The following is a 57,671-nucleotide window of genomic DNA, read 5'->3' on the forward strand; positions in this document are numbered from 1 at the left end:
GATGCTCGACCTGCTGCAACGGGACGGTTTCGTCAAGGATTTCAGCTGCCATATCCGCCGCAACGACGGGCAGATCCGGCTCTGCGAGGTGTCCAGCCGTCCCCTGCCCATCGGCAATGAAGACTGCATGCTGACCATCGCCCGGGACATCACTGAGCGCCACTTCATGCAGGAAAAACTGCAACAGGCAGCCACCGTGTTCGAAAGCACCGCCGAGGGCGTCCTGATCACCGACACGCAACAGCACATCAACGCCGTCAACCGCGCTTTCACCGAAATCACCGGCTATAGCGAAAGCGAAGCATTGGGCCACACCCCCCGCTTACTGGCCTCCGGCCTACATGACAGTGCCTTCTATGCGGCAATGTGGCATCAGCTGACGGCGGAGGGTCATTGGCAAGGAGAGATTTCCAACCGACGTAAAAACGGGGAACTGTACCCCAGCTGGCTAACCATCAGCGCCGTGCGCAACCGGGGCCATCAAATCACTCACTTCGTTGCGGTTTTTGCCGATATTTCAAGCCTCAAGCACGCCCAGGCCCGACTCGATTACCAGGCACACCACGACCCGCTCACCGGCCTTCCGAATCGCACCTTGTTCGAAAGCCGCTTGCTGACCGCCCTGAACAGCCAGCAGGAAAACGGGGGACAAGGCGCAGTGTTGTTCCTTGATCTGGACCGTTTCAAACATATCAACGACAGCCTCGGGCACCCGGTCGGTGACCTGCTGCTAAAGGGCATCGCCGTACGGCTGCGCGAGCAGCTACGGGACATCGACACAGTGGCGCGCCTGGGAGGCGACGAGTTCATCATCCTGCTGCCTGGCCTGCAACAGCCCAGCGACGCCGAGCACATCGCCCAAAAACTCCTGAACTGTTTTGGCGCGCCTTTCCAGGCAGGTGAACACGAGTTTTTCATCAGCGCCAGCATTGGTACCAGCCTGTATCCTCAGGATGGCTGCGACGTGGCCACGCTGGTCAAGAATGCCGACGCGGCGATGTACCGATCCAAAGCCAAGGGGCGCAACCGGGTAGAAAGCTACACCCGCGACCTCACGGCCCAAGCCAGCGAGCGCGTGGCGCTGGAACACGAACTGCGACGGGCGATCGAGCGCAACGAGTTGTCGTTGTCTTTCCAGCCAAAAATCAGCCTGGTCGACAACAGCCTGGTGGGCGCCGAGGCACTGATTCGCTGGACCCATCCGACGTTCGGCGACGTGCCCCCGGAACACTTCATTCCTCTGGCCGAAGAAAACGGGATGATCCTGCAGATCGGCGACTGGGTGCTAGAGACCGCCTGCCGACAGCTATGCGAATGGAATTGCACTCACGAAAGCCTCGGCCCGCTGTCAGTGAACCTGGCTGGCGTCCAACTGCGCCAACCCAACCTGCTGGGTCGTATCGAACAACTCTTGCGGGAAAACCATCTCGAACCGGGCTTATTGCAACTGGAGATTACCGAAAACTTCATCATGAGCCAGGCCGAAGAAGCCCTGGCAGTGTTGCACCAGTTGAAAAAACTCGGTGTGCAACTGGCCATCGACGACTTCGGCACCGGCTATTCCTCACTCAGCTACCTCAAGCGCCTGCCGCTGGATATCCTCAAGATCGACCAATCCTTCGTCCGCGGCCTGCCCGATGACCCCCACGACGCGGCCATCGTACGGGCAATTATCGCCCTGGGTCGCAGCATGCAATTCACCATCATCGCCGAAGGCGTCGAAACCCTGGCCCAACAACAATTCCTCGCCGAGGAGGGCTGCGAACAGATCCAGGGCTACATTGTCAGCCTGCCCCTGTGCGCCGAAGAGTTCGCCGCAACGTTTCTGCGTGTAACCGTATCGGATTTTTCGGATAGCACAGCCGAGAAACCGTCGCTATAATCCGCGGCCTACTGAGGGCCCATAGCTCAGTTGGTTAGAGCAGAGGACTCATAATCCTTTGGTCCACGGTTCGAGTCCGTGTGGGCCCACCAAACTGAAAGCCGCGCATTGCGCGGCTTTTGCTTTTCCAGACGGTCATCATCTTGACTTGTCGGGGCCAGAAAAAAGCGTACAACCATCAATCGCAAGCACTACGTCACGGTCATCATTTCCCCCGCGCGACAACCCTTACGTGTCACGCTGATTTTTCGGTACTGAGCAGCCACCGGAGCTTTGCGCTCCAGCAGCTCCAGGCAGGTTTCAGGTTCGTCGAGGGGCAGCGTCTTCAATTCCTCCACCTCGATTTCCCACCACCGACTCGCCAACAGGCGCTCGATAACATCAGGAGCGTGCCTGAACCGCACTACCTTGGCCGGGACGCCCGCTACGATTGCGTAGGCCGGCACATCCCCAGCCACGACTGCCCGGGTTGCAATCACCGCGCCCGTGCCGACGTTGACGCCCTCCATGACCATGGCATGGCTGCCCACCCAGACGTCGTGGCCAATCGTGGCCATTTGGGTCCTGGCACGGTAACTCAGCGGGGAAGCCGTGTATTGGAAAGGATGAGAGCTGAGCCAATCGGTGGGATGCGTGTGCTTTTCCTGGCCTATCACCACGCCAGTGCCCATTGAGCAAAAGCGACCGATCGATGCCACCAGGGATAGATGGCTGCCACTGCGGATATAAGTGTGGGCGCCGATCGCGAGACGCGGCGAGTCAATGTCGACGTGCCCAAGGGCAACGCCCTCTTCCAGGGTCAGCTCTGTCCTCCTGCTCAGCGATTGGAGGCCGCCAGCAAGCTTGCACCGGTGTCTCTTGACCCAACGCTTCCAGTAAAAATCTTTTAACGATCCCATCTTGTTTCCCAAGACTGCAAAGCAGTTCATAGCGGAACGCAATTGCAGCAGAGATACCGGGCCGTGTATGTCAGGCCATTCCGAAAATCCTCATGAAGCCGGTTAGCCTCGACCCGTCGTTTTTTTCAGTGCGGCTCACTTACAATTGCAAACCCCGGCCTTCGAGAGACCTCCATCATCGCCACTCCCAGCCTGTCCCGCCTGTTCCTCGAACTCTTCTGGCAACTCGGCATCCTCGTGGTGCCAGCCTTTTTCGTTACCGTTCTGCCCCCGCCGCTGGCCTTGCTGGCAGTGATTTTCCTAGGGTCGCTGATGGGCCTCGCCGCGCGCCTGGGCGCTCTGACGATGGGCCGAGGCATCGCGAGGCTGACGGTGGGTGCCGTATTTGGCCTGGGCTTCAGCCTGGGCCGGGCGCTGCCGGAGTGGTGGGGCATTCTCGTGGCGATCATCGCCATCATTGTCGGGCTCGCCTGGGTCAGCAAATGGGAGCGGCGCCTTGGGTTGGCACCGGTTTCCACCAAGGGGCCAAGCGCCTGGGGCGGTAACGAGCCGCTTCTGACCCCGGAAGGCGAGCCAATCCGGGTGTTCAACCACAGTGAAATCGCCATGGGCGGTCCTGTGTATTGCGATTACTTGTTTCCAGACGGCGTACTTTTGCAAGGGATCGGTTCTTCGGCGGTATTTTCCAGCGACTGGCGCTATTTTGCCGCGCCGGTGCCGTCACGGCAGAACTGGGGACTGGTCATTCTCGACCGCCAGCAGCGCACCTTATACCGCTGCGCCGAAAGCGAATTCTGGGAGCTGGACGCTTTTGATTCTGATCAACTGAGCGGCCGCTACAGCCCATTGGTCGATAACGGCGTCCGTCAGGTTCGCCTGGAAAAGCTGCTACAAACCGCAGAGGCAGTCGACCTGATTCCCGTCGCGGATCTTTGGCTGGAGCCTGGCTGGCACCCGGACAATCTCCAGCCTACCTTCGAACGTCCGTCCGCTGATGGTCGACAATGCCTGGCTGGCAACATCATCTTGCCGGCTACGCTGCGCGATTTGGACCGACCCCTGGAGCCACTGTATTCGCCGCGCTATGCCGTCAGCATCAATGGGCAGCCGTCCGGGCTCTTGATGACCGCCGATGCGCCATTGGTGTGGAGCACCGATCACCGCGCCCTGGTGTGCCTGGCCGGGGAACAGGCCAACGAGGCGCAAGGCGAACGGTATTGGTCGTGGCAAGTGGACAAAGGCTGGCGCGACCTGCCCTTGCCTTGGATCAAGAGCACCACCGAACCGTCTTTTTATTGGCATGACTTGCTGAAGCTCGATGCAGGCCAGGTGCATATCGACGCTTACCTCGACTATCCACGACCGGGTTCCGGCCAGTATGGCTACCGCTTGGACAGTATCCACAGCGATACCGAGACGCAGACGGGCCACGACATCCAGGGTCGGGTGCAGGTGGGCGAGTTCAAGCTGACGCGCACGGCCATCGTCATGCCGTTGGACAGCCCGGGCCGCCGGGGCGATTCGCACATCGAGACCCAAGCGCTGCTGGGCGGCACAAGCGCGCGCCTGGGCTGGCAGGGTGACAATCGCGAAGGGCTTGGTGGCTATCGCTGCCAGACCGGTGACTGGCTCCTGCCGGAACGCTGGCTGCTGGATCATCGCGCCTCGGACTGTGGTCGGTACCTGGCGCTGCTGCCTTTTGGAGGGGCAACGACCGTTGCCACCCATGCAGTGGTGGCCGACGTGCAAGAGCGGCGCCTGCTGAAAGGGCCCGCCATGTGGGTAGAACGGATCCTCGACTTTCGCGATGGTCGGTTGAGTCTGGCGGTGGTCGTAGGTCGTCTCGACAATGATCTGCAGAGCAGCCCGCTCCGGCGCTTCAATGTCGCGGCGCCAGAGGTCGGCAGCGACGCGTCTTTCTGTCGCCCCAACGAGCAATCCCGGCTGTTCTATAACACGGTGCAGTTGCAGCCCACAGACTCGCAACTGAGCGTCATCCCCCCATGGCGCTTGGTGGATCGGCCGCAAGCGGCGACTGCCGATGGCGATTTCATCCAGCCCGCGCCGACTCATCGGGACGCTGCCTGGCTGTTCGGCAGCGAGACCGAATATGCCGACAGCTGGGTGCGCGCCGGTACGCCGCGGCTTGGCGGTTATCTGCTGACGGCTTCAGGCTGCGCCTTGGTCGATCTGGCCCCTTCGATGATCTGGTCCTCGGATGGCCGCTACCTGGCCCTGACCCGCATGGCAACTGACGTGGCGCAGCTGTGCGAAAGTTATCGGGGCTGGCAAATGATGCTTCTCGATGTCCAGGCGCACACGCTGCGGATTCATCCGCGATGGCTGGGCAATCGGCCCGAGTTCGAAGGCTTCGATGAAGAAAAGCTGCGGGTCCGGTGTTTCGAACGCGACTGGGAAACCGAAGACGATGAGGATCGAGGCGCGGCGCAGTCGTTTACGCTCGACGATTTGCTGCTGCTGCCCGCGGAACAACTGATCGGCGAGGACGGCCTCTGGCTCAGGCCTTCGCAAGCGCACCTCGCCCCAGCCTGGCGAGCGCTGGCCTTGCCTGCCATCAGCTACTTCGAACGCCGGAGCCTGTAACATGCCCGCCAATGATGCCTGCGCTGGAGCTGACCTTGACTGATACCCGCCCTCCCGTCCTCGACGAAATTGATCGCCAGCTGATCGCGGCGCTGCAAATCAACGCCCGGGAAAGCGTCGCCGTGCTTGCCCGGCAGTTGGGCATCGCCCGCACGACCGTGACCTCGCGCCTGGCTCGACTGGAAAAATCCAAGATCATCACCGGATACGGCGTGCGTCTGGGGCAGCGAGTGATCGATGGCGGTTTGCAGGCTTACGTCGGCATAAAGGTCCAGCCACGCTCGGGGAAAGACGTATTGCGGCGCTTGAGTGCGATGGCCCAGGTCCAGCAGTTGTGCGCGGTGAGCGGCGAGTTCGATTACGTGGCCTGGCTGCGCACCGACTCGCCGGAACAGCTGGATCAACTGCTGGACCAGATCGGCAGCGTGGACGGGGTGGAGAAAACTACCACTTCGATCATTCTCAGCAGCAAGATCGACCGGGGGCAGCCCGTCTAGAACCTGCCCAAAATCCTGTGGGAGCGAGCCTGCTCGCGATGGCGGCGGATCAGTCAACATTTGCACGGGCTGACGGCCCGCTATCGCGAGCAGGCTCGCTCCTACAAGAGCTGGTTTCGTCATTAAGCCTATCTAGGCAGTGAAAATGACGGCGATACGTACAAAACGACGACACATTGCGTCTTATTAACGTGTTTCATGCTCTCTAGAATGGCTGGCATCTTTCCTATACTCAGACGCGAACACCGCGCCGAGTCGCCTACCAAGGTCAGCCATGAACAAGAACAATCGCCACCCTGCCAACGGCAAGAAACCCATCACCATTTTCGGCCCGGACTTTCCCTTCGCCTTTGACGACTGGATCGAACACCCAGCTGGCCTGGGCATGATTCCGAAGCACAATCACGGCGCCGAGGTAGCGATTGTCGGCGCCGGGATCGCCGGCCTGGTGGCCGCTTACGAGCTGATGAAAATGGGCCTCAAACCGGTGGTGTACGAGGCGTCGAAGCTGGGCGGACGCCTGCGCTCCCAAGCGTTCAACGGCGCCGAAGGTATCGTCGCCGAACTCGGCGGCATGCGTTTCCCAGTGTCGTCCACGGCGTTCTACCACTACGTCGACAAGCTGGGCCTGGAGACAAAACCCTTTCCCAACCCGTTGACGTCGGCCTCGGGCAGCACGGTCATCGACCTTGAAGGGCAGACCTATTACGCAGAAAGCATGGCTGACCTTCCGGCGTTATTCCAAGAAGTGGCCGACGCCTGGGCCGACGCATTGGAGGCTGGCTCGCGCTTCGGCGATATCCAGCAAGCGATCCGCGACCGCGACGTCCCGCGTCTCAAGGAGCTGTGGAACACCCTGGTGCCGCTGTGGGATGACCGCACCTTCTATGACTTTGTCGCTACGTCAAAGGCCTTCGCCAAGCTCTCGTTCCAGCATCGCGAAGTGTTCGGCCAGGTTGGTTTCGGCACTGGCGGCTGGGACTCGGACTTTCCCAACTCGATGCTCGAAATCTTTCGCGTGGTGATGACCAACTGCGACGATCATCAGCACCTGGTGGTCGGCGGCGTCGAGCAGGTCCCCCACGGAATCTGGAAACACGTGCCAGAGCGCTGCGTGCATTGGCCGGAAGGCACCAGCCTGAATTCGTTGCACCTGGGCGCGCCTCGCAGCGGCGTGAAGCGCATTGCCCGTGCCGATAACGACCGCTTCACCGTGACCGACGTCTGGGGTGACACCCGGGAATACGCCGCCGTGCTGGTGACGTGCCAGACTTGGCTGCTGACCACCCAGATCGAATGTGAAGAAGCGCTGTTCTCGCAAAAAATGTGGATGGCCCTGGACCGCACCCGCTACATGCAAGCATCGAAGACATTCGTGATGGTCGACCGGCCCTTCTGGAAGGACAAGGACCCGCAGACCGGCCGCGACTTGATGAGCATGACCCTCACCGATCGGCTGACTCGCGGCACTTACCTGTTCGACAACGGCGACGACAAGCCAGGCGTCATCTGCCTGTCCTACTCATGGATGAGCGATGCGTTGAAAATGCTGCCGTATCCCGTGGAAAAACGCGTGAGGCTGGCGCTTGATGCGCTGAAAAAAATCTATCCGAACGTCGACATCGCCGCGCGGATCATTGGCGATCCGATCACAGTTTCCTGGGAAGCCGACCCCTATTTCCTCGGTGCATTCAAAGGCGCCCTGCCGGGCCACTACCGATACAACCAACGCATGTATGCACACTTCATGCAAGACGACATGCCGGCTGAACAAAAAGGGATCTTTATCGCCGGTGATGACGTCTCATGGACACCCGCCTGGGTAGAAGGCGCGGTCCAGACCTCGCTCAATGCCGTGTGGGGGATCATGAAACATTTCGGCGGTGAAACTCACCCCGAGAACCCGGGGCCAGGCGATGTGTTCGACGAAATCGGTCCGATCGCCTTGCCCGAATAAGGAGTTGTCGATGCGCGTAGCCCTTTACCAATGCCCACCGCTGCCCATGGAACCGGCCGGCAACCTGCAGCGACTGCACCAGGTCGCGCTGGAAGCCAGGGGTGCCGATGTGCTGGTGTTGCCGGAGATGTTCTTGACTGGCTACAACATTGGGGTCGATGCGGTGAATGTACTGGCCGAGGTCTACAACGGCGAATGGGCGCAGCAAATCGGCCGCATCGCCAAGGCGGCCGGCCTGGCCATTCTCTATGGTTACCCGGAGCGCAGCGAAGATGGGCAGATCTACAATTCGGTCCAATTGATCGACGCCCACGGCGAGCGCCTGGCCAATTATCGCAAGAGTCATTTGTTCGGCGACCTCGACCGCACGATGTTCAGCGCGGGCGATTCAGCGTTGCCGATCGTGGAGCTCAACGGTTGGAAGCTCGGCTTCCTGATCTGCTATGACCTAGAGTTTCCAGAAAATGCCCGGCGCCTGGCGCTGGCCGGCGCCGAGCTTATCCTGGTACCCACCGCCAACATGCATCCGTACGAGTTCATCGCCGACGTCACCGTGCGCGCCCGGGCCATCGAGAACCAGTGTTTCGTGGCCTATGCCAACTATTGCGGCCACGAAGGTGAGTTGCAGTATTGCGGTCAGAGCAGCATTGCCGCCCCGAACGGCAGCCGCCCGGCGTTGGCGGGGCTGGACGAAGCGTTGATCGTGGGTGAGCTGGATCGACAATTGATGGAGCAAACGCGGGCAGCCTACAACTACCTGCACGATCGGCGTGCGGCGCTGTACGGCGACTTGCACAAACACTGATCCGGGCTAATCCGCTAGCATGAGCACATCCCAGTCCTGGAAGCGCTCATGCCGGCCCCCGATTCCCTCCGCCCCTCTACCGAAACCCTGTCCAACGGCCTGAAATTGACGTTGCGTCATGCTCCTGGCCTCAAGCGCAGCGCTGCGGTGTTGCGCGTGGCCGCCGGTAGCCATGATGCGCCCAAGGCCTGGCCGGGGCTGGCGCACTTTCTTGAACATCTTTTCTTCCTGGGGACGGAGCGTTTTCCCACTGGGCAGAACCTGATGGCCTACGTGCGGGACCACGGCGGGCAGGTCAACGCGCGTACCAGTGAACGCACCACGGAGTTTATTCTGGAGCTGCCTCCTGCCGCCCTGCCCGGTGGGCTTGAGCGGTTGGCGGACATGCTTGCCCATCTGCGTCTGGATGAGACCGACCAGTTGCGAGAGCGGGAAATGCTGCACGCAGAGTTTATTGCCTGGTCCCAGGATGCGGCGGCCCAGCGGCAGGTTGCCTTGTATGAAGGACTGTCGAAGGGTCACCCACTGCGCGGCTTTCATGCGGGCAATCGCGACAGCCTCGCCGTACCACAGCCAGAATTCCAGAGCGCGCTGCGCGATTTCTACCAGCGTTTCTATCAGAGCGGCCAGATGACCTTGAGCCTGGCCGGCCCGCAACGCATCGGGACCCTGGAGGCGCTGGCCACTCAGTTCGGTGAAAGCCTGCCAACCGGCAGAACGCAGGTCAGGCAGCCACCGCCGAGGCTCATGGCAGCAACCGAGACCGGGTACCAGCAGGCCCGGCAAGATTCGCTCGACGTACTGTTCGCCTTCGAAAACTTGCCTGCCGCCTCGCCCCAAGCCTTGGATTTCCTCTGCCACTGGCTCAACGCCCCTAAACCGGGCGGGTTGCTTGCAACGTTGCGCCAACGCGGTCTGGCTGACAGCCTCAAAGCCGTGCCCCTGTATGAATTTTCTGGTCAGGCACTGCTTCACATCGAGTTCAAGCACGACCGCGACCAGGTGCCGACTGATATCCAACCGCTGCTGCGCGATTGGCTGGGTTTTTTTGCCGCTCAGGATGACTGGGCATCACTTCGCCAGGCGTTCACTGCGCTACGCCAACGCCAACTGGAGACGGCAACAGCCTTGCAACTGGCTCGTTGGGACAGCGAAGGACGCCAAGGCCCCTTGTCGGAAAACGACCTGATGCGCCTCAGGGAAATCCTCAAGCAATTACACGCCGTCGACCAGCCCGTCGAACCGTGGCAATTGCCCTCGCCCAACCCGTTTCTGCAGAGCATCAACGAACCACCCCGCGCCGGATTGATTCGCGGCCAAACCAGTGCCCACCGCGGCTTACGAACATTCGCACAAGACCGCAGCCGGGGCCGGCGCGAACGCTCGCCCATGCAGTTCAGCCAGGCATTGCCGGATACCTCGCCGGAAGGCGCGGTGTACCTGCGCTGGCTATTGGCGGCCCCCGTATCGCCCGGCCACCAACGCAGGCTCGATCGGCAATTGGCGGATCTGCGCGAAGACGCCCGCCAGGCCGGCGTGGACATTACCTTCGAGACTCATGACGAACAATGCCTGCTGAAACTGACCGGCTTGCAGGCACCGATGCCGCGAGTACTTGAACACCTGCTGGTGGAACTGGGCCAGCCGCTGCCGCCAGTCCCGGCCAATAGCGAGCCTCCCTTGATACCGATCCGACAGCTGTTGCGTGAATTGCCGGAGCTCTTGCGGCAAACCCCACGATCGCCATCATCGTCCGACAGCGATCAGAGCGTCTGGACGAACGCCCGATGGGACGGCTTGGCCGTCGGTCTGGCGGCGGCCACTCAAGTGGCGCTGGGCCCCGTTCTGGCGCGAATTCCTGGGATCGCCCGAGAAGAAGCGGTGTCGACGCTCGTGGCTGCTCCGGGACGCGCCTGGCACACGCTCGAAACTCCAGGAGACGACCACGCCGTACTGATGTTCTGCCCCACGGCAACCCAGGACATTTGCGACGAGGCTGCGTGGCGTTTGCTCGCCCATCTGAGCCAAACCCCGTACTACCAACGCCTGCGAGTGGACCTGCAACTGGGCTATGCGGTGTTCAGTGGTTTGAAGCAGATCGACGGACGCACCGGCCTGCTACTGGGCGCCCAATCACCCGGTGCCTCGGCAGCGCAGTTGGCTGAACATATGGAGCAGTTCCTGGAAACCTTGCCTGAGTTGATCCAGCAGCTAGACGACTCGACCCTGACCAGCCAGCAACAGGCCTTGGCCAGCCAGATTCAAAGCGCGGCGATGCCCATCGTCCAGGCAGCCGAACTGCTCTGGCAGGGCAAACTGGCCGGTCGTCCAACGGACTACCTGCAACGGTTACCCGACGTCATAACATCGATGACACGCGGACAACTGGTCGACGCCGCGCACCGTTTGAAAGAAGCCCTCGGCGGACGTTCCTGCCTGAGCAACGCGCCGTGCCCGGGAACGCCCTGGCGCGCGGTGCGATGATCGTTACCGGCCATGCAACGAGCTTTCTCAAAGAATCGCGGCGAAGGAATTTGTCAGATTTAGTAACATAGCCGCCTAAGCATCTGAACATCTCCGAGCGGAGGTGGACTATATGTATAGGTTCCACCCGTACCATCTAACCGAAGTATCCCAACCAAAGGAGTATTCCCATGTCCTGGTCCAAACCCGCATATATCGATCTGCGTATCGGCTTCGAAGTCACCATGTACTTCGCCAGCCGTTGATTGCTGCAGGCGGTAGTACGCAACACCACGCCTCGGTCATCCGGGGCGTTTTTATTTTCGGTTTGTAGATGGAGCGACCATGTTCGTCCAGATTCTAGGCTCCGCCGCGGGCGGCGGTTTTCCCCAGTGGAACTGCAACTGCGCCAATTGCGCAGGTTTTCGCAACGGCAGCCTGCGGGCCCAGGCGCGTACCCAGTCGTCCATCGCGATTTCCGACGACGGCGTGAGCTGGGTGCTGTGCAACGCCTCGCCGGACATTCGCGCCCAGCTCCAGGGATTTGCCCCGATGCAGCCTGGCCGGGCCCTGCGGGACACCGGTATCGGCGCGATCATTCTGATGGACAGCCAGATCGACCACACCACCGGCCTGCTCAGCCTGCGCGAAGGTTGCCCGCACCAGGTCTGGTGCACCGACATGGTCCATGAAGACCTGAGCACGGGTTTCCCACTGTTCAACATGCTCACCCACTGGAACGGCGGCCTGAGCTGGAACCGCATCCAACTCGATCAGAGTTTCACTATTGCCGCTTGCCCAAGCCTGCGCTTTACCCCACTGCCACTTCGCAGCGCCGCCCCGCCCTATTCCCCGCACCGCTTCGACCCGCACCCGGGCGATAATATCGGGCTGATCGTCGAAGACCTGCGCACCGGCGGCAAGCTGTTCTATGCACCAGGCCTGGGCAAGGTCGACGGTCCGCTGCTGGACATCATGGCCGGCAGCGACTGCCTGTTGGTGGACGGCACGATGTGGGACGACGATGAAATGCAGCGCCGTGGCGTCGGCACCCGCACCGGTCGGGAAATGGGCCACCTGGCGCAGCACGGCCCTGGCGGCATGCTTGAAGTGCTGGAGCAACTGCCCGAGCAGCGCAAGGTCCTTATTCATATCAACAACACCAACCCGATACTCGACGAGGATTCACCCGAGCGGGCCGAGCTGGTGCGACGCAATGTCGAAGTCGCCTACGACGGCATGAGCATCGAACTGTAGGAGGCCCCGAAATGACTGACACGCCATTGACCACCGCAGAATTTGAAGCAGCCTTGCGCGCCAAGGGCGCCTTCTACCATATCCATCACCCGTACCACGTGGCGATGTACGAAGGCCGTGCCACACGCGAGCAGATCCAGGGTTGGGTCGCGAACCGCTTCTATTACCAAGTGAACATTCCGCTCAAGGACGCCGCGATCCTGGCCAACTGCCCGGATCGGGAGGTCCGCCGCGAGTGGATCCAGCGTTTGCTTGACCATGACGGCGCCCCTGGCGAAGACGGCGGCATCGAAGCCTGGCTACGGCTGGGCCAAGCGGTGGGCCTCGATCCCGATCAATTGCGTTCCCAGGAACTGGTGCTGCCAGGTGTGCGCTTCGCCGTGGACGCCTATGTCAACTTCGCCCGCCGCGCCTCTTGGCAGGAAGCCGCCAGCAGCTCGCTGACCGAACTGTTCGCCCCGCAGATCCACCAGTCGCGCCTCGACAGTTGGCCGCAGCACTACCCATGGATCGACCCGGCCGGCTACGAATACTTCCGCACCCGCCTGGGCCAGGCCCGGCGCGACGTGGAGCACGGGTTGGCGATCACCTTGCAGCACTACACCACGCGTGAAGGCCAGGAACGCATGCTGGAGATTCTCCAGTTCAAACTCGACATTCTCTGGAGCATGCTCGACGCCATGAGCATGGCCTACGAACTGAACCGCCCGCCCTATCACACCGTGACCGACCAACGGGTCTGGCACAAAGGAATCGCCTTATGAGTTTCGATCGCAGCCAAATCCCCGATTGGCGCCCCGGCTATCGCTTTCAGTACGAACCGGCCCAGAAAGGTCACGTGCTGCTCTATCCTGAAGGCATGATCAAGCTGAACGACAGCGCTGCGCTGATCGGTGGCCTGATCGATGGCGAGCGCGATGTGGCGGCGATCATCGCTGAGCTGGACAAACAATTTCCCGGTGTGCCTGAGCTCGGTGACGACATCGAGCAATTCATGGAGGTCGCCCGTGCTGAGCACTGGATCACCCTTGCCTGAGAAGCCCGCCGTCGGCCTGCCGTTGTGGCTGCTGGCCGAGCTGACCTATCGCTGCCCGCTGCAATGCCCGTACTGCTCCAACCCGCTGGACTTTGCCGAGCAAGGCAAGGAACTGAGCACCGAGCAGTGGTTCAAGGTGTTCCGCGAGGCCCGGGAGATGGGCGCTGCGCAGTTGGGCTTTTCCGGTGGCGAACCGCTGGTGCGCCAGGACCTGGCCGAGCTGATCGGGGAGGCGCGCAAGTTGGGTTTCTACACCAACCTGATCACCTCCGGTATCGGTTTGACCGAACAGAAAATCAGCGATTTCAAGAAGGCCGGCCTGGACCATATCCAGATCAGTTTCCAGGCCAGCGATGAGCAGGTGAACAACTTGCTGGCCGGCTCGAAGAAAGCCTTCGCGCAAAAACTGGAAATGGCCCGGGCGGTGAAGGCCCACGGCTATCCGATGGTGCTGAACTTCGTGACCCATCGGCACAACATCGACAAGATCGATCGCATCATCGAGCTGTGCATCGCCCTGCAAGCCGACTTCGTCGAGCTCGCCACGTGCCAGTTCTATGGCTGGGCGCACCTCAACCGCGTCGGCCTGCTGCCCACCCGGGAACAGCTGGTGCGGGCCGAACGCATTACCAACGAATACCGGGCCAAGCTGGAAGCCGAAGGCAATCCGTGCAAGTTGATCTTCGTGACCCCAGACTACTATGAGGAACGCCCCAAAGCCTGCATGAACGGCTGGGGCAGCATCTTCCTGACCGTCACGCCGGACGGCACCGCATTGCCGTGCCATGGCGCCCGACAGATGCCGGTGCAGTTTCCGAATGTGCGCGATTACAGCATGCAGCACATCTGGTACGACTCGTTCGGCTTCAACCGTTTCCGCGGATACGACTGGATGCCCGAGCCCTGCCGCTCGTGCGATGAAAAAGAAAAGGATTTCGGCGGCTGCCGCTGCCAGGCGTTCATGCTCACAGGCGACGCCAGCAACGCCGACCCGGTGTGCAGCAAATCCGAACACCACGGCATGATTCTCCAGGCGCGCGAAGACGCCGAGCATGCCACGCAAACCATTGAACAACTGGCCTTTCGCAATGAACGAAACTCGCGCCTCATCGTTAAAGGCTGATCCGCTCAGCGCCGCCCAGGCTGTCGCGGCAGGCATCGACTTTGCCGAACTGCAACTCGGGCCTTCAGGGCTTTTCTGGAATGAATACCGCCCAGCGGATGGCGCCTGCCGGATCTGGCATTGGCAAGATGCCAAGGCCCGCTGTCTGACCCCGGACGGGTTCAGCGCGCGCAGTCGGGTCTACGAATACGGTGGCGGGTCGTTTTGCCTGAGCGATGACGGCGTGCTGTTTGTCAACGAGGCCGACCAACAGCTGTATTACCAGTCATTGGACGGCGATCGTCCCGTGGCGCTGACTTGGGGCGAGAGGCGATATGGCGACCTGCACTTCGCCGCGGGGCGAGTGCTGGCGGTTGAGGAACAGGCCAATCAGCATCGTCTGGTGTCGATCGGGCTGGCCGATTTTAAGCGACAGGTGCTGGCCGAGGGTGCGGATTTCTACGCCGCGCCGATCCTGAGCCCGGATCAAAAGCGCCTCGCCTGGATCGAATGGAGCCGTCCTCATCAACCCTGGACGGCCACGCGACTGATGTTGGCAGAGCGTAACGATGCAGGTTGGAGTGAGCCGCGCTGCGTTGCCGGCCAAGGTGAGGATGAGTCCATCCAGCAACCACGATTCGACGCGGCGAATCGTCTTTATTGCCTGACGGATCGGGGTGGTTATTGGCAGCCTTGGGTCGAAGATGCCGGCTTCTTGAAACCATTGGCTGCCGCCGAAGCCGATCACGCCCCGGCGCCTTGGCAATTGGGCGGCTGTACCTGGCTGCCCTTGGGCGAGGACATATACCTGGCGAGCTGGACCGAAGCGGGTTTTGGCCGGCTGGGCCTGCGCCATAGCGGCGCGATTGAGGAGTTCACCGGACCCTACAGCCGCTTTCGCAGCCTGGCCATGGATGAGCAATTCGTTTATGCAATTGCCGCTTCGCCGACCAGCCCGTCGGCGGTCATTGCTATTGAACGACAAAACCACGAAGCCATAATCGTGGCCGGCGGCGTTTCGCCGTTACCCGCCGAGCACATCAGCTGTCCGCAAACCCTGCGCTATCCCGTCGCTTCAAGCGAGGCCCACGGGTTCTTTTATCCTGCGATGGACGCCAAGGCTAAACCGCCGCTGGTGGTGTTTATCCATGGCGGGCCGACGTCGGCCTGCTATCCCATTTTCGACCCGCGCATCCAATACTGGACCCAGCGCGGCTTTGCCGTGGCCGATCTCAACTACCGCGGCAGCAGTGGCTACGGCCGGGCTTACCGGCAGGCATTGCATTTGAACTGGGGCGTGGTGGATGTCGAGGATGCCTGCGCGGTTGTCGCGTATCTGGATGAGCAGGGCTTGATCGATAGCCGCTGCGCCTTCATTCGTGGCGGCAGCGCCGGTGGGTACACGACACTTTGCGCCTTGGCGTTCCGGAACGTATTCCGTGCCGGCGCCAGCCTCTACGGCGTCAGCGACCCCGCTGCCCTGGGCCGCGCGACACACAAATTCGAAGGGGACTACCTGGACTGGCTGATCGGCGATCCACAGCTGGACGCCGAACGCTACAGGGCCCGCACGCCGTTGCTTCACGCCGACCGGATCCGCGCGCCGATGATTTTTTTCCAAGGTGAACTCGATGCCGTGGTCGTGCCGCAGCAAACCCGCGATATGGTCAAGGCCTTGGAAGACAACGGTGTTCCGGTGGAGGCGCACTACTACCCGGACGAGCGCCACGGCTTTCGCAAGGCGTCGAACCAGGCGCATGCGCTGGAGCATGAGTGGTTGTTTTATCGAAAAGTGATAGAAGTGAGCTTATAAAAAGTGGCGAGCTCTTGTGGCGAAGGGAGCTTGCTCCCGCTCGATTGCGCAGCAATCGCAGGGCTTGGGGCCGCTCCGCGACCCAGCGGGAGCAAGCTCCCTCGCCACAAGAGCAATCCTCTAGCTGCAAACTTTCAGCGCTTGGCGATGATGTACACCGCATGCACGATGCCTGGGATGTAGCCCAACAGCGTCAGCAGAATATTCAGCCAGAAAGCCCCGCCGAAACCGACTTGCAGAAACACACCCAGCGGCGGCAGAAGAATGGCGATGATGATGCGAATGATATCCATGGATGACTCCCTGATTGGCGATGGCCATATTGCCATATGCTCATGGACACCTGACCGCTCGTCAGGGTTCAGTGCGGACCATCAAGGGGCGCCCAAAGGGAAGGTTATGCGCGGACAAAAAACGCAGGCAAAAGAAAACCCCGCCGAAGCGGGGCTTTGCAGACTGTTTCCCTGACATCCATTTCACTCCGCCTTCCTGGCAGAATCCTACGTGTCCGTGTTGTTACTTTTGCGCGTCCTGCGCTACGTCCATGGAAGCTAGATTAGCCGTGGATCCAATCTGCCGATAGAGGGAAATCGCCAGCACGTGATGTAAGCATTTGCTTACATCACGACACACCTTCAGAACTGGCCCGGCTCCAAGAGGAACAGCGACTCACTGCCGGCCTTCACCGAAGCGCTCAGCGAATGAATTCGCGGTAACAGGCGGGCGAAGTAGAATCGCGCCGTGCCCAGCTTGCCTGCGTAGAAATCATCCTGGCTTTCCTTGCCCAGGGCCGCCCTGGCCATCAACGCCCACATGTAGGCATAAGCGGTGTAGCCGAACGCTTGCAGGTATTCCACCGAAGCCGCGCCAATTTCGTTCGGGTTGTTTTTTGCCCGATCGAGCAGCCATTCGGTCAGCTCGTCCAGCGTGCCAACGGCATCGTTCAACGGTTGGGTGAACTCCGACAAATCGCTGCTTGCGGTGGCGGTGAAATGACGGATTTCATCGGCGAACAATTTATAGAACGCCCCACCACTGCCGACGATCTTGCGCCCTACCAGATCCAGCGCCTGGATACCGTTGGTGCCTTCATAGATCTGTGTGATGCGCACGTCACGCACCAGTTGCTCCTGGCCCCATTCGCGGATGTAACCGTGACCGCCGAAGATCTGCTGGCCATGGACCGTGGTTTCCAGGCCCAGATCGGTCAGGAAAGCCTTGGCCACCGGCGTCAGCAGCGCGACCAGGTCTTCCGCGCGCTTGCGCGTGGCTGGGTCTTCGCTGAATTTCGCGGTATCCAGTTGCATCGCCACGTAGGTAGAAAATGCGCGGCCACCTTCGTTCGAGGCTTTCATGGTCAGTAGCATGCGGCGCACGTCCGGGTGGACGATGATCGGGTCAGCGATCTTGTCTTTGTTTTGCGCGCCGGTTGGCGAACGGCTTTGCAGGCGATCGCGGGCGTATTCGATAGCGTTCTGATAGGAACGCTCGCCAGTGGCCAGGCCCTGGATACCGACGCCCAGGCGCTCGTAGTTCATCATGGTGAACATCGCCGCCAGGCCTTTGTTGGGCTCGCCGACCAGATAACCTACCGCTTCGTCGAAGTTCATCACGCAGGTGGCGGACGCCTGGATGCCCATCTTGTGCTCGATCGAACCGCAGTTGGCTGCGTTGCGTGCGCCCAGGCTGCCGTCGGCATTGACCATGAATTTCGGCACGAGGAACAGCGAGATGCCTTTCGGCCCGGCCGGTGCGTCCGGGAGCTTCGCCAACACCAGGTGAATGATGTTTTCGGTGAGGTCGTGTTCGCCGCCTGTGATGAAAATCTTGGTGCCGCTGACTTTGTAGGAACCGTCGGCCTGGGGTTCAGCCTTGGTCCGGATGATCCCCAGGTCGGTACCGGCGTGAGGCTCGGTCAGGCACATCGAGCCGGCCCAGATGCCCGCGTACATATTCGGCAAGTACGCGGCCTTCAACGCTTCGCTGGCGTGGGCATTGATCGACAGGCAAGCCCCGGCGGTCAGCATCGGGTACAGCCCAAATGAGAGGCTGGCGGAGTTGACCATTTCCTCGACCTGGGCCGAAACAGCCTTGGGCATGCCCATGCCACCATACGCCGGATCACCACCGACACCCACCCAGCCGCCTTCGGCATAAGTCTTATAAGCCTGTGGGAAACCTGCCGGGGTCGTGACGGCGCCGTCAGCCCAGTGGCAACCTTCCTCGTCAGCCGCGCGGCTGAGGGGCGCTACGCTTTTGCTGGTGACCTTGCCGGCCTCTTCAAGAATCGCCTCGACAGTTTCAGCGTCCACAGTGTCGGCCAGCGCCGGCAATTGAGCCCAAAGTTTCGCGACCTCGAATACTTCATTGAGGACGAAGCGCATATCGCGCAGGGGCGCTTTGTAGTCAGCCATGGCAAACCTCGCAGGATCTAAACAATTGGTTCGTGGGAAAGCGTTTCACAATGGGTCAGAGTGTACCCCAACAACTTTTGCGACACATAGGGTCAACCCGTGACCGTTTTGTAATTTTTAGTCACGGTCGAAATTTGATGTTTTATCGTGGCGAGGGAGCTTGCTCCCGCTGGGGTGCGCAGCAGCCCTTTTTTGAGAGCTACGCACTCAAGCCGGAGCAAGCTCCCTCGCCAAGGAGATATTTCAGCCCTTCAAAGCGCAAACAACTGCGCCGGCAACTTCATCAGGCATTCGCTTCCCGCCTCGACAGCTGAGCGATGAGCGGCCGTGCGCGGCAACAGGCGCTTGAAATAAAATTCACAAGTCGCCAGCTTGGCCCGGCAAAAATCCGCGTCGCCATCGCCACTGTCGAGTTGCGCCTGAGCCACCAACGCCATGCGCAACCACAGGTAAGCCAGGATGATGTAACCGCTGTACATCAGGTAATCCACGGAGGCGGCCCCCACCTCATCGGGATTTTTCATGGCAGCCATGCCGACCTGGGTCGTCAAATCACCCCATTGCCGATTAAGCCCGTCCAGTTGCGCAATGTATCCCTGGAGTTGCGCATGCCCGGTATTGGCGGCGCAGAACTGATGAACAATTTTGGTAAACCCGCGCAGCAGCTTGCCTTGGCTGCCCAGCACCTTGCGTCCCAGCAAGTCCAAGGCCTGGATGCCGTTGGTGCCTTCGTAGATCGGCGCGATCCGACAATCGCGTACCAATTGTTCCATGCCCCACTCGCGGATAAAGCCGTGGCCGCCGAAAACCTGCATGCCGTGGTTGGTTACCTCCAGCCCCGTGTCGGTCATGAACGCTTTGCAGATAGGCGTGAGGAAGGCCAACAGGTCTTCGGCCTCTTGGCGGGCGGTTTCGTCGCGGCTCAAGTGCGCGGTGTCGAGCAATTGCGCAGTGAAGTACGTCAGCGCCCGGTTGCCTTCGTTGAAGGCCTTCATCGTCAAGAGCATCCTGCGCACGTCAGGGTGGACGATGATTGGGTCGGCCGCTTTTTCCGGCGCCTTGGGGCCGGTCAGCGAGCGCATCTGCAGACGATCATTGGCGTATCTGACCGCGCCCTGGAAACTCGCCTCGCCCAGACAAAGACCCTGCATGCCGGTGCCGAGGCGGGCATGGTTCATCATGGTGAACATACAGTTGAGGCCCTTGTTCGCCTCGCCGATCAGGAACCCCTTGGCGCCGTCGAAGTTCAGCACACAGGTCGCCGAGGCCTTGATGCCCATCTTGTGTTCGATCGACCCGCAGGAAACGCCATTGCGCTCCCCGGCCTCGCCTGCGGCGTCGGGCAGGAACTTCGGCACGATAAACAACGAGATGCCCTTGGTTCCGGCCGGAGCATCCGGCAGCTTGGCGAGCACCAGATGGATGATGTTGTCGCTCATGTCGTGCTCGCCGGCGCTGATGAAGATCTTGCTGCCGGTCACCGCATAGCTGCCGTCAGCCTGGGGCACCGCGCGGGTCTTGATAATGCCCAGGTCGGTGCCGCAGTGGGCTTCGGTCAGGCACATGGTACCGGTCCACTGGCCGGCGGTGAGTTTGCTGAGGTAGGTCTGCTTCTGTTCCTCGGTGCCATGGGCGTGGATCGCCGACATGGCGCCGTGGGTCAGGCCAGGGTACATGCCCCAGGAAGTGTTGCTCGACCCGATCATTTCGCTGATGACCAGGCCCAGGGAACTGGGCAGGCCTTGGCCGCCATACGCTGGGTCCGCCGCCAGGCCGTGCCAGCCGCCTTCCACATACTGTGCGAACGCCTGCCGGAAACCTGTAGGCGTAGTCACCACGCCATTGTCGAAATGGCAGCCCTCCTCGTCACCTGGACGATTGAGCGGCGCCAGCACATTCTCACAGAACCGAGCACCTTCCTCGAGGATGGCGCTGACCATGTCCGGGCTGGCATCGCTGGCACCCAGTTCGGCATAGCGGCCATGGAAATCGAAGACGTGGTCGATCAGAAAGCGCATGTCGCGCAGGGGAGCTTTGTACTCGGGCATGGTGGTTTTCTCCGGTAGCAGATCGTTTAAACCTACTGCCGGCCACCGGGCCCCACAATCACAGTCCAGACGCTGAATGCGCCATCATCACTCAACCCGCGGCGGCCTCCATGCGCACCGCACCACGACGACTCTGCCCGAAGGCGACCACACAGTTTCGCCCCGCGCCCTTGGCGTTATACAGCGCCTGGTCCGCCGATTTGAGCACCTCTTCGGGCGTGCGCTGCTCGATGCGCTCGGCCACGCCGATGCTGACGGTTACCGATACGCTGGAGGCGCCAGCGCCCGAGCGACGCTGGCGCCCTTGTTGATCGTCTTGGGGGCGACTGTCGGAATTACGCAATTGAATAGCGTAGGTCTCGATGGACTGACGGATGACTTCCAGATGGGGCATGCACTCATCAATGGTTTTACCGGCGAACACCAGCGCAAATTCCTCACCACCATAGCGATAAGCCCTACCGCCCCCGCCGATTTTCGACAGCTTGCTGGCCACCAGGCGCAGCACTTGATCGCCGACGTCGTGGCCGTGGGTGTCGTTGAACTTCTTGAAATGGTCCACGTCGCTCATCGCCAATACGTAATTGCGCCCCAGGCGCTGCATGCGCTCATTCAAGGCACGACGTCCCGGCAGGCCGGTGAGCTCGTCGCGGAACGCCATTTGATACGCCTCGTGGGCGACCGCGGCGGCAATCATCAGCATCACCTGGCTGCACATGATGTTCAGGGTGAACGGCAAGATGAAGGTTTTCGGCAGCATCCAGAACAATCCCAGCAGCCCCACCAGTTGCGCCGCGTGCAGAGGCCGGGGGTTACGCCAGTATTGCCAGGCCAGCAGCAGGAACGCGGCGGCGAACATAGGGTAGGACAATTGGATCAGGCTCATCCAGGCGCCGTGCAACGCGGGCCAGCGGATCTCCGAAAGCCACAACAACAAGGCCTGGGGGAAACTTTGCTCCAGGGCCAGCGCCACGCTGCCGAAAACCAGCAACACCGCGAACCGCGCCACCATGTCCTGGAACAGATGGGTGCGCTCCTGCCACGCCGCGAACAGCCCGAACAACAGCGGCAGCAACAAGCAGACGAGATGGAACACCACCGCCGCGTCTTCACGCACCTTACCGTTATCGCGGTAGAAATCGGTTTGGGTGTCCAGCAGGAAGTAGGCGATGTACACCGTGACCATCAGAAACAGCTCACGCTGGCGCCGGTAAACGGAGCAATACGCGCCCCCCAGTAGCAATACCAATGTAGGAAGCACATTGAACAGGGAGGTAAAGAATACGTTGAGATCCTTGACGTAGGCAGCCGCGAGCCCTGCCAACAACAGCAACAGTGACGGTAGGAAATGGCTGAGACGTACAGCGGAAGAACGCGGCAAGGGTAAGCTCCGACCCGGCTGATCAAGGATGGCATTGTGCCTGCGCTGTGTGACCGATGTCACACTGCCATCGCTGTAACGGCAGAGGCCGGAGTTTTCTTAAGGCTTTGTTGGATGAATATTGTTTCAGGATCGCTATAAATCCCCGTGGCGAGAGAGCTTGCTCCCGCTCGGCTGCGAAGCAGTCGTAAACCGGCGGGTGCGGTGTGTCTGATGCTCGCATTCGGCAGGTTTGGGGCCGCGTCGCAGCCCAGCGGGAGCAAGCTCCCTCGCCTTGGGTTCGTCGAAGGCCTTGATTGGGGTTATGGCAGACATGAAAAAGCCGCTGCTCCCGAAGAAGCAGCGGCTTTTTTGAAGAACAACCTAAGGCTTAGTAGCCCAGCGCGAAATCTTCTTCTTTCATGTCCATCAGGTTGTTGGCGCCCGACAACATGGCCGCAACATGGGTGCGGGTACGCGGCAGGATGCGCTGGAAGTAGAAGCGCGCGGTCTGCAGCTTGGCGGTGTAGAACGCTTCTTCGGTGGTGCCGGCTGCGAGTTTTTCCGCTGCCAGACGCGCCATGTCGGCCCAGAAATAGGCCAGGCAGGCGTAACCGGAGTACATCAGGTAATCCACCGAGGCAGCGCCGACTTCTTCGCGATCCTTCATGGCCGCCATGCCAACCTTCATGGTCAGCTCGCCCCATTCTTTGTTCAGCGCAGCCAGGGGTTCGACGAACTCCTTGACCGCTTCGTTGCCTTCGTTGCCCTGGCAGAACTTGTGGACGATCTTGGTGAAGCCCTTGAGCGCTTCGCCCTGGGTCATCAGGACTTTACGGCCCAGCAGGTCGAGCGCCTGAATGCCGGTGGTGCCTTCGTACAGCATCGAGATGCGGCTGTCGCGAACGTTCTGCTCCATGCCCCACTCGGCGATGAAGCCGTGGCCGCCGTAGATCTGCACGCCATGGTTGGCCGATTCGAAGCCGACTTCGGTCATGAAGGCCTTGGCGATCGGCGTCATGAACGCCAGCAGCGCATCGGCTTTCTTCTTCTCTTCTTCATCCACGCCGTACTTGACGATATCCACCTGCTTGGCGGTGAAGTACACCATCGCCCGGTTGCCTTCGGCGAAGGCCTTCATGGTCAACAGCATGCGGCGCACGTCAGGGTGCACGATGATCGGGTCGGCGGCCTTGTCTGGCGCTTTCGGGCCGGTCAAAGAACGCATTTGCAGGCGATCACGGGCATATTTCAGACCGCCCTGGAAGCCGATCTCGGCGTGGGCCAGGCCTTGCAGCGCAGTGCCCAGGCGTGCGGTGTTCATGAAGGTGAACATGCAGTTCAGGCCCTTGTTCGCCGGGCCGATCAGGAAACCGGTGGCCGCGTCGAAGTTCATCACGCAGGTGGCGTTGCCGTGGATGCCCATCTTGTGTTCCAGGGAACCACAGCTCACGGCGTTGCGCTGGCCGACGGTGCCGTCGGCGTTCGGCAGGAATTTTGGAACGATGAACAGCGAGATGCCCTTGGTGCCGGCGGGTGCATCCGGCAGGCGTGCCAGCACGATGTGGACAATGTTGTCGGCCATGTCGTGTTCGCCAGCCGAGATGAAAATCTTGGTGCCGGTCACTTTGTAGGAACCGTCGGCCTGAGGTTCGGCCTTGGTGCGCAGCATACCCAGGTCGGTGCCGCAGTGAGGTTCGGTCAGGCACATGGTGCCGGTCCATTCGCCGGACACCAGCTTGGTCAGGTACGCCTCTTGCTGCTCGGGCGTGCCGTGTTCGGAAATGGTGTTCATCGCGCCATGGGACAAGCCTGGGTACATGCCCCACGACCAGTTGGCTTCACCGACCATCTCGCTGACCGCCAGGCCCAGGGACTCCGGCAGGCCTTGGCCGCCGTGCTCGACGTCATGGGCCAGGCTTGGCCAGCCGCCTTCGACGAACTGCTTGTAGGCTTCCTTGAAGCCGGTCGGAGTTTTCACGCCGGACTCGCTCCAGGTGCAACCCTCAAGGTCACCCACGCGGTTCAGCGGTGCCAGCACCTGCTCACAAAACTTGGCGCCTTCTTCGAGAATGGCGTCAACCATGTCTGGAGTTGCGTCCTGGCAAGCCGGAAGGCTCTGATAATGCGCTTCGTAGCCGAGCAGTTCGTCACGAACGAAGCGAATATCACGCAAGGGGGCCTTGTAGTCAGGCATAGCGATAAACCTCTGCTGATGTAACCGGGGATGAACGACCGCGCGGATTTGTTGTAGCGGTCAAACAGTTGTTTGAAACATACGTTTACGCCCAAAACTTGTCAAGCATCGATCTTTTGCCATTCGTCATCGATTAGCAGGCGTTCGGGACGCGAGAAATCCATCGCTATGAATTGTGCGCAGGACGCGCAGGGAAAGATTAGTTGAGGGAGAAGGAGTTAGAGACAAAAACGCCGCGATTATCGCGGCGTTTTCAAAGTCCGTGTCGGGTCGGATCAGGCAAATGTGTCGATCAAAGTGCCGAGCATTTCGTCGGAAGCCTTGGCGACGTTCACGCCCAATTGCACCTGGAACTTGCCTTGGGCCATGTCCACCATGTTGCTGGCCAGGTCCGATTGCTGGCTGCGATCCACCGAGCGCAGGCGATCGACCTGGACTTCGGAGGATTGGCTGGTGACCGAACGCTCGATCGTGTTGTTGGCGATCTGGCTGGAAGCCTGGTCGACACGGTTCTGCCCTGTCTGAATCGTGCTCAGACCGGCGTAGAACGCGGTATTTCCTGAGATTTCCATGGCGAGGCTCGTTTTCTTGAAAGGGTCGGCACTGGCATTGAACCAGAAGGCTTGGCAAAAGGCCCGAAAAAAAACTAATGGCACAGTGCCTTGTCATAGGCAAAACCTTGGCAAGTCGTCAGTCCAACAGGTCCATTTGCAGGTGCCCGGCCACAGCCTCGGCGGTCACGCTCTGGATCCGCGCCACCCTGCCCAGGCAAGGCGCCGGGAGGCGCTCGGCCAGGGTTGCCAGGTTTTCTTCCAGGCGTGAGGTGGCCGGATCGATGATGTTCGCCACCCATCCGGCCAGTTGCAAGCCGTCGCGGGCGATTGCTTCGGCGGTCAGCAAGGCGTGGCTGATGCAGCCCAGGCGCACGCCCACCACCAGGATGACGGGCAAGCCCAGCGCAATCGCCAGGTCGGACAGATTGTCCTGGCCGGCCAGCGGCACGCGCCAACCGCCCGCGCCTTCGATCAGAGTGAAATCGGCGCCCAGCGCCAGCACTTCACGCATCGGCCCCAGCAGCGACTGCACCGTGAGCGCGACGCCCGCCTCCCGGGCGGCGAGGTGCGGCGCAATGGCTGGTTCGAACGCCACCGGATTGACCTGTGCATAACTCAACGGCACCGAGCATTCGGCCAACAAGGCCAAGGCATCGGCGTTGCGCAGCCCTTTGGGCGTCACGTCGCAACCGGAAGCCACCGGTTTTCCGGCGGCCGTGCTCATGCCGGCCTGGCGCGCCGCGTGCAGCAGGCCCGCCGCCACGGTGGTCTTGCCCACATCGGTATCGGTGCCGGTGATGAAATAAGCCTGGCTCATAGCGGTTTCTCCAACACGGCGTAGACCGCCTGGTAAGTCGCGGGCAGGCCCTGGACCTGGCGAAACTGTTCATAGGCTTCAACCAGCGCCAGGATCCGTGCCCTGCCCGTCAACCCACCGGGACGGCCGGGATTCAGATTATGGGCGCCCAATGCTTTCAATTCGTGGGTCAGGCTACGTACATCCGGGTAATGCAAGACGTGGGGCTGATTTTCCAGACTTAGGACGTTCAAACCACTGCTTGCGCATAACTGTCGATAAGTCTCGAAATCACGGAAACGGTTGACGTGTACCAAGCCATCCACCTGACGCCAACTGTCGCGCAGTTCGTACAACGTGCCGACACACAGACTAGTAAAGGCAAACAGTCCACCCGGCCTCAAAACACGATGGGCCTCGCGCAACACCGAGGCGAAATCATCGCACCACTGCACCGCGAGGCTGGAAAAAACCAAGTCGCAGCTCGCCGAGTGCAAAGGCAAACGCTCCGCATCCCCAGCGATAAAATGCGCAGCACCGCCCTGCGGGCGGGCATGGATGAGCATCCCCTCGGCGATATCCAGCGCCAGGCCCGCATCCTCGCCGAACCGCGCGCCCAGCGCTCGGGTGAAATAGCCCGTGCCGCAGCCCAGGTCCAACCAGCGCTGTGGATCGAGCGACGAAGGCAAGCGCCCGAGCAATTGCCCGCCTACATCGCGCTGTAGCTCGGCAACACTGTCATAACTGGCCGCCGCCCGGGAAAACGAGGCCGCTACCTGACGTTTATCAGGCAAAGCACCCGGTAGCTTCACAACGGATAAGTCAGTCATCACCGGACTCATGCAAGAAAGCCTGGATCGCCCCCGCCACGCCGTGGGGATCCTCCAGCAGAAATCCGTGGCCGGCCTGTTCAATCAGGCCGATTTCGACATCCGGCAGCAACGCCAGCAACTCGCCCGCCGCTTCGGCCGGCACCAAGGCATCGAGCCCGGCAAACAAATGCAGCTGAGGACCGCGAAAGCCCTGCAACGCAGCCCGGGTATCGAGTTGCGCCAATAATTCGAGCCCGGCCATCAACACGTCAGGCGCGGTGTTCGGTGCACCGCCGAGCAGCAATCGCGACAACCCGCGTGGGTCGTCGCACCCTTGGGCGCACAGCAAACTGAAGCGCTTGAGCGTCTGGCGCGGATCGGCAACACACCCGGCAAGAAACCCATCGAATATTTCTGGGGCCATCGCCCCAGGCCATTGTTCATGGGCCACGAAAGACACATTACTGGCCAAGGTCAGCAAGCCGCAGCAGCGCTCGCCCCGGCGCGCGGCCAGTTCCGCGGCCAACATGCCGCCCAGGGACCAGCCTCCCAGCCAGGCATCCTGGGGCAACGTAGCATCCAACTCATCGAGCCAATCATCGAGCGCACTCGACGCCAAAGCGGGCAAGGGTTCGATTTCCACCTGCAAGTGCTCATCGAGCCCTCGCAGCGCAGCGGCCAACGGTTCGAGGGGCGAAGTACCCAGGCCCCACCCTGGCAACAAGATCAATCGATCACGCATGGTTTGGCTCCGGTCCCAGCCTTGCATAACAATCGGCCAATGCATCCAACAATAGCTGGACCTGGGCCTCGCTGTGGGCGGCGGTCAAAGTGACCCGCAGGCGGGCGCTACCGGCCGGCACGGTGGGCGGCCGGATCGCCGTGACCATCAGCCCGCGCTCGCGCAGCATCCGGGACAGCTCCATCGCCCGCCCCGCATCACCGATCAGGATGGGTTGGATCGGGGTGAAACTGTCCATCAAGCGCAAGCCGATCTGCTCGGCGCCCTGGCGGAACTGGCTGATCAACTGCCTCAGATGTTCTCGCCGCCAACGCTCACTGCGCAGCAGTTCAAGGCTCCGGAGCGTGGCGCAGGCCAAAGCGGGTGGCTGGCTGGTGGTGTAGATGTAGGGCCGGGCGAACTGGACCAGGCTTTCGATCAGTTCCTCACTGCCCGCCACAAAGGCGCCGGCGGTGCCAAACGCCTTGCCCAGTGTGCCGACCAGCACGGGCACGTCTTCCTGGCACATGCCGAAATGTTCGACGACACCGCCGCCGGTAACGCCCAGCGTGCCGAAGCCGTGGGCGTCATCGACCATCAGCCAGGCGCCCTTGGCCTTGGCTTCGCGGGCGAGCGCCGGCAAATCCGCGACATCCCCGTCCATGCTGAAAACACCATCGGTCACCACCAGCGTGTTGCCAATGGCTTTCTCCAAACGCTGGGCCAGGCTTCGGGCATCGTTGTGCAGATAACGATTGAAGCGCGCGCCGGATAACAGCCCGGCATCGAGCAACGAGGCGTGGTTGAGGCGATCCTCCAGCACGGTATCGCCCTGCCCCACCAAGGCAGTGACCGCGCCAAGGTTGGCCATGTAGCCGGTGGTGAACAGCAACGCCCGCGGCCGGCCGGTCAGCTCGGCCAGGGCTTCTTCCAAGGCGTGGTGAGGCGCGCTGTGGCCGACCACCAGGTGGGACGCTCCACCGCCGACGCCCCAGCGCGCTGCGCCGTCGCGCCAGGCCTCGATCACTTGCGGGTGATTGGCCAGGCCCAGGTAGTCGTTGTTGCAGAACGCCAACAACGGCTGGCCGTCCACTACGACTTCCGGGCCCTGGGGGCTCTCGAGCAGCGGTCGCTGGCGATATAGATTTTCGGCACGACGGGCAGCCAGGCGTGCGGCGAGATCGAAGGGCATGCAGGCCTCAACTGTCTAAGGATTGGCCCAGGACCTTTGTGGGAGCGAGCCTGCTCGCGATTGCGGTGTACCAGTCGACATGAATGTTGAATGTTGCATCGCTATCGCGAGCAGGCTCGTTCCCACAGTGTCCTGCTTCCAATCAGGGAATTGGCGAGCGATCAAACAGCAGCGTTATAAAACTGCTCGCTGCTCCTGTGCTCTACCAGCGCCTGCTCGATGGCCGCCTGGTGGACTTCATCGGCGTGTTCTTCGCGGGCTTCCGGCTGGATGCCCAGGCGCGCGAACAGTTGCATGTCCTTGTCGGCCTGCGGGTTGGCGGTGGTCAGCAGCTTGTCGCCGTAGAAAATCGAGTTCGCACCAGCAAAAAACGCCAGGGCTTGCATTTGCTCGTTCATCGCTTCGCGTCCGGCGGACAGGCGCACATGGGATTGAGGCATGAGGATCCGCGCCACGGCCAGCATGCGGATGAAATCGAACGGATCGACGTCCTCGGCATTTTCCAGCGGCGTGCCGGCGACCTTGACCAGCATGTTGATCGGCACCGATTCCGGGTGCTCCGGCAGGTTTGCCAGTTGGATCAGCAGGTTGGCACGGTCGTCCAGGGATTCGCCCATGCCCAGGATGCCGCCGGAGCAGATTTTCATACCCGAATCCCGTACATAGGCCAGGGTCTGCAGGCGCTCGCTGTAGGTGCGGGTGGTGATGATGCTGCCGTAGAACTCAGGCGAGGTGTCCAGGTTGTGGTTGTAGTAATCCAGGCCAGCCTGGGCCAGCGCTTCGGTCTGCTCCTGGTCGAGGCGTCCGAGGGTCATGCAGGTTTCCAGCCCCATTGCCTTCACGCCCTTGACCATCTCCAGCACGTAAGGCATGTCCTTGGCCGACGGATGCTTCCACGCCGCGCCCATGCAGAATCGGGTCGAACCGATGGCCTTGGCGCGCGCCGCCTCTTCGAGGACCTTCTGCACTTCGAGCAATTTCTCTTTTTCCAGCCCGGTGTTGTAGTGGCCGGACTGCGGACAATATTTGCAATCTTCCGGGCAAGCGCCGGTTTTGATCGACAGCAGCGTGGAAACCTGGACGCGGTTGGCGTCGAAGTGCGCGCGGTGCACGGTCTGCGCCTGGAACAACAGATCATTGAATGGCTGGACAAAGAGTGCTTTGACTTCGGCCAAAGACCAGTCATGACGCAGGTTGGCAGTGGTGCTGGCGCTCATGGGCATTTCCTTGATTATGCTTGGCTGGCGCTTGGGGGAAATCGAATACCCACAGGCGCGACACGGATGTTCGGCATATTTAAGGAAGAGTCATGCGCTGTCAACCACGACACACAACATCGGTTTACATCTGGTTAAAAAACAAACAGACCTGTCTGCTGTGCGGCGAATCCACCGACACACCGCAACCCATCTGCACGCCGTGCGAAAGCGAGTTGCCCTGGCTCGGCGATCAATGCAGCGTCTGTGCGCTTCCGCTGCCGATGGCCGGGCTCCGCTGTGGACAATGCGCCACGCGACCGCCGGCCTTCGAACGGGTCGTGGCGCCATGGGTCTATGACTTTCCCGTGGACACGCTGGTCACCCGTTTCAAGCATCAGGCCAAGTGGCCGCTTGGCCGTTTGCTGGGCGAACTGTTGGCGCAGTCGGTCCAACATCATTTCGATGAAGGGCTGGAGCGACCCGATGCGCTGGTGCCGGTACCGCTGGCGGCTCGTCGACTGCGCCAACGCGGGTTCAACCAGGCGACATTGCTGGCCCGCTGGCTCAGCGGGCCGCTGCACATCCCTTGCGAAGAAAACCTGTTGCAGCGCATCCAGGACACGCCTGCACAACAAGCCCTCGATGCCCCGGCAAGACGTCGAAACCTGCGCCATGCCTTCGCCCTGACGCCCGACGCCACTTTGGCAAACCGTCACCTGGCGCTGGTGGACGATGTGCTCACCACAGGCGCGACGGCCCAGACGCTTGCGCATCTGCTACTCGAAGCCGGCGCCGCCCGGGTCGATGTGTATTGCCTGGCTCGCACGCCGAAACCCGGCGACCCGGCTTGACGCGCGGGCGCCGAGGCGCCAACGTCCTTGCTTCGATTCCCGCGCAGTTTCCGTCATGTCATTGCCTACGCTCCTGACCCAACACATCGTCCGCCGACCACAACGCATCGCGCTGTTGCAGCACATCGCCGAGCAGGGCTCGATCACCCGGGCTGCCAAGAGCGCCGGGCTGAGCTACAAAGCGGCATGGGACGCGATCGATGAGTTGAATAACCTGGCCGACCGGCCACTGGTCGAGCGCAGCGTTGGTGGCAAGGGCGGAGGCGGTGCAAAGCTGTCGGAGGAAGGCCAGCGCGTGCTGCGTCTTTACCAGCGCCTGCAAACCTTGCAGGCGCAGCTTCTGGAAGCGAGCGAGGACGCAGGCGACCTGGGCTTGCTCGGTCGCCTGATGCTGCGCACCAGCGCCCGAAACCAATTGCATGGCAAGGTCCTCGATATCACCGCCCAGGGCCACAACGATCGTGTTCGCCTTGAACTGGCCCGCGGGCTGGTCATTGAAGCGCAGATCACTCATGACAGTACGCAGCGGTTGGAGCTGGAGACCGGCACCGAAGTCGTCGCGCTGATCAAGGCCGGCTGGCTGGAACTGTACCCCTCCGATCAGCCGGAGGATCCGTCGACCAATACGCTCCACGGCATCATCGAACACATCGCCATCGCCGAAGACGGCCCCAGCGAAGTGCGTATCGGTCTGCCCAACGGTCAGACCCTTTGCGCCCTCGCCGCCCCGTCTCAATTGGGCGAACGCAACCTGACCTGCGATTCGCCGGTGCAGGTGCGGTTTTCTTCGACAAATGTACTGCTGGGCACGCCCCTATAAAGCGCTGCAACAAAATCGTCATCGACCCGCTTTAAGGTGGCTGCCAAAACCAGCAGGGAGCCCGATGATGAGCCTATTAGAAGAAAACCAATCCACCGATCTGGAAAAGATCGTCGGCCTGAGCCGTCGACGTTTCATCGGCGCGGGTGCCCTGTGCGGCGCGGCGATGTTCCTGGGCGGCAACCTGCTGAGCCGCAGCGTCATGGCCGCCGCCGTGAGCGAAGGCAACAAAAGCATGCTGGGCTTCGACAGCATTGCCGCCGCGACGACCGACACCATTACCCTCCCACCAGGCTACAAGGCCTCGGTGTTGATCAGTTGGGGCCAGCCGCTACAGAAAAACGCCCCGGCTTTCGACCCCAGCGGCAACGGCACCGCCCGCGCCCAGGAAGTGCAGTTTGGCGACAACAACGACGGCATGAGCCTGTTCCCGTTCCCTGGCGACGAAAACCGGGCGCTGATGGCGATCAACAATGAGTACACCAACTACCGCTACCTCTTCCCCCACGGCGGCCAACCGCAGTCGGCCGAAGAAGTGCACAAGGCCCAGGCCAGCGAAGGCGTGTCGGTGATCGAGATCGAGCGTCGTCAAGGCCAATGGCAGTTCGTCCAGGACTCGCGCTACAACCGCAGGATTCATGGCAACACGCCGATTCGCCTGAGCGGCCCGGCTGCCGGTCACGACTGGGTGAAAACCCTCGCCGACAAGAGCGGCAAGAATGTGCTGGGGACCTTCCAGAACTGCGCCAACGGCATGACGCCATGGGGCACTTACCTGACCTGCGAAGAAAACTTCACCGACTGCTTCGGCAGCAGCCAGCCCGACCTGAAATTCGATGACGGTCAAAAGCGCTACGGCGCTACCGTCACCAGCCGCGAAATCAACTGGCACCTGCACGACCCTCGCTTCGATCTGGCGAAGAACCCCAACGAACTCAATCGCCACGGCTGGGTGGTGGAAATCGATCCGTTCGATCCAAAATCCACCCCGGTGAAACGCACCGCCCTGGGTCGCTTCAAACACGAAAACGCCGCCCTGGCGCAGACCGATGACGGTCGCGCGGTGGTGTACATGGGCGACGACGAGCGTGGCGAATTCATCTACAAATTCGTTAGCCGTGATCGTATAGATCACCGCAATGCCAAGGCCAACCGCGACCTGCTCGACCACGGCACCTTGTACGTGGCGCGCTTCGACGCAGGCGACGGCAATCCGGACCATCCCAAAGGCAAAGGCCAGTGGATCGAGCTGACCCATGGCAAAAATGGCCTCGACGCGGCAAAAGGCTTCAATGACCAGGCCGAAGTCCTGATCCATGCGCGACTGGCCGCCAGCGTCGTTGGCGCCACTCGCATGGACCGCCCAGAGTGGATCGTGGTAAGCCCCAAGGACGGCCAGGTCTATTGCACCTTGACCAACAACGCCAAGCGCGGCGAAGACGGCCAGCCGGTGGACGGGCCCAACCCGCGGGCGAAAAACGTCTACGGGCAGATCCTGCGCTGGCGCACCGACCGCGACGATCACGCCGCCAACACCTTCGACTGGGACCTGTTCGTGGTCGCCGGCAACCCGACGGTACACGCCGGCACGCCCAAGGCCGGCTCGTCCAACGTCAATGCGCAAAACATGTTCAACAGCCCTGACGGCCTGGGTTTCGACAAGAGCGGGCGGCTGTGGATCCAGACCGACGGCGACTCCAGCAACACGGGGGACTTTGCGGGAATGGGCAACAACCAGATGCTGTGCGCCGACCCCAACAGCGGTGAGATTCGCCGCTTCATGGTCGGACCGGTGGGCTGTGAAGTCACCGGGATCAGTTTCGCCCCGGACTACAAGGCCATATTCGTCGGCATCCAGCATCCAGGCGAAAACGGTGGCTCGACGTTCCCCGAGCATTTGCCCAACGGCAAGCCACGCTCTTCGGTGATGGTGATTACCCGCGAAGACGGCGGCGTCATCGGCGCCTGACACTTTCCTGGCGGGGGAGCTTGCTTCCTCGCCACGAAGAGCGACCCAATGCCTACCGACCCATCATGACCGCTTTGCGCTACCATGCTGGGCCGGACGCGGCAGCCCTGCCGCTGCGCAGGAGTCAGCATGTCCCATCCGTTTGAAACCCTCACGCCCGACCTGGTCCTGGATGCCGTCGAAAGCATCGGCTTTCTCAGTGATGCCCGGGTGCTGGCCCTCAACAGCTACGAAAACCGCGTTTATCAAGTGGGCATCGAAGATGCAGAACCGCTGATCGCCAAGTTTTATCGTCCGCAGCGCTGGACCAACGAAGCCATCCTGGAAGAGCACCGCTTCACCTTCGAACTGGCTGATCACGAAGTGCCGGTGGTGGCACCGCTGATTCACAACGGCGCCAGCCTGCATGAGCACGCAGGGTTTCGTTTCACCCTGTTTCCCCGTCGAGGTGGACGAGCGCCGGAGCCGGGCAATCTCGATCAGCTCTATCGCCTGGGCCAACTGCTCGGGCGCTTGCATGCGATCGGAGCCACCCGCCCGTTCGAGCACCGTGAAGCGCTGGGCGTGAAGAACTTCGGCCATGACTCGCTGGAGACGGTACTGCAAAGTGGTTTCGTCCCCACGAGCCTGCTACCCGCCTACGAGTCGGTGGCCAGGGATCTGCTCAAGCGTGTCGAAGAGGTCTACGCCGCCACGCCCCATCAGAACATCCGCATGCATGGCGATTGCCATCCCGGCAACATGATGTGCCGCGACGAGGTGTTCCACATCGTCGACCTGGATGACTGTCGCATGGGCCCGGCCGTGCAGGATCTATGGATGATGCTCGCCGGGGATCGCCAGGAGTGCCTGGGCCAGCTATCGGAATTAATGGACGGCTATCAGGAATTCCATGACTTCGACCCGCGCGAACTGGCACTGATCGAACCCCTGCGTGCCCTGCGCCTGATGCACTACAGCGCCTGGCTGGCCCGCCGCTGGGATGATCCGGCGTTTCCGCGAAGCTTCCCGTGGTTTGGCAGTGAGCGTTATTGGGGCGACCAGGTGTTGGCATTGCGCGAGCAATTGGCGGCGCTCAATGAAGAGCCGCTGAAGTTGTTCTGATTGGGCTGGGTTCCAAAGCCACTGGAAATCCCTGTGGGATCGGCAATGAAAGGTTCGCTGCACAACCAGACAAATCTCCTTACAATCAATTTTTTGTTAGCTGCCTAAGCAAGGATTCTGCATGCAAGCCGCCAACCCGCGTCGCGGGTACATCCTGGGCCTGAGCGCCTACATCATCTGGGGTCTGTTCCCGATTTATTTCAAAGCCATCGCCAGCGTCCCATCGGTGGAAATCATCATCCACCGAGTACTCTGGTCGGCCTTGTTCGGCGGGGCGTTGCTGATGGTCTGGAAACACCCTGGCTGGTGGCGCGAGTTGCGGGACAATCCGCGTCGCCTGGCTATTCTGGCCCTGAGCGGCACGCTCATCGCGGCCAATTGGCTGACCTATGTCTGGGCTGTGAATAATGGTCGAATGCTCGAAGCCAGCCTGGGCTACTACATCAATCCGCTGGTAAACGTGTTGCTGGGCATGTTGATCCTGGGTGAGCGGCTGCGGCGCATGCAGTGGGTGGCCGTAGGGCTGGCGGCGGTTGGCGTGGCCCAGCAGGTCTGGCAGGTGGGCAGCCTGCCGTGGGTATCGCTGGTGCTGGCGCTGACTTTTGGCTTCTACGGCTTGATCCGTAAGCAAGCACCAGTGAAGGCTTTGCCCGGGCTGGTGGTGGAAACATGGATGCTGGTGCCGATTGCCATCGCGTGGCTGCTGTTCAACCCGACTGCCACCAGTGCCCAGGCCGCGTTCTGGACCACATCCGAAGCGTGGTGGCTGGTGGCGGCCGGCCCCGTGACGCTCGTGCCATTGGTGTGCTTCAACGCGGCGGCGCGACACCTGCCCTATACCACGCTGGGTTTCCTGCAATACATCGCCCCAACCCTCGTGCTGCTGCTCGCAGTGCTGCTGTTCGACGAGCATCTGTCCTCCAGCACGCTGATGGCGTTCCTGTTCATCTGGGCCGGTTTGGCTGTGTACAGCATCGATGCCGTGATCGGCATGCGCCGTCGCAGCTGATCAAAAAACGCACACACCTCTACAGGCCACGTTTTGCGTGGCCTGCGCTTATCCTTCCAAAGGTTATCCACAACGTGATCCCCGCCGTTTGTGCACAACCCCTTGAAAACTGGTGATTTTTTGATCATCGCTGGCTGAGGCCCGACGGGCCTGGGCTGGCGCCAGGTCTCTACAGGTTATCCACAGGCAGGCGCAGTTTTTCCTTGGATAACACCTGTCAGGTTTCGTCGCTGAATTTCAACTCAACCATCAATTCATCGGCCAGGGTTTCCAGGCATGCCTGCAGCGTGTCCAGCGACAAGGTCAACGGCACCCCAAGGATCGCCTCGGCATGAAACAGCAACTCGCTGCTCATCGGTGCCGGTCGCACCTGGGTGATCAAGCGCTCGACGTTCACGCCCTGCTCGCTCAGCAGACGAGTGATGTCGCGCACGATACCCGGACGGTCATTGCCCACCAATTCCATCGCGATAGGTTTCCAGGTGCAGGATTCTTCGATCGCGTTCTCGGCGATCAGCACGCGAATGCCATGGGCCGACAGGCCTTGCAAGGCTTCGATCAACTCTTCATGGGACTCGGCCGGGGCGCTGAGACGCAGGATTCCGGCAAACTGCCCGGCGAGGTGGGACATGCGGCTGTCCAGCCAGTTTCCGCCATGTTCGGCGATGCATTGGGCGATTCGCTCGACCTGCCCTGGTTTGTCCGGGGCGAAAACAGTAATGACGAGATGGTCCATGGCGCAGCCCTGTTATGGATGGAGAAGACAGTATAGGCAAGGCCCGCCTACAGCGCGGTCGGGGCATTTTTCGTTAATGTGTACAGTTATTGAGATTTATCTGGAACAATCCATCTGTTTTTTGAGAACATCCCATGCCGCGCAATGACTGTACTGCTTTAGTCGGTCGCAGAACGACGCAATTAGTCTAATTTTCACAAGCGCAAATGATCATGTAGTATTCCCCAGCGAGCACTACATAATCGCGGCAATCCTGTTGTACCGATGTCTGCTTAAGGCCAGTCGCACCCCTGAAAGCCCCGTCCAGCAAGGCTTAACAACCCAGCCGCCAGCGATGGCATGTACTGGTTCAGGGGTTTGTGGTTTAAATGTCCCGAGGCTTCATTGTCAAAATCGAAGAGCTGAAAAGCGAAATAGCTGAGCAGAGTGAGGCAAGCAATGACTGAACACGTTCAAGTCGGTGGCCTGCAGGTCGCCAAAGTCCTGTTCGACTTCGTTAATAACGAAGCCATTCCCGGAACCGGCCTCACCGCCGACGCATTCTGGGCCGGGGCCGACAAGGTCATCCATGACCTGGCTCCGAAGAACAAAGCCCTACTCGCCAAACGCGACGACTTCCAGGCACGGATCGACGCCTGGCACCAGGCCCGTGCCGGCCAGGCCCACGACGCCGTGGCTTACAAAGCCTTCCTGCAAGACATTGGATACCTGCTGCCAGAAGCGGCGGATTTCCAGGCCACGACTCAAAACGTCGATGACGAAATCGCCCGCATGGCCGGCCCACAACTGGTAGTGCCGGTGATGAACGCCCGCTTCGCCCTCAACGCCTCGAACGCCCGCTGGGGTTCGTTGTACGACGCGTTGTACGGCACCGACGCCATCAGCGAAGCCGATGGCGCGGAAAAAGGCAAAGGCTACAACAAGGTGCGCGGCGACAAGGTCATCGCCTTCGCCCGCGCATTCCTCGACGAAGCGGCCCCCTTGGCGGCCGGCTCCCATGTTGATTCCACTGCCTACAAAATCGTCGACGGCAAGCTGGTGGTGGCCCTCAAGGGCGGCGCCAACAGCGGCCTGCGCGACGACGCCCAACTGATCGGTTTCCAAGGCGATATTTCGGTGCCGAGCGCGGTGCTGCTGAAACACAACGGCCTGCACTTCGAGATCCAGATCGACGCCAGCACCCCCGTCGGCCAAACCGACGCCGCCGGTGTCAAAGACATCCTGATGGAAGCCGCGCTGACCACCATCATGGACTGCGAAGACTCGGTTGCCGCGGTCGATGCCGATGACAAAGTGGTGATCTACCGCAACTGGCTCGGCTTGATGAAAGGCGACCTGTCCGAGCAAGTCGCCAAGGGCGGCCAGACCTTCACCCGCACCATGAACCCCGACCGCGCCTACACCGCCGTCGACGGTTCGGGCTTGACGCTGCACGGTCGCTCGCTGCTGTTCGTGCGCAACGTCGGTCACCTGATGACCATCGACGCGATCCTGGACAAGGACGGCAACGAAGTGCCGGAAGGCATCATCGACGGGCTGGTCACCAGCCTCGCGGCGATCCACAGCCTCAACGGCAACACCTCGCGCCGCAACAGCCGCACCGGTTCGGTGTACATCGTCAAGCCGAAGATGCATGGCCCGGAAGAAGTGGCGTTCACCAACGAACTGTTCGGCCGCGTCGAAGACGTGTTGAACCTGCCGCGCAACACGCTCAAGGTCGGCATCATGGACGAGGAGCGCCGTACCACGGTCAACCTCAAGGCCTGCATCAAGGCTGCCAGCGAGCGCGTGGTGTTCATCAACACCGGCTTCCTGGACCGCACCGGCGACGAAATCCACACCTCCATGGAAGCCGGCCCGATGGTGCGCAAGGCCGACATGAAGGCCGAGAAGTGGATCGGCGCCTATGAAAACTGGAACGTCGACATCGGCTTGAGCACCGGCTTGCAAGGCCGCGCGCAAATCGGCAAGGGCATGTGGGCGATGCCGGACCTGATGGCAGCGATGCTCGAACAAAAGATCGCTCACCCGATGGCCGGCGCCAACACCGCCTGGGTTCCGTCGCCGACCGCCGCCGCGCTGCATGCGCTGCACTACCACAAGGTCGACGTGTTCGCCCGCCAGGCCGAACTGGCCAAGCGTGCGCGCGCCTCGGTGGACGACATCCTGACCATCCCACTGGCCGTCAACCCGAACTGGACGGCAGAGCAGATCAAACACGAACTGGACAACAACGCCCAGGGCATCCTTGGCTACGTGGTGCGCTGGATCGACCAGGGTGTCGGCTGCTCCAAGGTGCCGGACATCAATGACATCGGCCTGATGGAAGACCGCGCGACGCTGCGCATTTCCAGCCAGCACATCGCCAACTGGTTGCGCCACGGCATCGTCACGCAAGAGCAGGTGATGGAAAGCCTCAAGCGCATGGCACCGGTCGTGGACCGCCAGAACGCCAGCGACCCGCTGTACCGCCCGCTGGCGCCGGACTTCGACAGCAACATCGCCTTCCAGGCGGCGGTCGAGCTGGTGATCGAAGGCACCCGGCAACCAAACGGCTACACCGAGCCGGTGCTGCACCGTCGCCGACGCGAGTTCAAGGCCGCCAATGGGCTGTGATTGAGCGGTAGATAGCAATGAAAAAGCCCTGGCCGAAAGACCAGGGCTTTTTCATTTGCGATCACTAACTGCTTTTGTGGCGAGGGCGCTTGCTCCCGCTGGGGTGCGCAGCAGCCCTTCTTTTCAGCTATTTTGAAACCTTAATCTGCGGACTTGCGACTGCTGCGCAGTCGAGCGGGAGCAAGCGCCCTCGCCACAAAAAACCAGCCAGTACAGCGGCCTAGAGATCCATCCCCAACTCATGCTTGACCAGCCCCAGCAGCTTGTCGGTATCGATCGGCTTGAGCAGGAAATCCACCACGCTCAAGTGCATCGCCTCGATGGCATCCTTCACGTCGGCGTCGCCGGACACAATGATGATCGGCAGCGCCGCACGCTCCGACTCGCGCACCAGGCGCACCAGTTCAAGGCCATCGACATTGCCCATGCGAAGGTCCGTGATCAGAAGGCCGATGGACGGCTTGGTCTCCAGCATCTTGAGTGCGGTTTCGCCACTCGCGGCGGTCATGCAATGGATGCCGTCCAATGCCAGGATTTCCGACAACAGCTCGCGGGCGTCCTTGTCGTCGTCGACGATCAACACACGCTGCGGCGGCAGGTCGGGTTCCAGCATGACGGCACTCAGCGCCTCGCGCTCGGCGTCACTCAAAATATCGTGGTCGGACATGGTGCTCTCTACGTTCCTTGAATCGATCCCTTGGCACAGTGGTCAGACATCGTTCTGCGGCGCTTCAATGTGCACTTCGTCGGATTTTTTTCCAAGAGTCTTCCCTGAAGAATTTTCCGAGGCGAGGCGTGGGATATTTCCGTAGTTCCGGCTCTATCGTGGCGACCTAGACTTACGTCCAATGGGCACTCCACGTCCAGAGGCCGACCATGGCGAACAGATCCGACCACAACAATTCGAAAAAGATTGCGCAATGGTTATGAAAAAAGCGGACGCCTTCATCCAGGCAGGGAAAACCGCCGTGTTGCAGAACATTCAGGGGACGTTGCAATTCCTCCAGCGCTTCCCCCCGTTCAACCAGATGGAAAACGCCCACCTGGCCTATCTGGTGGAGCAATGCCTGCTGCGCTTCTACGCGCCGGGCGAAACGATCATCAAGCCGGCCGACGGCCCGGTGGAACACTTCTATATCGTCAAGCAGGGCCGGGTGGTGGGCGAGCGTCCCCATTCCGCGAAGGGCGGCACCGAGACCACTTTTGAAATCACCACGGGCGAATGCTTCCCCCTCGCCGCCCTGTTGGGTGAGCGCGCTACCCGCACCGAGCATCGGGCCGGTGAAGATACGTTCTGTCTGCAACTGAACAAGTTGGCGTTCATCAAGCTGTTTGCCTTGTCCGGCCCGTTTCGCGACTTTGCCTTGCGCGGCGTCAGCAGCCTGCTCGACCTGGTCAACCAGCAAGTGCAGCAAAAATCTGCCCAGACGCTGGGCACGCAATATTCGCTGAACACCCGCCTGGGCGAGCTGGCGATGCGTCATCCGGTCAGTTGTTCACCTGAAACACCGTTGCGCGAAGCCGTCAAACTCATGCATGAGCAACAAGTCGGCAGCATCGTCGTGGTGAACGAACAGAAAGCGCCGGTAGGCATTTTCACCCTGCGCGACCTGCGTCAGGTCGTGGCCGACGGTACCGGGGATTTTTCCGAGTCGATTGCGATGCACATGACTCAGGCGCCGTTTTTCCTGTCACCGGAGCACAGCGCCTTCGATGCCGCGATCGCCATGACCGAGCGTCATATTGCCCATGTCTGCCTGGTCAAGGAGCATCGCCTGTGTGGCGTGGTGTCGGAACGGGATCTGTTTTCCTTGCAACGCGTCGACCTGGTGCATCTGGCGCGCACGATTCGTAATGCCCCTCGTGTGGAAAACCTGGTCACCCTGCGCGGAGAGATTGGCCAACTGGTGGAGCGCATGCTGGCCCACGGCGCGTCATCGACCCAGATTACCCATATCATCACCTTGCTCAACGACCACACCGTGTGCCGGGTCATCGAACTGACCCTGGCCGATAAAGGCGACCCAGGCGTGCCCTTCAGTTGGCTGTGTTTCGGCAGCGAAGGCCGCCGCGAGCAGACCCTTCATACCGACCAGGACAACGGCATCCTGTTCGAAGCCCGGGACGCCGCCCACGCCGCGCAGATCCGTGGCCTGCTGTTGCCCATCGCCCAACAGGTCAACCAGAGTCTGGCGCTGTGCGGTTTCACCTTGTGCAAAGGCAACATCATGGCGGGCAACCCCGAGCTGTGCCTGTCCCGCGCGGAATGGGCGCGTCGCTTCGCGGCCTTCATCCGCGAAGCGACGCCGGAGAACCTGCTGGGCTCAAGCATCTATTTCGACCTGCGAGTGGTCTGGGGAGATGAACAAAGCTGCGAGCAACTGCGCCAGCAGATTCTCGATCAAGTGGCCGACAACCGATTGTTCCAGCGCATGATGGCCGAAAACGCTCTTCGCCATCGGCCGCCTGTTGGACGCTTCAGGGACTTTGTGCTGACCCGCAAGAACGGCGAAAAAGCCACCCTCGACTTAAAGGTACAAGGGCTGACGCCTTTCGTTGACGGCGCGCGACTGCTGGCCCTGGCCAATGGCATCGAAGCCAACAATACCCTGGAGCGCTTGCGGCAACTGGTGGTCAAGGAAGTCATCGAGCCGCTTGATGGCGCCGCTTATGAAGAGGCCTATCACTTCATCCAGCAGACCCGGATGCAACAACACCAATTGCAGACCCGGGAGAACCTTCCCTACTCCAACCGCGTCGATCCAGACAGCCTCAACCACCTGGACCGGCGGATCCTGCGCGAATCCCTGCGCCAGGCCCAACGTCTGCAAAGCAGCCTGACGTTGAGGTATCAGCTGTGAGCCTGTTTTCCTGGCTGCGTCCGGTCCAGCCGACGTTGTCGCAGGATTTGCAACAGCGCCTGGAAGCCCTGCCCGCGGCAGCACAACTGAATGAATGCAGCCTGCGGGAACAGCGTTGGGTCGTGGTCGATCTGGAAACCACCGGCCTGAACCTGAACAAAGACCAAGTGTTGTCCATCGGTGCGGTGGTGATAGAAGACGGCGCCATCGACTTCAGCCAGCAGTTCGAGCGGACGTTGCAATGCGACAAACAAAAACTCGGGCCAAGCGTGTTGATACACGGGTTGGCGCCAAGCGCCATCGCCGCCGGCAGCGACCCGGCCGACGCGCTGCTGGCGTTCATGGAGTTCGTCGGCGACAGCCCACTGCTGGCGTTTCATGCGCCTTTCGACAGCCACATGCTCGGACGAGCGTTAAAGGAATACCTGGGCTATCGCTTACAGCATCCCTTCATCGACGTGGCGGACCTGGCCCCGATGCTTTGCCCACAGGCTCATATCCGCCAAGGAGGCCTGGACGACTGGATCGACTGGTTCAAGTTGCAAGTCTTCGATCGCCACAACGCCAGCGCCGACGCCCTGGCCACCGCGGAGCTGGCGCTGATCCTGTTCAGCCGCGCCCGCCAGAAGGATATCCATAGCCCGCTCGACCTGCAGCAACGCCTGGGACAATGGAAACGGCGGCAGCAGGCGCCTTCGCTTTAATCCAAGACCCGAGCGCTCGGGAGCTTTGTGAGAGCAAGCTTGCTCCCACAAAAGTATCGAGTTATGGGCTCCGACCAGCGCCAATTGCTTTCCCTCCCCCGCCTCTGCCACAATCGCGAACAATTCTCGTTACTTAAAACGTCGGTGATGCTCTGTGTCGTCAGTCCCCAGTCCTCATAGTGATCTGGTTGGTGCGTTATACCGCGACCATCGCGCTTGGCTATTGGCGTGGCTGCGACGCAACGTGGCCTGTGCGCAACGGGCCGAGGACCTGAGCCAGGACACCTTTGTGCGCTTGCTGGGTCGCGAGGAGTTGAAGGCGCCCCGCGAGCCGCGCGCGTTCCTGCTGGCGATCGCCAAGGGACTGTTGTTCGACTACTTCCGTAGGGCCGCGCTCGAACAGGCCTATCTGACCGAACTGATGCTGGTCCCGAAAGGCGAGCAGCCGTCGGTGGAAGAGCAACAACTGATTCTCGAAGACCTGAAGAATATCGATCGCCTGCTTGGAAAATTATCCAGCAAGGCCCGGGCGGCATTCCTCTACAACCGCCTCGACGGCCTCGGCCACGCTGAGATCGCCGAGCGCCTTGGCGTTTCGGTCCCGCGGGTACGGCAATACCTGGCCCAAGGCATGCGGCAATGCTACATCGCGCTTTATGGTGAGCCGACATGACCGCAGCCCTTGGCAAACCGGTCTCGGCGCGCGTTCTCGATGCGGCCATTGCCTGGCAGCTGTCCCTGGATTCTGGCTGCGGCAGTCCCCAAGAGCGGGAAGCATTCGCTCAATGGCACGCCGCCGATGAAGAGCACGCCCGCGCCTGGCAACAGCTCGGCATGCTTGACCAACGCTTCAGCATCGCCAGCGGACCTGCCCGGGCCGCGTTGCTGCAATCGAAGGCCAGCATCCGGCGACGGGTGCGCAAGGTTGGCAGTGGCCTGGCCAGTGTCGTCGCGGTCATCGGCCTGGCGCTGTTCGCCGGCGACCGTTACCTGCCGCTGGATTATTGGCTGGCCGACCAGCGCACCGCCACGGGCGAACAGCGCACGTTGCGCCTGGCGGACGGCACGGTGGTCAACCTCAATACCCACAGTGCGCTGGATGTACGTTTCGACGACAAGCAGCGGCTTATCGTTTTGCAGGAAGGCGAGATTCTCGTGGAGACCGGCCACAACGATCCGCGGCCGTTCATCGTCGAGACTCGCGAAGGCAGCATGCGCGCCTTGGGCACGCGTTTTCTGGTCAAGCTCGAAGACCAGGGCACACGCTTGAGTGTGTTGAAATCGGCGGTGGCGGCGCACCCGCAGCGCAGCGAAGGAGAACAGATCCTGCGCGAAGGCCAGCAAGTGCTGATGCACCGGGATGGCCTCGGGCCGGCCGTGGCCTTGAACGCGGGGGCCGATGCCTGGACCCGCGGGATGCTGGTGGTGGACAACGCGCGCCTTGAAGATTTGATCCGGGAGCTGGGGCGTTACCGGCGTGGATATCTCGGCGTCGAGCCCCAGGTGGCGGACTTGCGCATCACCGGCAGCTTTCCGCTGCACGACACCGACCTGGCCCTGACCGCCCTGCTGCCGACCCTGCCGGTGCAGGTCGAGCATCACACGCGTTGGTGGGTGGTGGTGGGGCCTAGGGCTGAAGCCAAGCGCTGAAGCGTATTGTTGCCAGTGATGGCCTCATCGCGAGCAAGCTCGCTCCCACAGGGGTTTGCACTTCAGTCCCATGTGGGAGCGAGCTTGCTCGCGATGAGGCCATTGGCCCCACCCCAAAGCCACCGGCCGCAATCTGAATCTAAATTATTTCATCCAGCCCTATCACTTTTCGACTTTCATCCGGCACACAGGCAATTGAGAAATATTTCCATTCAGGAGCCGCCGTATGTCCCGTCCGTTTGAGACCCTGTTGCGCCCCAGTCTGTTGGCCGTTGCCATTGCCTTGAGCACCCCGTTGGCCTGCGGCCCGTTGGTCGCCGCCGAACAGGCATCTGGCGTTCGTGCCTACAATCTGCCCGCGGCGCCATTGGCCAGCACCCTGAATCAGATCGCCAGCCAGGCCGGTCTCGCCTTGAGCCTGAACCCGTCATTGGCGTCGGGCAAGACCTCGGCCCCGGTCCAAGGCCAATTCGACGCCACCGGCGCCTTGCGCGAGGCCTTGCGCGGTACCGGCCTGCAACTGGAACAAAGCAGCGCCGGCACTTACAGCCTGGTGGCCGTGCCCGAAGGCGTCATGGTGCTGCCGGAAACCAGCGTGATCGGCGCGGGAATCAGCGAAACGGCGTGGGGGCCTAGCGAGGGCTACGCTGTGACCCGCACCGCCGCCGGCACCAAGACCGATACCCCGATAGTCGAGCTGCCACGCTCGGTCTCGGTGGTCACGCGCCAGCAGATGGAAGACCGCTCCGTCCTCAACCTCAATGACGCGCTGCGCTACACCGCCGGCGTGCAGAGCAGCGGCTACGGTTCGGACTCGCGTAACGATTGGCTATTGGTGCGCGGTTTCGTGCCAACGCAATTCCTCGATGGCCTGCCGCTGCCCAAGGGCAACTACATCACGACGAAAATCGAACCCTGGAACCTTGAGCGCATCGCAGTGCTTCGCGGCCCTGCTTCCTCGGTCTACGGCCAGACGCCCCCCGGCGGCATGCTCGACATGGTCAGCCGCCGCCCACAGGCTGAAAGCAGCAATGAAGTCCAATTGCAGGCCGGCAGCTACGAGCACAAGCAGATCAACTTCGACAGCACTGGCAAAGTCGATGACGAAGGCCAGTTCCTGTACCGACTCAGCGGCACGGTGCGCGACAGCAACTCCCAGGTCGACCACATCCCGGACAAACGCTACAACATTGCTCCAAGCCTGACGTGGAATATCAACGACGACACTCGCCTGACCTTCCTGTCGCAATACACCCGCGATGACACCGGTATCACTGGGCAATTCCTGCCGCTGCAAGGCACAAAGCTGGCCTCGCCGGCGGGCAAGATTTCTCATCACAAGAACCTGGGTGATCCGGACTGGGAGTTCTACGATCGCACCTACTATGCGCTGGGCTACAACTTCGAGCATCGCCTGAACGACACCTGGCAGTTCCGCCAGAATCTGCGCTATACCAAGAGCGATCTGGAATTTCAGGGCATCTCCGCCGGTGGGGCTTTTTTCCCAGATGGCCCGGACGAATCCGTGAGCGCCGATGGCACCGTCAGGCGCAGCGCCAGTATTGTTGATGAAGACATCAGCCAATACGCCGTGGATAACAATTTCCAGGCCGATTTCCAGACCGCAGCCTTGAGCCACACGCTGCTGTTGGGCCTGGACCACCAGCGCTCCAATAGCAACGCTCGCTGGCGCTGGGGTTCTGGTGGTGTGCCCACCAGCAACGTCAACAACCCGACTTACGGACAGGACTTCTCCAACGTCCAGTATTTCGACATGTACCACTACAACCAAAAAACCCACCAGACTGGCCTGTACATCCAAGACCAGATCGCTCTGGACAACTGGCGCCTGACCCTTGGCGGCCGTGAGGACTGGATTCACACCGGCACCGTTTTCCACAACCAGAACGACGCGACCAACACCCAGCGCGACAAGAAATTCAGCGGCAACGCCGCATTGAGCTATGTGTTCGATAACGGCGTGACACCGTACGTTTCCTTCGCCCAGTCGTTCCAGGCCGTGGCGGGCTCAGCCGTCAACAGCACTGACTCGTTCAAACCAACTGAAGGCGAGCAGTACGAAGTCGGCATCAAATATCAGCCACCGGGTACCAAAACCCTGTTGACCGCCGCGGTGTTCGACCTGACTCAGCAAAACAACTCCGTCACGGAGAACAACATCACCCGGCAGGTGGGCGAGGTCCGCGTGCGTGGCCTGGAACTGGAAGCGTCCGGCGACGTCACCGACAACCTGAAACTGGTCGGTTCCTACACCTACAACGACAGCGAAATCACCAAGGGCGCCGCGGCCGAAGAAGGCAAGCGCATGGCCCAGGTACCGCGTAACCAGGCCACCGCATGGGCCGACTACACCTGGCATAACGGCCCTCTGGACGGGTTCGGCGTGGGGGCTGGCGTGCGTTATGTCGGCGACACCTATGGCAACACCACCAACACCGATTGGGGTCACGTCGGCTCCTACACGGTGTACGACGCCTCGGCCCGCTACGACCTGGGCCGTTTGAACAAGACGCTCAAGGGCGTCACGGTGGCAGTGGACGCGAAAAACATCTTCAACAAGGACTACCTGTCCACCTGCGATGGTTTCTATTGCTACTACGGCGACCAACGCAACGTCGTCGCCAGCGTGAATTACAAATGGTAAACGGTTAGCATTTGCGCAAACCTCTTTGAGGGCACCTGCAACTGAGCTCAATCAGTCAGATGAAATGCCTGTGGGACGAGTTTTTGTGGGAGCGAGCTTGCTCGCTCCCACACAAGCTCGCTCCCGTAGGTTTCACGGTTGGCTGAACGACCTCAAGCATCGTCGCCCTTCAGCATTCGGATCGATCATGAAAAGCAAAACCATCCGCCGCTGGTCCTCCGTCCACACCTGGACCAGCCTGATCTGCACGGTGTTCCTGCTGATGTTGGCAATCACCGGGTTGCCGTTGATTTTCCATCATGAGATCGAGCACCTGTTGGGCGATGCGCCAGAGCTGCGGGAGATGCCGGCCGGCACGCCGCCGCTGGACCTGCAACAACTGGTGGAAAAAGCCAAGGCCCATCGTCCGGGCGAGGTGGTCCAGTATTTTGGCTGGGACGAGGACGACCCCAACGGCATCATCACCATCATGGCGCCGACGCCGGGCACCGAACCCAACTCCTCCCACACGTTCATGCTCGATGCACGCACGGGCGAAGCCCTGGAAATGCCCTCGGCCAACGGCGGTTTCATGATGGTCATGCTGCGCCTGCACGTGGACATGTTCGCCGGTTTGCCGGGCAAGTTGCTGCTGGCGTTCATGGGTTTGCTGTTCGTGATCGCCATCGTCTCCGGCGTGGTGCTGTATTTGCCATTCATGCGCCGCTTGAAGTTCGCCACGGTGCGCCAGGACAAATCCACGCGCCTGCGCTGGCTCGACCTGCACAACCTGATCGGTGTGGTCACCCTGGTCTGGGCGCTGACCGTCGGCGTGACTGGCGTGATCGCCGCCTGCGCCGACCTGATCATTGCCGCATGGCGCAACGATAGCCTCAGCGCCATGGTCGAGCCCTATCGCAACGCGCCACCATTGACCGAGCTGGCCCCGGCAACCCGCTTGCTGGACATTGCCAAGGATGTCGCTCCCGGCATGGAGCCGAGCTTCATCGCCTTCCCCGGCACGCTGTTTTCCAGCGAGCACCATTACAGCGTGTTCATGAAAGGCAGCACTCACCTGACCTCTCATCTGCTGACGCCTGTACTGATCGACGCCAGCACCCTGGACGTCACCGCCGTGGCCGAACGGCCCTGGTACATGGACATGATGAGCCTGTCCCTGCCCTTGCATTTCGGCGACTACGGTGGCCGGCCAATGCAGATCTTCTGGGCGACCCTGGACATCCTGACCATCATCGTCCTGGGCAGTGGTGTTTATCTGTGGGTGGTTCGGCGCAAGACCGCCAAGCGCGCAATCGTCGGCGCGGAGGTCGAAGCGTGAGGCCTCGGCAGTCTAATTTCTGGAAGGTGTTTGGTATCCCCGTGGTCATCGGCGCTTTGAGCGCGGCGGGGCTGTTTTCAGCATTGTTGGGCGATGGCGCGTGGGATGCGGTGAGTTGGGTGGGCTTGGGCGTACCGACGGTGCTGGGGACCTGGGGTTTGTTCAAGCGCCGATAATTCCAGCGCGCAATAAACCTGTGGGAGCAATCGATACTCGCCAGCCGCCGTGCAACTGTCTAGGCTAAGCCCCAGCCCGCCCCATCGAGGATCTCTGCATGTCCAGCCCCAGCATGACCTTGTTCCACAACCCCGCGTCCCCCTTCGTCCGCAAGGTGCTGGTGCTGCTGCACGAAACCGGCCAGCAGGACCGTGTGGCGTTGCAGTTGAGTCAACTCACGCCGGTCAAGCCCGACCGGGCGCTGATCGAAGAAAACCCGTTGAGCAAGATCCCGGCCCTGCGCCTGGCCAACGGGACGGTGATCCACGACAGCCGCGTCATCCTTGATTACCTCGATCACCAGCATGTCGGCAACCCGCTGATCCCCCGCGAGGGCGCGGCCCGCTGGCGGCGCTTGACCTTGGCCTCCCTGGCCGACGGGATCATGGACGCGGCGGTGATGATCCGCTACGAGACCGCGCTGCGCCCCACGGAAAAACACTGGGCCGAATGGCTCGATGCGCAACGGGACAAGATTCGCCGTGCCGTGGCCCTGCTCGAAGCCGAGGCGATTGCCGAACTGGCCTGTCATTTCGACATCGCCTCCATCAGCGTCGCCTGCGCCCTGGGTTACCTGGACCTGCGCCATCCGGACCTGGAATGGCGCAAGTCCAATCCCCAGCTGGCGGCGTGGTTTGCCGAGGTGAGCTTGCGGCCTTCGATGCTCGAGACGGTGCCCAGGGTTTAATTTTTACTGAATATCACGACTTTTTCGCCAGCAGGCTCGCCCCCCATTGATCGTGTGGTCCCTTTGGGAGCGAGCCTGCTCGCGAAGGCCGCGCTCCGGATCCATCGGAAACAACCCAGCAATTCGCTTCACCAGCAGCTCTCCCAACCACTGATCCTCCCGCAACCCCAGCGACCGACTCATTTCACCTCTCCCAGATCGAAGCTCATCGCCGCAACAGGCTTCGCGCCCACGCCGTACCAGTCCAACTTGCGGGTCAACACCATGAACACACCGAGCAGGCCGAACAGCAGCAGCGAGCCCATCAACAGCGCGTAGTCTTCAGCGCTTAGCAACCCATAGAGCAAACCGTACAACCCCGCCAACCCGGCTGAAAAACCCAGGCCGTGGCTGACGCTGCGCAGCACATGGCAGACATAAAAGCCGATCAACACCACGCAGGCACTGGCCGAGACCAGGTACGCCAGGGTGAAGCCTATGTGTTCCGAAAGCGACAACAGCAATAGATAGAAGAAGGCCAGGGCCACGCCCACCAGTGCGTATTGGACCGGGTGCACCGCCAGGCTCTTGAGCACTTCGAAGAGGAAGAACCCGGCGAACGTCAGCGCAATGAACAGCAGCGCGTATTTGATCGCCCGATCGCTCTTGAGGTATTGGTCCACCGGATCGACGAAACTCACGCCGAATGCACGGCTGCGGAATGCTTCGCAGCCATCGCTGGGCTCGCATGCCTGCAATGTTTCCAAGAGGTTGGTGGAGAAAAACGAGGTCTGCCAATCGGCACTGAAGCCCTGCTCGTTGACCTCGCGATCGACCGGCAGGTAGTTGCCGATAAAGCTGGGGTGCGGCCAGTCGGCGGAGAGGTGCACCTTGGTGGACTTGCCCACCGGCAGGATCTGCAATTCACCGGTACCTTGCAGGCGCAGGTCGAAACCGAAGGTCAGCTCGGGGCTGCCTTGGGCGGTGATCATGGGCAGCGGTACATGCACGCCTTGCCCAAGCCAGCCAAGCCGCGAGCCGGGAAGGAAGTCGACGGTTTGCTGGTTCAGCGTCAGGGTCAAGGCATTCTCGATGCCGCGAATGTCGCTGATACCGACGCTCAGGTACGGCTCGTCAAAGCGATAGTCGGCGAAATCCTTCGCGGCGACGCCATAACGCTCCGGCACCTTGAAGCGCCCATCGATCCGATTGTCAGCATGAAACAAGCGCGCCTCGTAGATACCCCGGGCGCGGGTTTCGGTGCGCACCTGGCCGTCGAGTTCGAATTGCTCCGGCAAAAAGTACAACTCACCACTTCGTTCGACGGTCTCCAGGAAACGCACGCCCGTCTTTTCGTTGGTACTCCAGACTTTCACGTCCTTGCGAAACGGGACGACGATCATCGGCCCGATCAGTTGCTGGCTGTGGCTGGAACTGCGGGCGATGTCCTGCAGCACCCCGTCGCGCAGCTCTTGGCGCTCATCGATAAGGCCGCTGATCATCAACAACGGAATCATCAGCAAGAGGATCAAGAGGGCAATCATGCCCAGTTTTATAGCGAGACTGCGGTTCATGTGAGGCTCTCCCTGTTCGAATGAGGGAGAGTCTGGCGTGCCTGTGTGGGAGGTTTATGGGTGGAATGTGGAGATTGTGTGGAGAGTAGAAGTTATCCGACCCAAAGAGAAACCTGTGGCGAGGGAGCTTGCTCCCGCTCGGCTGCGAAGCAGTCGCAAACGGGGCCGCTACGCAGCCCAGCGGGAGCAAGCTCCCTCGCCACAACTGTATTTCATTGCCAAGAACGTGGTCTCAGGGCAACCGCAGCACCACCTCCACCCCGCCCTCGACATTGCCGATACCGAACGCCCCGCCATGCAACTGCACCACTTCCTCGACGAAGTTCAGCCCCAGGCCCGTGCTCTTGCGACCAGTACCCGGGCGAGGCAACGAGTAAAAACGCTCGCTCAAACGAGGCAGCGCATAGTCGGGAATCGGTTCAGCCTGGTTGAACAGGCGGATTTCGACACAGGTGCCGATGCGCTCGGCGCTGATCCGCAGCAGGCCTTCGGCGGGCGTGAAGTCCAAGGCGTTTTCCAGCAGGTTGCCCAGAGCCTGGCGCAGCAAGAACGCCTCCCCCGTCAACGTCAGGTCAGGCGCCATGTGCCGCTCGATGCGCAAATGCCGGTTTTCGATCCAGCCGCCGCGTGCTTCCAGCAGCTCCTCCATCAACGCCGCCACCGGCACCGCTACCACTTCCTCCAGGCCTTGCCGCTGCTCGACCTGGGCCAGGTTGAGCAAACGCTCGATCAACTGCTGCATCCGCACGCTTTCGCTGTCGATGTTGCTGACGAAACGCTGGTGCTGGGCGGCCGGCATGTCGCTCTGCAGCAGCTCGGCGGCGCCGCGAATCGCCGCCAGCGGACTCTTGAGTTCATGGGTCAGGGTATGTACGTATCGCTCGACATACGCCTTGCCTTCAAGCTGGGTGCGCATATGCTCCACCGCCCCCGCCAATTGTTCGAACTCGCCGCCGCGATAGTGCGGCACCTCCACCCGACGGCCCTGGCTGACCGCCTGGGCATAAGCCGTCAAGCGCCGCAATGCCGCGCTGAGCCACCACGACAGCAAGGCGCCGAGCAACAGGCCAAGGCCGATCAGACCGGCGCCGTAGGCGAGCAAACGCCGTTCCGTGCGGTCGACGTAAGGCTGCAAGGAGCTATTGGGCTTGGCCACCGTCACCACGCCTATGATCCGGCCGTTGTCACGGATCGGCGCCCCGACGTGCATCACCGAAGACGCCGGGTCATCCGGATCGCTGCGGGTCGAACGGGCGCCATAGTGACCGCGCAGCGTCAGGTAGACGTCGTTCCAGCGCGAATAGTCCTGCCCCACTGCCGCGCCGCTGGAATCGAGCACCACGATGCCTTTGGCGTCGGTGACGTAGATGCGGTGGCTGACCTGGTTTTTCGGCAGCCCCCAGATTGTCGCGGCCGGCTGGCGCTCACCATAGGATTTGAGCAGTTGCGGCCAGCGGTTCTGGCTAAGCGTTCCGGCCTTGAAATCGTCCCGCAGGATCTCAGCCATCAGGTTGGCCGTGTCCACCAGGGTTTCCTCGGTGGACTGGCGCACACCGGGGCGGATTTCCTCCATGACCGTGTTGAGCACGAAATACCCGGCCAAGCCAATAAACAACACATAGGCAAGGAAGATACGAATGCCCAGTGACATCAGCTGTGCCCCGGGCTGTAGCTGTAGCCGAGCCCCCGATGAGTCTGGATCGGCTCGGCCTCGGCCCGGACCAGGCGCAGTTTGGCACGCAGGCTCTTGATATGACTGTCGATCGTGCGCTCGTAACCGGCGTCGCTGGCCACGCCCAGGGCATCGAGCAACTGTTCGCGGCTGAAGACCCGTTCGGGCTGGTCCAGCAAACAGTGCAACAAGCGAAACTCGTGGCGCGTGAGGTTCAGCGGTTTGCCGCGATAGTTGATCTGCACGCGATCAGGGTCGACCTGGAACAACGCTGTCCCCGTTTCGGCGATCGGTCGCGGCGCCACTCGCTTGAGGATGGCGCGGACCCTGGCGGCCACTTCCCGAGGGCTGAAGGGTTTGACCACGTAGTCGTCGGCACCAATCTCCAAGCCCACCACCCGATCAATCTCGCCGTCCCGAGCTGTAAGAAAGATGACCGGGACGTCGCTGAAACGTCTGAGATTCTTACACGTCTCAAAACCACTGATATCCGGCAGGCCTACATCGAGAATGATCAGGTCCGCCGGCGTGTTTTTCTGGTGCTCGAGGGCAGCTGCGCCAAGGCTCAGCCAAGTGGTGTCAAAGCCTTCGCCCTGCAGGGCAAACACCAGCGTATCGGCAATGGCGGCTTCGTCTTCGACAATCAGAATATGAGGCATGGCGTCCGAGCCCGACAGGAAAGTTGCCGGAACGGTGCCCCAAGCCTCGGGGCACGTCAATCGCGCAAATCAACAGTCCGGTTTATCCGCTGTAAACCGCCGTGCCGGGTTGACCGCCGCTTTGAATTCGCGCAAGGCCTTGGCGCCGATCAGTAGCGGGTAGTTGAAGCTGCTGCGGTCGGTCAGGTTGACCTCGACGGTGCGCTTGACGTTACCCAGGCACATTTCCAGTTCCACCACCGGACGTTTACTCGGGGCGATCTTTTCATCGTCGTCCTCGTCCTCTTCGGAACGGGTCTTGATCTTGCTGATGCGGGCAATCTTATGCTCATAGATCTTGTTGCTCGCGTCTTTGGTTGCCAGGCGAAACCGTACCCAGTCATCGCCGTCACGGGTAAACGTCTCGATGTCCTTGGCCGACAGCGAAGCGGTCAGCGCACCGGTGTCCATTTTCGCCTTGAGCACTTCGCCGCCCATTTCCGGCAGCGCTATGTATTCATAGCGCCCGTACAAGGTGGGTTCGGCGGCCAGTACTGGAAGGGCCACCAGGGAAAGCAGGGCTAGAACGGATTTCATGTAGGAGGCTTCCATTGTGGGAGTGGGATTTTAGACCGTGGTCGGTGAATTCGTTCGGTTGACTTCGACAGGGATGGCTACGGGACATCCAGCCCATTGAACAAAAGGTGAAACATTCGTCCATCGCGATTTGGCCTGTCGCTCGAAGCTGCTTATCATGGCCCGCCCACCCGTTTGCAAGAGTCATCTATGCGCCGCCTGCTCACCGGCTGTCTCGTCACCCTGTTGCTGCTGCTCAACACCTTGGTGCTGTTCGGACCGCTCATGGTATTTGCGCTCTTGAAACTGGTCCTGCCCGGGCGTTTTCGCGACTACGCCTCGTTGGCGGTCATGTGGATCGCCGAGACCTGGGCTGAAATCGACAAACTGATCTTTGCCCTGTGCATCCCCACTCGCTGGGACATTCGCGGTGGCGAAGGCCTGCGCGGCGACACCTCCTACCTGGTGATCAGCAACCACCAATCCTGGGTGGACATCCCCGCCCTGGTCCAGGCCCTCAACCGGCGCACGCCTTTTTTCAAGTTTTTCCTCAAGAAGGAACTGATCTGGGTGCCCTTCCTTGGCTTGGCCTGGTGGGCGCTGGATTACCCCTTCATGAAACGCTACACCAAGGCCTTCCTGGCGAAGAACCCGGAACTGGCTGGTCGCGATCTGGAAATCACCAAGGCCGCCTGTGAGCTGTTCAAGCGCCAACCGGTCACTGTGGTGAACTACCTTGAAGGCACGCGTTACACAACGGCCAAAAGCCAGGCGCAGCAATCGCCCTTCGCTCACCTGCTCAAGCCCAAGGCCGGCGGGGTGGCATTCGTGCTGGCGGCGATGGGCGAGCAACTGGACGCGGTGCTGGACGTAACAGTGGTCTACCCGCAAGAGCGGATTCCAGGTTTTTGGGACTTGATCAGCGGGGCGGTGCCCAAGGTCATCATCGACATCCAGACCCGCGAACTGGACCCGACGCTATGGCAGGGCGATTACGAGAACGACCCCGTGTTTCGCCAGCACGTCCAGGACTGGGTCAACTTGCTGTGGGCCGAAAAAGATCGGCGTATTGCTGCGCTGCGCAGCGAAGGCCGGCTTGGGTAACACCTTCTAAGCTGAGAATTGAGGTTTATCGCGAAAAAATCAGATCACGCCATGGGTAGTTCCAAATCGAGATAAAAAACTGTCAGGGTTGACAGTAGCCCTCACCGGACACAGCCGTAACGATGTCGCCGAGAATTAAATTGGAGACATGCACATGCGATATTTCATTGGAGGCGGCGCGGGAATGATGCTGCTGATAATCGGCCATGTTCAGGCTGGAGAAGCTTCTTGTCCGGCCTTGACACAACTCCAGGACGACACTGCAACTGTCAATATCCAGGATGCTCCTGACTGGCAGAGCCAAACCATCGTGCAAGAGCTCAACCCTGCGTCACTACAATTCGACGAAGCGGAATTCGCGATCCAGGAACCTGACGAATATCAACAGGTCAGCGTGATCTACCAGCACTGCGAGACGAAACTTACCCTTGACTACCTTACACCGGGATTGAACGGTCATTGCACAAGCCTCGGCACCCGTGCTTGCCAATTTCGGAACAGCAGCGATTATTTCAGTCTCAGATTTTGATGAGTCCGTGGCGGATTTTCGAGGTCGCCACCTTCATCAAACACCTGCGCCAGCCGCACTGCGGGAAAGCCAGGCTGGCCGCCGCTGAAGAATAGCTTTTCTATCGCTCACAAGTTTCTACATAACAGAGAAACTTCCTACAGCAAACTCCGAAACTTCCAATTTCTTTTGTATTTATCTCACGCTAGAGCAGTGAGCCGATATATATCTATACATAATTGCGGATTGACATAAAGGACTGTCAACTCTGACAGTAGCCCGACCTGGAAACAGCCGTAAGAATAGCCATGGGCCGAGCCAGGAGGCGCGACATGTTTAAGATACGAGCCGGCGGCGTGGGGGTATTGCTAGGGGTTATTGGCCAGGTTAACGCTGGCGAAATAACCTGCCCCGCGGCCACGGACATACACAGAAACATCGAGGCGGTAGAAGATGTTTATTTTGTCGAAGGGCACGATGAGTTCGAATGGCGGAGCGAAAACCTCGTGGATTTGGTCAACCCGAGAAAACTGTTATTCGAAGGCGCGGAGTATGTACAGCAAGAAGAGAGCGAGGACGAAGAAGAACTTGCCATTCGTACCACCATCACATGCCGATATGGCGATATGAATCTGGTCATGCAATATCCGCACGTTCAAGAACCCACCTTTTCGCCGTGGATAAACAATAACTGTAAAAGCCAGGATGTTAACGAGTGCCAACTCATCAATGCCGATTATTTTCAAGTCAGCTTTGATTAAGGTCAGGTACGTAGTCCGAGTTTCGCTACTCCAAACCTGCTCTGCCATTCCCGCTGGGGTTACCGTAAAGTGCGGTATCTTCTTACCAGAGCTTGCTCATGAATGTACAAATCGGTGGCGCCACCCTCGCAGTCATCCTGACCGGCATGCTGATTGTCCTGGGCGTCAATGAATGCCAGCGTGGCCCTTTGAATCCGGATCTTGCCGACAACCTCAGTGACGAGCAGAAGGCATGGCTGACCATCGAACATCGCATCAAACGCTCGGACCCGGCCCTTACCGAAGTCATCCGCAACCAGCAATCCTTGACCGTCCTCTACCGTCCAGACGCTGCCACGCAGGCGTCAGAACCGTGGGTGGAGCACATGTTGCGCGTGGTTGGGCATGGCCTGGCCGCACTCAACAACGCGCCCGGCGCCAAGCAATACACACACGTCACGATCAAGGCGCGGATGCTTGTCGATGATGATGTGGAACTGGTTTACGACATGCCGGGTTTTGACGCAATCAAGACGCAACAGGGCGGCTACGTGACCTTTGCCAGCATGCCGCAAAGCATGGTGTTCAGTCGCGAGGCCTTGACCCGGGCCCAGGAATATTGCCGTGGCCCCAGTGCCCGGGGATTTTATCCCGAATTCTGCGAACGGGTCCTGACACCGCAGGGTCCTGAATAAAAAGGGCGACACCACTGCCGCCCTTTTTCCGTCTTGCCTACAACCTTACGCCGCGCTGAACAACTTGTGCGGATCGATCACAAACTTCTTCGGCACGCCCGCATCGAACTCGCCATACCCCTTCGGCGCGTCGTCCAGGCTGATGACCTGCACACCCACGATTTCGGCAATGTTGATACGGTCCCACATGATCGCCTGCATCAGTTGGCGATTGTATTTCATCACCGGGGTCTGGCCGGTGTGGAAGCTGTGGGATTTAGCCCAGCCCAAGCCGAAGCGGATGCTCAGACTGCCCATTTTCGCTGCGGCATCGACCGCGCCCGGGTCTTCGGTGACGTACAGGCCGGGGATGCCGATCTTGCCAGCGACGCGGACCACGCCCATCAATGAGTTGAGCACGGTGGCCGGGGCTTCGTGCTTGACGCCGTCATGGCCATGGCCGCGAGCTTCGAAGCCTACAGCGTCGACCGCGCAGTCGACTTCAGGCTCGCCCAGCAGCGCGGCGATCTGCTCATGCAGCGGAGTGTCCTGGGACAGGTCGGCAATTTCGAAGCCCTGGGCCTTGGCGTGGGCCAGGCGGACCGGATTCACGTCGCCGATGATGACCACGGCCGCGCCCAACAGGCGAGCGGACGCAGCGGCCGCCAGGCCAACCGGACCGGCACCGGCGATGTAGACGGTGCTGCCCGGGCCAACGCCGGCGGTGACGGCGCCGTGGTAGCCGGTGGGCAGGATGTCGGACAGGCAGGTCAGGTCACGGATTTTCTCCATGGCCTTGTCACGATCCGGCAGTTTCAGCAGGTTGAAATCGGCGTACGGCACCAGCACGTATTCGGCTTGGCCGCCGGTCCAGTCGCCCATGTCGACGTAACCGTAGGCACCGCCGGCACGGGCCGGGTTGACGGTCAGGCAGACGCCGGTGTGCATTTCCTTGCAGGAACGGCAGCGCCCGCAGGCCACGTTGAACGGTACCGATACCAGGTCGCCGATTTTCAGGTTCTCGACGTCGCTGCCCTTCTCGATCACTTCACCGGTGATCTCATGGCCCAGGACCAGCCCGGTCTGGGCGGTGGTACGACCGCGCACCATATGTTGGTCGGAGCCGCAGATGTTGGTGGAGACTACGCGCAGGATGACGCCGTGCTCGATCTTCCTGCCGCGCGGGTCCTGCATTTTGGGATAGTCGATTTTCTGTACTTCGACCTTGCCGTTGCCGAGATACACGACACCACGATTACCGGACATGCTTTCACCTCGCTGTTGTTTTTATGAAACTGCGCTGCCCAGGCAGGCAGCGCGTTGATTGCTCGGGTTGGTGCTTGTGGCTTGTTTCTGTGTTGTCTGTAAGGGCCTCTTCGCGAGCAGGCTCG

The 57,671-nt window shown here is 60.9% G+C and carries 49 protein-coding genes and 1 tRNA gene (1 of these 50 cut by a window edge); 31 read left to right on the forward strand and 19 right to left on the reverse strand.

Annotated elements, in window-relative coordinates; translation table 11 throughout:
* Both J3Q04_RS23030 and J3Q04_RS23035 read left to right on the forward strand, forming a co-directional pair.
* Positions 1 to 1,882, forward strand: partial view of a bifunctional diguanylate cyclase/phosphodiesterase gene (locus tag J3Q04_RS23030; RefSeq protein WP_420764888.1) — the 3' portion only. The gene continues 1,862 nt to the left of window position 1, outside the view; 1,882 of the gene's 3,744 nt are visible here — the last part of the coding sequence; its start codon lies off the left edge, out of view; the stop codon is at positions 1,880 to 1,882.
* A gap of 15 nt (positions 1,883 to 1,897) precedes the next feature.
* A tRNA-Ile gene (locus tag J3Q04_RS23035) sits at positions 1,898 to 1,974 on the forward strand.
* A 99-nt stretch (positions 1,975 to 2,073) separates the two neighbouring features.
* Here J3Q04_RS23035 and J3Q04_RS23040 read toward each other — a convergent pair.
* The gene (locus J3Q04_RS23040) at positions 2,074 to 2,781 is read right to left on the reverse strand and encodes a CatB-related O-acetyltransferase (RefSeq protein ID WP_434609195.1); all 708 of its coding nucleotides are present in this window, start codon (positions 2,779 to 2,781) and stop codon (positions 2,074 to 2,076) included.
* A 240-nt stretch (positions 2,782 to 3,021) separates the two neighbouring features.
* Here J3Q04_RS23040 and J3Q04_RS23045 point away from each other — a divergent pair, with 240 nt between their 5' ends.
* The 11 genes from J3Q04_RS23045 to J3Q04_RS23095 all read left to right on the forward strand — a co-directional run bounded on the left by J3Q04_RS23045 (position 3,022) and on the right by J3Q04_RS23095 (position 16,315).
* Entirely contained in the window at positions 3,022 to 5,385 is a 2,364-nt protein-coding gene (locus J3Q04_RS23045; protein WP_434609193.1) for a hypothetical protein, read from the forward strand.
* A gap of 35 nt (positions 5,386 to 5,420) precedes the next feature.
* A complete protein-coding gene (locus J3Q04_RS23050; RefSeq protein ID WP_420764891.1) occupies positions 5,421 to 5,882 on the forward strand; it encodes an Lrp/AsnC family transcriptional regulator in 462 nt (153 codons plus the stop codon).
* A 274-nt stretch (positions 5,883 to 6,156) separates the two neighbouring features.
* A complete protein-coding gene (locus J3Q04_RS23055; protein ID WP_420764892.1) occupies positions 6,157 to 7,839 on the forward strand; it encodes a flavin monoamine oxidase family protein in 1,683 nt (560 codons plus the stop codon).
* Positions 7,840 to 7,849: 10 nt separating this feature from the next.
* Positions 7,850 to 8,644, forward strand: a complete 795-nt coding sequence (locus J3Q04_RS23060; RefSeq protein ID WP_434609190.1) for a carbon-nitrogen hydrolase family protein — start codon at positions 7,850 to 7,852, stop codon at positions 8,642 to 8,644.
* A 48-nt stretch (positions 8,645 to 8,692) separates the two neighbouring features.
* Positions 8,693 to 11,128, forward strand: coding sequence for a pyrroloquinoline quinone biosynthesis protein PqqF (gene pqqF / locus J3Q04_RS23065; protein ID WP_434609188.1), 2,436 nt, complete (start codon positions 8,693 to 8,695; stop codon positions 11,126 to 11,128).
* 170 nt (positions 11,129 to 11,298) lie between these two features.
* Entirely contained in the window at positions 11,299 to 11,373 is a 75-nt protein-coding gene (gene pqqA / locus J3Q04_RS23070; protein ID WP_003177660.1) for a pyrroloquinoline quinone precursor peptide PqqA, read from the forward strand.
* Positions 11,374 to 11,452: 79 nt separating this feature from the next.
* Positions 11,453 to 12,364: a pyrroloquinoline quinone biosynthesis protein PqqB gene (gene pqqB, locus J3Q04_RS23075; RefSeq protein WP_434609186.1), complete on the forward strand. Its 912-nt coding sequence runs from the start codon at positions 11,453 to 11,455 to the stop codon at positions 12,362 to 12,364.
* Between the two features lie 11 nt (positions 12,365 to 12,375).
* Complete coding sequence (gene pqqC, locus J3Q04_RS23080; protein WP_434609184.1) at positions 12,376 to 13,128, forward strand: pyrroloquinoline-quinone synthase PqqC; 753 nt, start codon at positions 12,376 to 12,378, stop codon at positions 13,126 to 13,128.
* Positions 13,125 to 13,400 (forward strand): pyrroloquinoline quinone biosynthesis peptide chaperone PqqD, encoded by a 276-nt coding sequence (gene pqqD, locus J3Q04_RS23085; RefSeq protein WP_420764897.1) that lies wholly within the window; start codon positions 13,125 to 13,127, stop codon positions 13,398 to 13,400. The genes pqqC and pqqD overlap by 4 nt, the downstream gene beginning before the upstream one ends.
* Positions 13,393 to 14,523 carry a pyrroloquinoline quinone biosynthesis protein PqqE gene (gene pqqE, locus J3Q04_RS23090; protein ID WP_434561969.1) on the forward strand — a complete coding sequence of 377 codons (1,131 nt, stop codon included), beginning with the start codon at positions 13,393 to 13,395 and terminating at the stop codon, positions 14,521 to 14,523. Before pqqD ends, pqqE begins: the two co-directional genes overlap by 8 nt.
* A complete protein-coding gene (locus J3Q04_RS23095) occupies positions 14,489 to 16,315 on the forward strand; it encodes a prolyl oligopeptidase family serine peptidase (RefSeq protein WP_434609180.1) in 1,827 nt (608 codons plus the stop codon). Before pqqE ends, J3Q04_RS23095 begins: the two co-directional genes overlap by 35 nt.
* Positions 16,316 to 16,449: 134 nt before the next feature.
* Here J3Q04_RS23095 and J3Q04_RS23100 read toward each other — a convergent pair whose 3' ends face one another.
* The 11 genes from J3Q04_RS23100 to bioB form a co-directional block, all read right to left on the reverse strand.
* Entirely contained in the window at positions 16,450 to 16,608 is a 159-nt protein-coding gene (locus J3Q04_RS23100; RefSeq protein ID WP_038436734.1) for a YqaE/Pmp3 family membrane protein, read from the reverse strand.
* A gap of 342 nt (positions 16,609 to 16,950) precedes the next feature.
* A complete protein-coding gene (locus J3Q04_RS23105; RefSeq protein ID WP_420764900.1) occupies positions 16,951 to 18,729 on the reverse strand; it encodes an acyl-CoA dehydrogenase C-terminal domain-containing protein in 1,779 nt (592 codons plus the stop codon).
* Positions 18,730 to 18,980: 251 nt separating this feature from the next.
* Positions 18,981 to 20,777 (reverse strand): acyl-CoA dehydrogenase C-terminal domain-containing protein, encoded by a 1,797-nt coding sequence (locus J3Q04_RS23110; RefSeq protein ID WP_434609178.1) that lies wholly within the window; start codon positions 20,775 to 20,777, stop codon positions 18,981 to 18,983.
* 91 nt (positions 20,778 to 20,868) lie between these two features.
* The gene (locus J3Q04_RS23115) at positions 20,869 to 22,158 is read right to left on the reverse strand and encodes a GGDEF domain-containing protein (protein ID WP_420764902.1); all 1,290 of its coding nucleotides are present in this window, start codon (positions 22,156 to 22,158) and stop codon (positions 20,869 to 20,871) included.
* A 370-nt stretch (positions 22,159 to 22,528) separates the two neighbouring features.
* Entirely contained in the window at positions 22,529 to 24,334 is a 1,806-nt protein-coding gene (locus J3Q04_RS23120; RefSeq protein ID WP_420764903.1) for a phenylacyl-CoA dehydrogenase, read from the reverse strand.
* A 275-nt stretch (positions 24,335 to 24,609) separates the two neighbouring features.
* Positions 24,610 to 24,906: a pyrroloquinoline quinone biosynthesis protein PqqE gene (locus J3Q04_RS23125; protein WP_420764904.1), complete on the reverse strand. Its 297-nt coding sequence runs from the start codon at positions 24,904 to 24,906 to the stop codon at positions 24,610 to 24,612.
* A 118-nt stretch (positions 24,907 to 25,024) separates the two neighbouring features.
* On the reverse strand, positions 25,025 to 25,705 hold the full coding sequence (bioD, locus tag J3Q04_RS23130) for a dethiobiotin synthase (RefSeq protein WP_420764905.1): 681 nt from the start codon (positions 25,703 to 25,705) through the stop codon (positions 25,025 to 25,027).
* The gene (gene bioC / locus J3Q04_RS23135) at positions 25,702 to 26,514 is read right to left on the reverse strand and encodes a malonyl-ACP O-methyltransferase BioC (protein WP_434609174.1); all 813 of its coding nucleotides are present in this window, start codon (positions 26,512 to 26,514) and stop codon (positions 25,702 to 25,704) included. Before bioC ends, bioD begins: the two co-directional genes overlap by 4 nt.
* Entirely contained in the window at positions 26,507 to 27,238 is a 732-nt protein-coding gene (locus J3Q04_RS23140) for an alpha/beta fold hydrolase (protein ID WP_434561959.1), read from the reverse strand. The genes bioC and J3Q04_RS23140 overlap by 8 nt, the downstream gene beginning before the upstream one ends.
* Positions 27,231 to 28,409 carry an 8-amino-7-oxononanoate synthase gene (gene bioF, locus J3Q04_RS23145; protein WP_434609172.1) on the reverse strand — a complete coding sequence of 393 codons (1,179 nt, stop codon included), beginning with the start codon at positions 28,407 to 28,409 and terminating at the stop codon, positions 27,231 to 27,233. Before bioF ends, J3Q04_RS23140 begins: the two co-directional genes overlap by 8 nt.
* A gap of 161 nt (positions 28,410 to 28,570) precedes the next feature.
* Positions 28,571 to 29,626 (reverse strand): biotin synthase BioB, encoded by a 1,056-nt coding sequence (gene bioB, locus J3Q04_RS23150; protein WP_434609170.1) that lies wholly within the window; start codon positions 29,624 to 29,626, stop codon positions 28,571 to 28,573.
* Positions 29,627 to 29,718: 92 nt separating this feature from the next.
* On the opposite strand from bioB, the gene J3Q04_RS23155 reads away from it, so the two are divergent.
* The 5 genes from J3Q04_RS23155 to rarD all read left to right on the forward strand — a co-directional run bounded on the left by J3Q04_RS23155 (position 29,719) and on the right by rarD (position 35,361).
* Positions 29,719 to 30,459, forward strand: coding sequence for a double zinc ribbon domain-containing protein (locus J3Q04_RS23155; RefSeq protein WP_434609168.1), 741 nt, complete (start codon positions 29,719 to 29,721; stop codon positions 30,457 to 30,459).
* Between the two features lie 55 nt (positions 30,460 to 30,514).
* A complete protein-coding gene (locus J3Q04_RS23160; RefSeq protein ID WP_434561953.1) occupies positions 30,515 to 31,279 on the forward strand; it encodes a TOBE domain-containing protein in 765 nt (254 codons plus the stop codon).
* 67 nt (positions 31,280 to 31,346) lie between these two features.
* The gene (locus J3Q04_RS23165; protein WP_434561951.1) at positions 31,347 to 33,248 is read left to right on the forward strand and encodes a PhoX family protein; all 1,902 of its coding nucleotides are present in this window, start codon (positions 31,347 to 31,349) and stop codon (positions 33,246 to 33,248) included.
* A gap of 129 nt (positions 33,249 to 33,377) precedes the next feature.
* Positions 33,378 to 34,352, forward strand: a complete 975-nt coding sequence (locus tag J3Q04_RS23170; protein ID WP_420764913.1) for a serine/threonine protein kinase — start codon at positions 33,378 to 33,380, stop codon at positions 34,350 to 34,352.
* Between the two features lie 121 nt (positions 34,353 to 34,473).
* Positions 34,474 to 35,361 carry an EamA family transporter RarD gene (gene rarD, locus J3Q04_RS23175; RefSeq protein ID WP_434609165.1) on the forward strand — a complete coding sequence of 296 codons (888 nt, stop codon included), beginning with the start codon at positions 34,474 to 34,476 and terminating at the stop codon, positions 35,359 to 35,361.
* A 217-nt stretch (positions 35,362 to 35,578) separates the two neighbouring features.
* Here the strand turns inward: rarD and J3Q04_RS23180 are convergent, their stop codons facing one another.
* A complete protein-coding gene (locus J3Q04_RS23180) occupies positions 35,579 to 36,097 on the reverse strand; it encodes a glycine cleavage system protein R (protein WP_420764915.1) in 519 nt (172 codons plus the stop codon).
* A gap of 438 nt (positions 36,098 to 36,535) precedes the next feature.
* On the opposite strand from J3Q04_RS23180, the gene J3Q04_RS23185 reads away from it, so the two are divergent.
* Positions 36,536 to 38,713: a malate synthase G gene (locus tag J3Q04_RS23185; RefSeq protein ID WP_434609162.1), complete on the forward strand. Its 2,178-nt coding sequence runs from the start codon at positions 36,536 to 36,538 to the stop codon at positions 38,711 to 38,713.
* A gap of 220 nt (positions 38,714 to 38,933) precedes the next feature.
* On the opposite strand, the gene J3Q04_RS23190 is transcribed toward J3Q04_RS23185, so the two are convergent.
* Positions 38,934 to 39,380 (reverse strand): response regulator, encoded by a 447-nt coding sequence (locus J3Q04_RS23190; protein WP_060740319.1) that lies wholly within the window; start codon positions 39,378 to 39,380, stop codon positions 38,934 to 38,936.
* A 259-nt stretch (positions 39,381 to 39,639) separates the two neighbouring features.
* Here J3Q04_RS23190 and J3Q04_RS23195 point away from each other — a divergent pair, with 259 nt between their 5' ends.
* The 8 genes from J3Q04_RS23195 (at position 39,640) to J3Q04_RS23230 (ending at position 48,815) form a co-directional block, all read left to right on the forward strand.
* Entirely contained in the window at positions 39,640 to 41,574 is a 1,935-nt protein-coding gene (locus J3Q04_RS23195) for a putative nucleotidyltransferase substrate binding domain-containing protein (RefSeq protein ID WP_434611501.1), read from the forward strand.
* Positions 41,571 to 42,278: a 3'-5' exonuclease gene (locus J3Q04_RS23200; protein WP_434609160.1), complete on the forward strand. Its 708-nt coding sequence runs from the start codon at positions 41,571 to 41,573 to the stop codon at positions 42,276 to 42,278. The genes J3Q04_RS23195 and J3Q04_RS23200 overlap by 4 nt, the downstream gene beginning before the upstream one ends.
* A gap of 154 nt (positions 42,279 to 42,432) precedes the next feature.
* The gene (locus J3Q04_RS23205; protein ID WP_420764918.1) at positions 42,433 to 42,951 is read left to right on the forward strand and encodes an RNA polymerase sigma factor; all 519 of its coding nucleotides are present in this window, start codon (positions 42,433 to 42,435) and stop codon (positions 42,949 to 42,951) included.
* A complete protein-coding gene (locus J3Q04_RS23210) occupies positions 42,948 to 43,928 on the forward strand; it encodes a FecR domain-containing protein (RefSeq protein WP_434609156.1) in 981 nt (326 codons plus the stop codon). The genes J3Q04_RS23205 and J3Q04_RS23210 overlap by 4 nt, the downstream gene beginning before the upstream one ends.
* A gap of 226 nt (positions 43,929 to 44,154) precedes the next feature.
* Positions 44,155 to 46,593, forward strand: a complete 2,439-nt coding sequence (locus tag J3Q04_RS23215; RefSeq protein WP_434609153.1) for a TonB-dependent siderophore receptor — start codon at positions 44,155 to 44,157, stop codon at positions 46,591 to 46,593.
* A 187-nt stretch (positions 46,594 to 46,780) separates the two neighbouring features.
* The gene (locus J3Q04_RS23220; RefSeq protein WP_434609151.1) at positions 46,781 to 47,911 is read left to right on the forward strand and encodes a PepSY-associated TM helix domain-containing protein; all 1,131 of its coding nucleotides are present in this window, start codon (positions 46,781 to 46,783) and stop codon (positions 47,909 to 47,911) included.
* The gene (locus J3Q04_RS23225; protein ID WP_420764922.1) at positions 47,908 to 48,087 is read left to right on the forward strand and encodes a hypothetical protein; all 180 of its coding nucleotides are present in this window, start codon (positions 47,908 to 47,910) and stop codon (positions 48,085 to 48,087) included. The genes J3Q04_RS23220 and J3Q04_RS23225 overlap by 4 nt, the downstream gene beginning before the upstream one ends.
* Positions 48,088 to 48,185: 98 nt before the next feature.
* Positions 48,186 to 48,815: a glutathione S-transferase gene (locus J3Q04_RS23230; protein WP_434561937.1), complete on the forward strand. Its 630-nt coding sequence runs from the start codon at positions 48,186 to 48,188 to the stop codon at positions 48,813 to 48,815.
* Between the two features lie 179 nt (positions 48,816 to 48,994).
* On the opposite strand, the gene creD is transcribed toward J3Q04_RS23230, so the two are convergent.
* The 4 genes from creD to J3Q04_RS23250 all read right to left on the reverse strand — a co-directional run bounded on the left by creD (position 48,995) and on the right by J3Q04_RS23250 (position 53,275).
* Positions 48,995 to 50,368 (reverse strand): cell envelope integrity protein CreD, encoded by a 1,374-nt coding sequence (creD, locus tag J3Q04_RS23235; RefSeq protein ID WP_434609148.1) that lies wholly within the window; start codon positions 50,366 to 50,368, stop codon positions 48,995 to 48,997.
* A gap of 232 nt (positions 50,369 to 50,600) precedes the next feature.
* Positions 50,601 to 52,019 carry a two-component system sensor histidine kinase CreC gene (gene creC, locus J3Q04_RS23240; protein ID WP_434609146.1) on the reverse strand — a complete coding sequence of 473 codons (1,419 nt, stop codon included), beginning with the start codon at positions 52,017 to 52,019 and terminating at the stop codon, positions 50,601 to 50,603.
* A complete protein-coding gene (gene creB / locus J3Q04_RS23245; protein WP_420764926.1) occupies positions 52,019 to 52,699 on the reverse strand; it encodes a two-component system response regulator CreB in 681 nt (226 codons plus the stop codon). Before creB ends, creC begins: the two co-directional genes overlap by 1 nt.
* Positions 52,700 to 52,768: 69 nt before the next feature.
* Positions 52,769 to 53,275, reverse strand: a complete 507-nt coding sequence (locus tag J3Q04_RS23250; RefSeq protein WP_420764927.1) for an ATP-dependent zinc protease family protein — start codon at positions 53,273 to 53,275, stop codon at positions 52,769 to 52,771.
* 189 nt (positions 53,276 to 53,464) lie between these two features.
* On the opposite strand from J3Q04_RS23250, the gene J3Q04_RS23255 reads away from it, so the two are divergent.
* The 4 genes from J3Q04_RS23255 (at position 53,465) to J3Q04_RS23270 (ending at position 56,301) form a co-directional block, all read left to right on the forward strand.
* Positions 53,465 to 54,358, forward strand: coding sequence for an acyltransferase (locus tag J3Q04_RS23255; RefSeq protein WP_434609142.1), 894 nt, complete (start codon positions 53,465 to 53,467; stop codon positions 54,356 to 54,358).
* Between the two features lie 154 nt (positions 54,359 to 54,512).
* Positions 54,513 to 54,887 carry a hypothetical protein gene (locus J3Q04_RS23260; RefSeq protein WP_434609140.1) on the forward strand — a complete coding sequence of 125 codons (375 nt, stop codon included), beginning with the start codon at positions 54,513 to 54,515 and terminating at the stop codon, positions 54,885 to 54,887.
* A 311-nt stretch (positions 54,888 to 55,198) separates the two neighbouring features.
* On the forward strand, positions 55,199 to 55,627 hold the full coding sequence (locus tag J3Q04_RS23265) for a DUF3757 domain-containing protein (protein ID WP_434609138.1): 429 nt from the start codon (positions 55,199 to 55,201) through the stop codon (positions 55,625 to 55,627).
* 98 nt (positions 55,628 to 55,725) lie between these two features.
* Positions 55,726 to 56,301, forward strand: coding sequence for a hypothetical protein (locus tag J3Q04_RS23270; RefSeq protein ID WP_434609135.1), 576 nt, complete (start codon positions 55,726 to 55,728; stop codon positions 56,299 to 56,301).
* 45 nt (positions 56,302 to 56,346) lie between these two features.
* Here J3Q04_RS23270 and fdhA read toward each other — a convergent pair whose 3' ends face one another.
* On the reverse strand, positions 56,347 to 57,546 hold the full coding sequence (gene fdhA, locus J3Q04_RS23275) for a formaldehyde dehydrogenase, glutathione-independent (RefSeq protein ID WP_039590652.1): 1,200 nt from the start codon (positions 57,544 to 57,546) through the stop codon (positions 56,347 to 56,349).
* Between the last annotated feature and the right edge of the window lie 125 nt (positions 57,547 to 57,671).

Source organism: Pseudomonas sp. D4-21 (assembly GCF_051132125.1).
Classification (GTDB): Bacteria; Pseudomonadota; Gammaproteobacteria; order Pseudomonadales; family Pseudomonadaceae; genus Aquipseudomonas.

Coding starts and splice junctions, on each gene's coding strand:
- J3Q04_RS23040 (WP_434609195.1), bottom strand. CDS start 2,781: ATGGGATCGTTAAAAGATTTTTACTGGAAGCGTTGGGTCAAGAGACAC.
- J3Q04_RS23055 (WP_420764892.1), top strand. CDS start 6,157: ATGAACAAGAACAATCGCCACCCTGCCAACGGCAAGAAACCCATCACC.
- J3Q04_RS23060 (WP_434609190.1), top strand. CDS start 7,850: ATGCGCGTAGCCCTTTACCAATGCCCACCGCTGCCCATGGAACCGGCC.
- pqqF (WP_434609188.1), top strand. CDS start 8,693: ATGCCGGCCCCCGATTCCCTCCGCCCCTCTACCGAAACCCTGTCCAAC.
- pqqB (WP_434609186.1), top strand. CDS start 11,453: ATGTTCGTCCAGATTCTAGGCTCCGCCGCGGGCGGCGGTTTTCCCCAG.
- pqqC (WP_434609184.1), top strand. CDS start 12,376: ATGACTGACACGCCATTGACCACCGCAGAATTTGAAGCAGCCTTGCGC.
- pqqD (WP_420764897.1), top strand. CDS start 13,125: ATGAGTTTCGATCGCAGCCAAATCCCCGATTGGCGCCCCGGCTATCGC.
- J3Q04_RS23095 (WP_434609180.1), top strand. CDS start 14,489: ATGAACGAAACTCGCGCCTCATCGTTAAAGGCTGATCCGCTCAGCGCC.
- J3Q04_RS23100 (WP_038436734.1), bottom strand. CDS start 16,608: ATGGATATCATTCGCATCATCATCGCCATTCTTCTGCCGCCGCTGGGT.
- J3Q04_RS23105 (WP_420764900.1), bottom strand. CDS start 18,729: ATGGCTGACTACAAAGCGCCCCTGCGCGATATGCGCTTCGTCCTCAAT.
- J3Q04_RS23110 (WP_434609178.1), bottom strand. CDS start 20,777: ATGCCCGAGTACAAAGCTCCCCTGCGCGACATGCGCTTTCTGATCGAC.
- J3Q04_RS23120 (WP_420764903.1), bottom strand. CDS start 24,334: ATGCCTGACTACAAGGCCCCCTTGCGTGATATTCGCTTCGTTCGTGAC.
- J3Q04_RS23125 (WP_420764904.1), bottom strand. CDS start 24,906: ATGGAAATCTCAGGAAATACCGCGTTCTACGCCGGTCTGAGCACGATT.
- bioD (WP_420764905.1), bottom strand. CDS start 25,705: ATGAGCCAGGCTTATTTCATCACCGGCACCGATACCGATGTGGGCAAG.
- bioC (WP_434609174.1), bottom strand. CDS start 26,514: ATGACTGACTTATCCGTTGTGAAGCTACCGGGTGCTTTGCCTGATAAA.
- J3Q04_RS23140 (WP_434561959.1), bottom strand. CDS start 27,238: ATGCGTGATCGATTGATCTTGTTGCCAGGGTGGGGCCTGGGTACTTCG.
- bioF (WP_434609172.1), bottom strand. CDS start 28,409: ATGCCCTTCGATCTCGCCGCACGCCTGGCTGCCCGTCGTGCCGAAAAT.
- bioB (WP_434609170.1), bottom strand. CDS start 29,626: ATGAGCGCCAGCACCACTGCCAACCTGCGTCATGACTGGTCTTTGGCC.
- J3Q04_RS23155 (WP_434609168.1), top strand. CDS start 29,719: ATGCGCTGTCAACCACGACACACAACATCGGTTTACATCTGGTTAAAA.
- J3Q04_RS23160 (WP_434561953.1), top strand. CDS start 30,515: ATGTCATTGCCTACGCTCCTGACCCAACACATCGTCCGCCGACCACAA.
- J3Q04_RS23165 (WP_434561951.1), top strand. CDS start 31,347: ATGAGCCTATTAGAAGAAAACCAATCCACCGATCTGGAAAAGATCGTC.
- J3Q04_RS23170 (WP_420764913.1), top strand. CDS start 33,378: ATGTCCCATCCGTTTGAAACCCTCACGCCCGACCTGGTCCTGGATGCC.
- rarD (WP_434609165.1), top strand. CDS start 34,474: ATGCAAGCCGCCAACCCGCGTCGCGGGTACATCCTGGGCCTGAGCGCC.
- J3Q04_RS23180 (WP_420764915.1), bottom strand. CDS start 36,097: ATGGACCATCTCGTCATTACTGTTTTCGCCCCGGACAAACCAGGGCAG.
- J3Q04_RS23185 (WP_434609162.1), top strand. CDS start 36,536: ATGACTGAACACGTTCAAGTCGGTGGCCTGCAGGTCGCCAAAGTCCTG.
- J3Q04_RS23190 (WP_060740319.1), bottom strand. CDS start 39,380: ATGTCCGACCACGATATTTTGAGTGACGCCGAGCGCGAGGCGCTGAGT.
- J3Q04_RS23195 (WP_434611501.1), top strand. CDS start 39,640: ATGAAAAAAGCGGACGCCTTCATCCAGGCAGGGAAAACCGCCGTGTTG.
- J3Q04_RS23210 (WP_434609156.1), top strand. CDS start 42,948: ATGACCGCAGCCCTTGGCAAACCGGTCTCGGCGCGCGTTCTCGATGCG.
- J3Q04_RS23215 (WP_434609153.1), top strand. CDS start 44,155: ATGTCCCGTCCGTTTGAGACCCTGTTGCGCCCCAGTCTGTTGGCCGTT.
- J3Q04_RS23220 (WP_434609151.1), top strand. CDS start 46,781: ATGAAAAGCAAAACCATCCGCCGCTGGTCCTCCGTCCACACCTGGACC.
- J3Q04_RS23230 (WP_434561937.1), top strand. CDS start 48,186: ATGTCCAGCCCCAGCATGACCTTGTTCCACAACCCCGCGTCCCCCTTC.
- creD (WP_434609148.1), bottom strand. CDS start 50,368: ATGAACCGCAGTCTCGCTATAAAACTGGGCATGATTGCCCTCTTGATC.
- creC (WP_434609146.1), bottom strand. CDS start 52,019: ATGTCACTGGGCATTCGTATCTTCCTTGCCTATGTGTTGTTTATTGGC.
- creB (WP_420764926.1), bottom strand. CDS start 52,699: ATGCCTCATATTCTGATTGTCGAAGACGAAGCCGCCATTGCCGATACG.
- J3Q04_RS23250 (WP_420764927.1), bottom strand. CDS start 53,275: ATGAAATCCGTTCTAGCCCTGCTTTCCCTGGTGGCCCTTCCAGTACTG.
- J3Q04_RS23255 (WP_434609142.1), top strand. CDS start 53,465: ATGCGCCGCCTGCTCACCGGCTGTCTCGTCACCCTGTTGCTGCTGCTC.
- J3Q04_RS23260 (WP_434609140.1), top strand. CDS start 54,513: ATGCGATATTTCATTGGAGGCGGCGCGGGAATGATGCTGCTGATAATC.
- J3Q04_RS23265 (WP_434609138.1), top strand. CDS start 55,199: ATGTTTAAGATACGAGCCGGCGGCGTGGGGGTATTGCTAGGGGTTATT.
- J3Q04_RS23270 (WP_434609135.1), top strand. CDS start 55,726: ATGAATGTACAAATCGGTGGCGCCACCCTCGCAGTCATCCTGACCGGC.
- fdhA (WP_039590652.1), bottom strand. CDS start 57,546: ATGTCCGGTAATCGTGGTGTCGTGTATCTCGGCAACGGCAAGGTCGAA.